Here is a 57,671-nt window from a genome sequence, read left to right as displayed (position 1 = left end):
CTAAGTGCTATTAAAAAAAGTATTAAACTCAATAGAAACTTTTTCTTTAGTGGTCTGTTCATCTATTCTCCTCCTTTGAGGCTCCTTGCCTTCTTTACTAATGATTCTTTATTATGCTATTATACTAAATAAAGGGCAGAAAGTCACGTGTCTATGACTTCCTGCCCTTATTTTTAAGGTTGTCTTTGGTTACTATAGTGTCTAATTGGATTGGGTCTAATATATGCATCGGTGTGATCATTTCCTTCATAGGTCAATCGGGTATGGATATTGACGGAATGATTTTTTTTATCATGATTTATTTCTAGACCTTGGGGTCTCCCCTCATCACTGTGGTATTCTAAATATAGATTGAGGATATTCCTTCCTCCATCCTCATTGACATCCTCATACACCTGTAAGTATTCCTTGTCAGGAACTTCTAAATATAAATCATAACCATCTTCATTCTTCACTCTTCTATCCTGTATACTATTCAACATACCTGCCACCCTCTTTCATTATATTGTCCCTTCTACAAATCTATTTTTACCTAACAGCGGCAATATAATGCTATAAAGATTTTAGATAAAATAAGTTTTTCGCTCTTCTGCTAATTCCAAAATGTATGGGAATACTTCCCTTGCCTCTTGGAATAATTGATATGTACTGACTTCTGGATAAAAATGAGTTAACAATAATCTCTTAACACCAGCCTTTAAAGCTAACTCAGCAGCTTGTTTGACAGATACATGGGGAACATTTTCATTCCAATCTTTTTCTAAAATACCCCCTTCACATAAAAATACATCGCTTTGTTCGGCAAACTCAACCAAAGACTCATGATATTTTGTATCTCCTGAGTAAACAAATTTTTTATTTTCCTTTTCAAAAGCCATAGCATAGCATTCTATTGGATGATCTGTTCTCTTAAAGGAAATCTTAATTCCTTTAACATTGATTTCATTTCCATCTTGTATTGTATGCATTGTAAAGGCTTGTTGGTATTGGATTCTATCATAATCCTCCTTTGGAGATGCGGGTGTATATAAATCTATAGACTTTGATACCTTCCCCTTCATTTGTCCGATGGCTATGGCGTATCTTAATACCATCAAGTCGCTCATATGGTCTGGATGAAGGTGACTGATTAATATGGCATCAATATTGCTAAGATTCCCACAGTATTCCATTAATCTGGACAGCACCCCATTGCCACAATCAATCAATATTTTAGTATCTTGGTTCTCCAATAAATATCCGGAACAGGCACCTCTTGCCTTTGGATATGGTCCATAACATCCCAGTACAGTTAGTTTCAATTCTCCATCTCCTTTCTCTCCATATATAATGTTCTCAGCTACCCCGCTTACTTATTCATACATAAGAAGAGCAATTTTTAGTTACTGGAAGCAAGACCTTCAACTAAAAATTGCTCTATTTTAGACTAAGTTATTGATTTGTAAAGGTCTCTTTAACTGCTTTAAATACTGTATAGCCTCAGTGACAGGTTCGTAATTTGGTAACATCCTACGGGCCTTGTACAGATGCCATTTCGCCTTTTCATACTGCTCCATCTGTAGATAAATCAACCCTACTTGGTATTGTCCATAACCGTTTTCCGGCACTTTTTCCAATAGCATTTCTCCATATTCCAATGCCAATTTTAAATCCTTCAAATTGTAGAGATATATTTGAGATAAACTTAATAATACAAATCCATCGGCTGGATAATGGCTTAGTACTTTTTCATAGTATCGAACAGCATCTTCAAATTCCTCTACTTCGTAATAGGCAGAAGCGATTCCATGATATAAATCGGTAGTAAACTCATCATTTTTCTTTTCCTTTGTTTGACTTAGTGCTTTTTGATAACAGTCGATGGCTTCTGTATTCTTTTCCATTTCATAAAGTAAATCACCCATCATTTTCCAGTAGTAAGGATTTCCTGATTGCTTTTTAATGGTTTTTTTGATGAATTCAACAGCATAATCATGATTACCAATATTACTTAAAGCTAATACCAAGTTGCTTATTAAATATTTGTTGTCAGGATACTTTTTCAATGCCTCTTTACAAAGGGTAATGGCTTCATCCTCCATCTCATTGATTATATAGAAGCTGGTCATATTTAAATAAGGCTCAACAGAATCTGGCTGTAGCTTTTGGTGAAGCTTGAGGCATTTTATTGCCTTACCCAAGTTTCCCTCCTCCTCAAAGTGATATGCCAATTCCTCAAAGATATAAAATCGCTTGTATCTCTTCAAATAAAACGGATTATATTTTAGGTAGATCATCAAACCGTAGAAGGTCACTTCTCCCCGTTTATCCCGTAGATGGGTTCTTAATTCCTTATAAAATAGCCCCCATGAATCTTCATTATACTCCTCTGCCAATAGGTTATATTTTTTATTCCACTTAGACTCAAGCTCCCTGTAACCTAAGGCTTCTCTAGGATAGAATACATTTTCTTCGATAGTATTTTTATCCATTTTACCCAGCAGTTTATTATAAACTTCCTTCCCCTTGGAGGATTTATCAAATTGAAGTTCCAACCAATATCCAGGAACTCCTTTTATGGTGGTCTTAAATTTAACAGAAGAGATTCCTTGTAACACTGGTGATACCATCTTATTTTCTTCTACAACGATCTTATCACCCTTCAGTTGTGCTTTTATAAATCTTAGTCTTTCTTCATTATTGGAGAAAAAAATATTTAGCTTCATTTTCCTCCTCCTTTCTAGCATAGCCTACCCTCTCTTATTCTACTATAAGAATAGGGCTTTATCTACACTAAATCGTTAAGAGAAAGAAAAATCAATTGTTTATCATCCTTTACTTCTATATAGAAAACTAATAAATTATGTTCATTGATATACTGCACCTTTTGGATACTACCTTTATTTTTCAAAATACATTTTGCAGAAGACCCCTCCATTAAATACACGGAGTGATCCTTTATATAAAGGATTCCTTCCTTTAAGGCATAGAAATTAACTTTTTTGACTCTGCCACCTTCATGGATGTCAAAGGAACTCGTTCCGTCATAAATCCCAGAACCTCCACCTTTTAATTCAACTGTTTTTATGACATTTGAATTACCTTCATCCCTTGAAAGAGCATATACTAATTGGTTATTTGAGAAATAGGTATCGGATACTTTGGTAAAATCCGTTTCAGTTAGAAAATCCCCCTCCTGAATTCTTGTAATGGTTTTTTCCTTCATCTTAACTATATGAATATTAGACGCTTTTTCTGTACCAGTTGTATAGTAGATTGCCGAATCATCCTTTGCCCATCGCAGGGGGCCAAAAACACTCTCTGGTTTTACTATTTCATCATAGTAGTCTATTTCATCACTTCTTCTTTTATAGATTCCAATCTTATCTCCATCACGATATACAAATGCGATACTACCCTCTCCATAGCTCCACCCAGCCTCTACACCATAGATTAAATCATGTACCTTTTTGCCACTGTCGGCACCAAAGCTTATAAACCCTTCACCATTTTTTTCATCAATCATCTGAATAGAAACATATCCTCCCTTTGAAGAAAAGATAATGTTTTGATCATAGGGCTTTTTAATTTGCTTAATATCAATAGATTCAATAATGGTGACGTCGTTATTACTGAAATTCAGTATTTTAATATTATTCTCCTCTGGGTTTACTACAGCAATCTTATTCCTATTGGGGCTAAGGCTTGTCAGTTCAAGCTCCTCTTTAGGAACGTCCTTCATCATTCCTACTCGAATATTTTCAACTATAGGAGACTCCAATGTAAAGTTACCTTCTTTTTCTTCCCATTTCAACCCTTGAAGATTAAGTGACAGATGTTTTTGCCCCTCATTTTCTATAAGCTTTAATTGCTCCTTTACAGGAACTACTAAGGAATTAAAATAGTTTGAGATCCCCTTTAAAACATAGAGGTGATCCTCCTGCTTCAATTGGATACCAGATTGATTTTCTTCCTGTTCCTGTACCTTTACCATACTCACCTTTGCTGCCTCTTTTACTGATTCTTTCGATTCAGTTGCTTCAGGTGTTTCTATAGCTAAGTCCGTGTTTTCAATATTTTTTGTACATCCACTTAGTATCAACATTCCTACAAGAAAAAGGATATACCATATTTTCTTAGTATTCATATTTGACCTCCATTTTTTATATTTTAAACTCCCTACTTATGTATTCATAATAATTTCCAATTTTTCCTATTTATATACTAGGTTCCTCCCTTATTTTTGCCAGTATAGAAGATTTTTCATTTTTACTTGAAATTATACTAGAAGGTCTTTTCTTTTAAAATGATCTCTTATATGATATACATAGTATTTTGTGTAAAGGAGCTGTTATATGAAAATTTCTAAAGGTAAGTTGTTATTTATATTTTTAATCTCATTAATTGTCCTAGTAGTGGGCTTTCCATTGATTATGTCGCCTCAGCCTTTGGCTATTCACGTATTGGATGTAGGTCAAGGGGATAGTATTCTGATCATAACTCCTAATAACAAGAGTATTCTAATAGATGGTGGAGACGAGGATTACGGGGAATATGTAGTAGATTATTTAAAGCGTCAGAATATTAAACGAATAGATTGGCTAGTGGGTACTCATCCCCATTCAGATCATATTGGTGGTCTAGGGACAGTGATTAGTCATTTGGAGATTGGTGAATTTTACATGCCGTCAACACCCCACACCTCTATTGTGTTTGAGGATTTGCTTAGGAACGTTGCAGAAAAAAAACTAAAGATTACTGGGGGTAAAGCTGGTGATGTTATTGACATAAGCAAAGATCTATCCATTAACCTCCTAGGTCCCTTAGAAAACTATGGAGATGATCTAAACAATTGGAGCATTGTCCTACAGCTTAAATACAAGGAAAAATCCTTTATTTTCATGGGGGATGCCGAAGAACAGGTGGAGGAAGATTTGTTGGATGCTTATCCTTCCCATCAATTAAAAAGCCACTTCATTAAAATTGGTCATCATGGAAGTACTACCTCTACATCCCCAAAATTCCTCGATGCCCTTGCCCCCGATGTTGCAATAATCACCGTTGGAAAGGATAATGCCTATGGCCACCCCCATAAGTCCATCCTCCAACGTATATATAGTTATCAGGTCAAACTCTATCGTACTGATTTACAAGGAAGTGTAGTTTTCTATAGTGACGGCCAAAAAATCTGGTCCACAACCCCACCCCTGAGATCTAAATGACAAGACATAGGTGTTCTAAACCAGTCCACTAATTCTGATTATGGTAAGATGAAATTAGTTTCTTGGTTTAGAACAAAGAGACTGACACAAAATCATAGATTTTGGTCATCTTCTTTTGTTCAAAAGTCCTTAGATTCAAGGAACAGGAAGAACCTGCGACCGTAGCGTATACAGTAATACGTAAGGGTGCTGGTTTTCCCAGTGACGAAGTAGATAAGGGACTTTACAAATCAAACAGATATTTTTCAAACACTTCCTTAGTCCATTTTTCTCCCATATATCGCTTTGATGAAGAATATCCATAGTCATTTCTATAAAAGTGCTTTCTAAAGTCCTCAAACCACTGTTGATGCTGCTGCATTTCATCCTTCGAATTAGATTTACCCTGTTGCAGCATCCCTTCATGCCATATATCAAAAAGCTTTGCAATCAGCTGATAACCGGTCTCTCCTTCTTTAACCCTGATTAACCCATTAAATCTGTTGGGTACAACCTTCCCTTGAATAAACTCCTGAGGTTCAAACTCACTCAGCAACATTTCCACATGTTTTGCTTCCTCTTGAAGCAACGCCTGTATCCCTTCCATTGATTCGGCCTTTTCTAAATCCTCAAAGGCATAATGTACTAAAGCTAAAATTCTTTGAGGAGCAATAATTACTTGATAAAGGAAAATAGGATACACGTATTCCTTTTTAGGATAGACGATCCCAAAGTCATAATGATACATGTTAAGCCCTTTTATGGTCAGGTTTAAGAACTTGTCAATACCTTCACCTTGAAACATATTGACCTCCCCCTTAGAAAAAAGCCTTTTCTGTTGGGCTATTCTCTTGGGGACGGCGATTTCTTCTAAAGTACCCAGTTCATGAAAATATTTTTTTAAAGAATTTGATGGCACTTCAATCATTCTTTACCTCCTCCTTTCCTTAATAAATTCTCTAATACACTCTTTTTCTGCTTCCTTTAGCTGATAAAGACTATATACAATTTCATTGATTGCTTCTTCTAGATGGTCAATAGCTATGTTATTACTTATATGGGCTTCGACTTTCTCTACCAAATCTTCTAATTGCGGGGCTATTGCTGACAACTCAATCAAAGTCGGAAATGGTATCCCCTTCAAGGGTGTTCCGTATAACTCTAGGTATTCCCCTTTTCGCTTTCCTCGATGTAATAACCAGAAATATATTAAAGATGAATTTAAAACAGCAAGGACCGTCTTTAAGGAAATATTTCTATCCTTTAAGGTAATATAGTATACATCAGCACTGGCATACCAAGGGCCTTCATGATAAGCAAAGGCGTTTCTCAATGACCTCTGGGGTACAACGATTTTCTCCCCTTCAAAAATTTCCCGTTTTCTAGGCCATTGAAGGGCATACCATTTTCTACTCCCCTGCTTTACCTCCCGCCTCTCCGTTAACAGAATTTTATATCTCTCTAGATGTTGATATAGCTTTGGCAATTGTTCTAAATCTTGAGGTTCTTCATCATCAAGATACAGAATCTTTAGTCCTTGATTTTTTAATAAGCAATACTTTTTGATATGGCTATTTTTATAGAAATCCTTTAAATAACTGGAATAAGGAGGTAGGTGGAATCCTTTTTCTATAATTTCTTCCTCTGTAAGGACAAAGATCCCCTTCCCCTGCTCCCCATATAGCTTTAGTTTATCTGCCCACGGGGCTGTAAGACGATCTGCTCCACTGACAATGCCTTGATTTACATGACAAAAGTCACCTAGAGTATACTTAAACATTTGGGTTATTCTATCAAGAACCTCAGCCCCCCCATAGGAGCTCTTCAGTAGTATTTGTCCCTTATCATCATATAGTCTCTCCTGTAACTTTAAGGTGGAGATATGGACCCCTTCAACCTCTTGTTTTTTTAAGAGCTGCGGCATGACTTCATCCCCAGAAAGTTTTTTATCCTCTAGGGTGATGACTCTAGGTCCTTTCGTGTTCCGTGTCTCCTTTGTAGCTATAAAAATCATATTATGCTGTCCAGTGGCATCCTTAAAAACCTTTGCCTCATTGAAATTAATCAGTTCTTTAAAAGAAAAATGCTCCCTCATAAAATTCCTTAATTTATTAGCTCCATCGGCAGTGACAAAATAATTGGTGGTAATCAGTCCTAATACCCCACCCTTCTTTAATATTTCTCCCCCTTTATAAATGAAAAAATAGAAATAATCCATCTTTCCCTCATAATATTTTTCTCCAAAGGTGCTTTCTTTTATATCACTGAAAATCTGCCTATTGCCCCTTTCTCCTATATATGGTGGGTTTCCAATAACAAGATCAAAGCAGGGAAGTACTTCTTCATTGGGGGCTTCATGTATTAAAGAATTTCTGCAAAAGATATTTAATTCTGTATCCTTAACTAAGTGAGTTTCGTGATTTATACTAATTTCTTTGCTTGCTTCTATTTTTTCATCTTCAGTGGGCTCTATTTTAGCCATAAGGCTTTCACATTCCATTAGTAGCAGTAATTTGCACAAGATAACAGTATTGGGCTGTATATCCATTCCATAAATATTAGAAAGTACCTCCTTTAATAATTGCCTCCCTACTACAGCAGTTGCCAAGATTTCATTTGTTTTACACCTCAGCTGAAAAATCAACCGCAAGGCTTCCCTCAGAAATACTCCTCCACCACAGGCAAGGTCAATGATTTTTATCTCCTTCAATATTTTCTCTATATCAGCAACAATAGATTTTTCAATTTGTACCGCTTCTCCTAGTATAAAATCCTCTAGTCCATCTGGGGCATCAGCCATCTGATTTTCCATGTATGCAACCAAAGACTTTACCACCATGTAATGAACAATTGGCTGTGGTGTATAATAGGCTCCCGTCTTGCTCCTAACTCCCTCCAACAAAAGTCCTTCATACAGGACTTCCATTTCCTTGAGGCCTACACTTGAAGGAGAATAGTTATTCAATATGCTATCCTTTAGCAGTAGATACGCCTTTTTCCACAAGACTTTATAGGAGTCTATTGGAATGTTCCAATCCTTCAATCCATTGATTTCTTTTAACAATTCATTTTCATTGCATTCTCCCTCATTTCCTGCTCTCCGATTGTAAAAATACATATTAAAGTAAATCCACAACAATAGGTCAAGAGGACTGAGGTCGGTGTCTATGTCTTTAGTGATTTGTTTTATTAGACTTTTGCAATCCTTTTGAAATTCCTTAATCATAAAAATTTCCTTTCTCAAAATAATATTACCAAATTATTTAAAATAAATATATTTGCTAAAGGCAAACTATTTTATTTAATAGAATGAAAAAAAAGGTGAAGACTGAGCTTCACCTAAGGCACAATCATTTTTTGGGCATTTTATGATTGGGGCCAATGTGCGTTTTTTGGGTTTATTAAGTATTCTATATAAATCTATAATATCCTTCTTATTTACTTGAATTTAAATAAATAACATCAAAATTCCCTTAAACTTGCCGATAATTATAATAGATATAATAAATGATTTAAATCACTGGGGAGGAGAAATTTATATGAGAAAGATAAGCTCCGTTAGTAAAGACCGTATTGATCGTATGTATATAGATAGAAAAATTAATGTAAATCGCATCTCTACTGTTACACCTGTTGATCCCGTCAAGCCTGTTCATAATGAAGCCTCCTTCATCAGTGATAATTATCTGTTACTGACAGGCTCATTTTATGATAAATTCCAAGACCTTCGTCAGCAATATAAGGATTTTTATTTAAATCAACAGGATTTAGAGGATATGATGCACCAATTCAAAACTAAAAAAGGTGATGACTCCCTTGAAGAAATCATCACCATTATTCAACAGTTGGTGGATAAGTATAATAAAACCATTATCAGTCTTCGTAACTTTGAAGAAAAGTTACCTAGAGCTGGATTTACTCATGGGATTCATCACACCCTATTAGAATATGATGAAGAATTAGCTACTGTCGGTCTTACCATCACAGAGGAGGTTATCCTTAACTTTGACCCCTCCATCCTTAGGAAAAATGTTGATTTCCAACCCAATTGTCTTTACTTCCTCTTTGATTACCAACAAGGATTAATTCGTAAGCTCTTTACAATTTTCCGTAATATTAAAGTAAGTCAACTGGAGGAATCCCATGGATACAAAAATAACTCCATCACCCCACCATCGGGTATGCTTATTAACGAAAGGCGTTAATGCTGCCCTTAAATAATGTCATCTATCGTTAATTCTTCATCCTTCATGAAGACAATAAGTTCTCTTAATTTATCCTGTAGAAACTCCTTAGCATTTTTCTGGTCTGATTTATTGCTACATTCAACCTCTAGCTTCTTTTTTTGTAATACCAGTACCGCCAGCAGTAGATCAGCCTCCATCAGATGATAAATCCCTTCCTCTACATCCTCTACTACGATTTCTTTAGTATTATTTAGTGCTTCTTTTGTCCTAAAATAATCCACCACAGCGTAGACCGTCTGATGAAGGGTTACATCCCCTTCTTGATCTCGATAGGAAGACAGTTTATTAACAATCCCCAAAACCGTTGTCAGATTCTCCTTAAAATATTGAGGAAAAGAAAGATAGGATTTTCTTCCCTTAGCTTGGTCATAATCTTCAATCACTTGACCGATTAAGAGGGTCTTATATTGATGGGGTAGCACCGTGATTTGGGAGCTAACGATTTGTGGTACATCCCCCTGTGTTAGTCTTACTAGTAGAATTTCATGTAGGTTGACATCTTCTTCTACTGCATCCTTTTGAAGGGTATGTTCTTCATTTGTAAAAATATTTTTTATATGTAGGATATTCTCCTTGATTTTGATTAGCTCATAAAAACCTAAATAGCTTTGAAGGCAGTTCTTAATATATTCAACCTCATCTACTGGAAGTTCTGCCCCCACCTGCTGTAGATAACCTTCTCCATAGGTTTGTTTGTTGTTTGCTGGATAATCGTACACCAACCAATCGGAAAATTGATAAGCCAATCCATCTGTTTTATCTAGAAATTTCGCCTCCAGCTCCTTTAACTTCCCTTGATCCTCTTCCTGTTGATAAATATATGTAATTACCTTTTCAGTAATCAATTCATGTGCCATGGTATCTCCTCCTAAATTAATCTTATGTGTGAATAATAGCATAGTTAAAACGTAACTTCAATCCATATTATCCCATTAATCAAAAAATGTCTAAATCGCTAAAAAAACTAGCAATATCTTAAAAGCAAGGTCTGATTACGACTTATCAGGTATTTTCGACTATCCTTACCTTGTAAAAAATCAGTTAAACAGTTATGATAGAACGTAGTGAAGACCTTACAATAACATAAGAGGAGGATTATCTTGACTAAAGTTATTTCATTCAATAGTTATTTAGACAAAAAAAGATGCAATAAAAGGTCTCCCCTGCTTCAGACTAATCCTATAGGCTTCTCAGCAATTAGTGAAGGAATTAAATCCTTAGCCTTAAAGGACAGAGAGGTTATCTATAAAAATGTAAAGTACAATTATTATAGTCAATATATCCAGTATGTCCAACTTAATCAGTTGGTAGACGGCGAATATACATTTTTGGACTTTATTGGAAATCATCTAGATTTAGATAATCCTTTCGAGATACTTCACGGAGTGGATTTTTCGGGAGAGCAGTCTATGAGTTTTCTTTCCAAAAGTGATTGGGAAAACATAGCAGACTTAGTGGTCAGACTCAGTTTAAGCTATTACTTAGAAATAGCAGCAGAGGAAATCACCCCATTGGGATTTGCCCATCAGTATGATTGGGACTACGTTTTATTAGATACAAATTAATAAGTATTTTAATAGCAATGATATTATATTTTTAACCTAGTATTCTAAATTCTAAAGTTAAACCCAGCACCAACGTAAAAAAACGTAGGGCTGGGTTTCTTCATCTTATTAACTTGATATTTTTTTTTATGATTTTTTGTGCTTTTTGGTTAAAACTAAATTCTTAATCATAATCGTTGGATTTTCCAAAGCATCAATAATCTTCTTATCCAACATAATTGCATCAACAGGCACTTTCCTTTTTTGGAATTTTTCCTTCTCAATATAGTTCTTAATAAGATTGGCCAAAAATACAATATCACTCCCTAGATATGTGGGACTGGATAAGATGATGGGCATGTATTGTTGAATTTCCGTCTTTCCTGGTACATCCTTAAATCTGCCAAATTTACCTATTTCCTCGTTAACATTCAAATTGAATTGAATCATCATACCTTCGTCATTAATGGTATTTTTTGATGTTACTAGTTTTTCAAACAGCAACTGAAATATTTGATTTTGACTATTGCTGACAGCTATAGAGAATTTTAGGTCTACATGGTATTCTAGTCCATTTTGAGCTACTAATGGTTTCATATCATCCCACCCTTCTTATTTTTATATAAAGTAAAATATATTATTACATTATATCAGAAGTATCACTGCCTTTACTGTTAAATATACATTTGATAAGAAAATATTTTTTTATTTTTGTTCATAAGTTTTATTCCTTCATGTCTTACATATATTTTATAGAGGTGATCTTATGAAAAAAATATTGGTATCCATCTTTGCATTTCTTTTTATTCTTTTTAGTTTTTTTAGCACTTATGCTTTTTTTCAATCGGAAGCAACCATCAAAACCTTTAAGCAGTTTTCATCCCCCCAGTACAAGATTAATAAAGCACTTTTAGACCGTTATTATCATCAAGATGAAGATATTAAAAAATCAGCTGAAAAAGAACTGATTAGTATCATATTAAAGGGAATTGAATATGAAAGATGGCAGGAATTTGTGGACTATATCCAGCTACAAGCCTACAAGGGAGAGGTCCTCCCCACCACTTCAGAACAAATGATATTTGTCTTAAATCTTTCTAAAGATGTTGCAGTAGTTGGGATCTATAATGCAGTGGGGGAGGATTTTGTTTATCATAGTAAGATCGAAGGTCTAGCTCCTGTTGAGAAAATCGAACTCATACAGATTGATGATTCGCCACATAAAAGTTTAGTGATTTATCAAGCGTTAGATGAACGCTTTGGTGCATTTTTTTATGAAGAATTTTTAGACATCTACTATCATGTAGCCGATGAATTTAAACCTGTTTGGCATAGCACCCTATATTTTGAGGAAGTTTACAAGGAAACTTGGATTGATCCCGACAGTGATGATACCCTTTGGAACAGAATTGTTACTGAGACCGTACTTGATTTTGTACCTACAGAACCCTTTAAAATCAATTCCATTACCTCCACCAAAAAATATACGACTAAGTCTAAAGAAACCCCCTCTAAAGAAGATTTTACTAAAATTATTTTTGACCAATCTACCCAAGATTTCTTTTACTGGAGTCCTAAATACAATCATTTTATTTTAGGTGAGCTAACTACAGACGTATTCCTATCTGAGGCTGCCCTCTTAGAGGACCTCACCACTGGTAGAGAAATTTTATACGGAATAGATAATAAAAGCTACAAAATCATCACCTCCAAAGGAGAATTAATTTATTTGCCTAAAAACAAATTTAAGGGAATGTTTCAAAATAAAATAAAGGAATGATATAATAGTAACGATTACTAAAGAAAAATGAGAAAAAAGAGGTGTGAAAATGACTAAAAAATTATACTGGGAGGATGCCACTGTGTCCTCCTTTAAAAGTAATATCCTTTCAATAGAGCCCTATGAAATAGATCCATCTAAGTTTGTTGTGGTAATGGAGGAAACTGCCTTTTACCCCGAAGGTGGTGGACAACCTTGGGATGAGGGGACTATTGGCTCCAGTGCTGTCGTTTATGTCTATGAAGAAAATGATACAATTTATCATGTGGTGGAAAAAGCCCCTACTGAAACTAAAGGAGTAGACTGCCAAATTGATTGGGAACGGCGTCTAGACTTAATGCAACAGCACCTAGGACAGCATATCCTTTCCTCTGTATTTGAAAAGCTGTTTTCTGCCACCACAGTTGGCTTTCATCTAAGTAATGAATATGTAACCATTGATGTCACTAAGGATTCCCTTACCTATGGGGAGGCAAGTTTAATTGAGTCAGAGGCTAATGCAGTGGTTTTTAGTAGCCTAAAGGTCTTCACCCATTTTCCAAATGACGAGGAGCTGAAGAAGTTGCCACTACGGAAGCCACCATCGGTAACAGAGGGCATCAGAATTGTAGAGGTGGAGGGTTATGACTTCTCCCCCTGCGGAGGCGTCCATCCCCTACAGACGGGCTCTGTAGGACAGATTAAAATCCGTAAATGGGAAAAAATGAAGGGCCATATCCGAGTAGAGTTTGTCTGTGGTGGAAGAGCATTAAAGGACGCTGCTTGGAAAAATCGACAAATCAATGAGATCTCAAACCTATTATCCATAAAGGATGTTGAAACGAAGGAGTTTGTTGAAAAACTTGTTGCTGATAGCAGAAAACTCGAGAAAACCCTTCGTACATATCGTAGGGAATTGATGGATTATCAAATCAAGGAGCTCCATGCTTCTGCTGAGATCCATAAGGATTGTTCTCTAGTAGTAAAGGTTTTTGATGGGGAAGATTTTAAAACCCTTCAATCGATGGCTTCTTCTCTAAATCAATACCCTAACACTGTTGCTTTATTAGCCACTAAAACGGACAAGGCTCAGGTGGTCTTTACTCGATCTAAAGATCTTGACATTAACATGAATCAGCTATTTAAAGAAGTGATTGAATTAGTTGACGGTAGAGGTGGCGGAAATCCTCAGACAGCCCAAGGGGGCGGAAGTAATCTTTCAAATCTTGATGGATTGATGACGGCGGCTGTGATGAAGATTAAGAATGAGTATTTGAAATAAAGTCTAAAGTATAAAAAACTGATTTTCTTCTAATTAATTTAGATATGAAATCAGTTTTTTATTATATCATATTATATAAATTACTTGTTAGATTAAGGGTTGCAATAGCCACATCTTCCTGGGTCAGCTTTTTCAATCCCATTAGGATAGGGTTTTTCCTCGGAATATCCACACTTAGTACAGAGATATCGGTGGGAAAGAATCAGCTCTGTAGGAAGTCCACACCAACTACAGGGTAGCCCTTTTTTGCTGTCCACCACTTGGAAGCCAGGCCAAGAACATTGGGGGCATAAGTTATATAGTTTAGTAACTAGATCCCTCGTGGCAGCTTCTATGCTTTTCATCCGTGTTGGGTTGTAAAGAGCCCTCATATCTGTTTCTATATAGATTTTTTCATTACTTGACATTGCCAAGGCAAATTCAACTGCCTTTTCCAAATCTGCCTCTGTTATAATTCCTTTAATTATTTCCTTAGGATCTGTACTGGATTCCTTTACCTTAATCACAATTCCATGTTGGGGAAAGCCTGCCTCCTTGGCAAATTCAATTGCCTCTTGAAAACTTTTCACCATTTTGTGCATGTAGTTGGTTTCTATTGTTGCTGAGATCCCATAGATTTCTAAACCAGTTGTTTTATCAATTAATAGTACTATTTCTCGATTAAAGGGCAAAAATGGACTAATGGGATGGGGTCCAAAGGCCCCCTCACTGGCAATTCCTATTGTTTTGTCCTCTAGGGCCATAGCTGCTTCTGCTTTATATTTTGCTGCCTCCAGCTGATTTCCCCTACGGTCAATGTCTTTGGTAAAGGTCCCAAACACATCGGTGTTAAAGTCCTTTGGAATAGTAATCTTTATACCTAGATCCTTCTCCAATATAGGTGCAATTACCTCTTCTTTCTTGTGCATGGTCGCTAAAACCCCAGTACGCCCCTTAAAGAACAAATGAATTAATTGATGCTGATCCATTAATTAGACCCCTTTCCCTAAAGCCTTTATAATAATATATTTTATCCCACTGCAAATAAATTATAAATTTACTATTTCTTAGCCTTCAAGTAAGGATGATTCATCCTCCTTACTTCCTTCATGGTGGCAATCTCATCATGACCAGGATAGATTACAATATCATCACTCCATTTTGCCACCTTGTTGGTGATGGATTTTTTCAACTGTTCTTCATTACCACCGGGTAAATCTGTTCTACCAAAGCCATCCTTAAAGACGGTATCCCCCGTAAAGATGATATTGCTTTCTTTCACTTGTAGACAAATGCCTCCTGGGGTATGGCCTGGGGTATGGATTATCTGTAGCACTATATTCCCCACTGTAATTACGTTTTCCTCCGATAAGGTTTTATCGGGAGCAAAGGAAATTAGTTTTCTGCACCGCTCTAAAGAACGATTAAATTCTGGGTCCTTTAGCCCCTCCACCTCTTTCTTATGGGAATAGATGGGACAGTTGTATTTCTTCTTTAATTCCTCCGCTGCCCCTGAATGGTCGTGGTGAAAGTGGGTCAGTATAATTCCAACAGGCTGTAGCTGGTTGCGATCGATGTATTTCATAATTTTTTTAGCTTCATCCCCTGGATCAATTACTAGGGCTTCATTGTTTTCTTCGTCATTAATTATGTAGGTGTTGGTTTCGTTCATTCCTACAACTATTTTCTCGATTTTCATTGTAATACTCCTTTGTATATAAATTTATTCTACTATTATAGATCCCTCGTCTTCTCAGTCCCCAATATCGCCATTGCTTCCTTGTAGTTTGGACAGATTTTCCCCACCAAACGCCAAAAGGAACGGTCATGATTCATATGGACTAAATGACATAACTCGTGGACCACCACATAATCAATAGCATATAGAGGAAACATCAACAGCTTCCAATGGAAGGTCAGATGTTTTTTAGAGTTACAGCTCCCCCATTTTTTACTATCATTTTCTATGGAGAAGGATTTGTATTTTACTTTGAATTGGGGCTGATAAAACTTTAGTCTTTCTTCTATAACCCTTTTGCTTTCCTTAGTATAGAAGGATTTGAGGGCATCATTAATATTTATTTCTCCTTCCTCTGGGGTAATACAGGTAAAGGCTTCACCATCCCATTGGATCGTAACTTTTTTTACTGATGGGTCAACTATTGTATATAAAGGGTATGGATTCCCTAGATAATAGCAATGGAATTGAGGTTGTTGTTTCATGTTCTACTCCTTATTTTTTAGCTAATTTGATTTAAATAATATTTCTACTTAACTTCTATACACATTTGATTCTACATTCTAGACATATTTCCTTTCTCTCTAACCGTTTTATTCAGAGAATTAGACGAAAAGTGATTCTCCCTAGCGTTTTGTTATGATAAAATACATCTGAAGGTTCAATTTTTGAATATATCCAACATTTTGCTTTTAGCTTACAAAAGGGAGTTGATTGTTATCAAGAAAAAAAATTCGCCACTATTTAGAACAAACTTTGATTATGAAGAGGACCCCTACGATCAGTTGAATAATCTACAGAGACAAAATAAGAATAATCAATCCTTTACCAACAAAGGGACCATGAAAAAGTTTGAATTTGATTATGAAGAAGATCCATATGAACCTGAAAATAACAGGTAGGGGCTTTTTAGGAGGAAGACTATGCCAGTGAAAAATTATGGTGTACTGAAGGGGTCTGTAATTGCTGGAAAACCCGAAAGAAATAAGCATACCCCCCATTATCAAATCCACATGGAAGGAGAAGATAATATTTATTATCGGGTGGCTATTAATGTATTGTCCAGTTGTGAAGAATCGAAGGTCTTATATTTAGCTGCTGAAGAATTTAACTCAAGTTTATTTTCTCTTCTTCCAACCTTATCAAATGGCTTTACTAGAGTTGATAGTACTAATAAAGAGCTTGCCATTGACTATATTCGTAGCAAATTGTTTGATTCCGCTAAGATGAAGCCCTTAATGCATCATATCGAAGGTCCCAACAATGATTTAAACGACTTAATTGATAACCATATAAAAAAAGCACAGGCTGAAAAAGCAACTGTGTATATCTATGGATCTAAATTTATTTCGAAGAGCAAAGATTATGTGTTTGGGTTCCAGCCAACTAATGGTATCCACAACATTCATATGAACCAAGGGAATCTAGGAAAATTTTACAATGATAATGGCACCTTTCAAGATGGATGTATTTTAATCCAATATGAAACCATCTGGGTCGGTATTTTTTTAGCTTTCTTTTGCCAGTCTTGGTGTACAGATGAAGATGGTAATCCCATAATCATGTGTAGACATAATGAAGTAAACCTAATACTTTAAAAATATGATTTCCCTATAATATAAGAACACTTTACTAAGATTCCTCAAAGTAAAGTGTTCCTTGTTTTATTCATTATTTGTTAATCTTGGTATCCTGATAATTGTTGTGATGCAGAGTTTAAAGAATTGATTGCTTGTTGAATCTTGTTCTTATTGTCTGGCTTTTCAGCTGCATTAAGAGCTTGTTGTAATGTATTCACTGTAGATTGTACAGATGACATACTTTGGTCTACGTATTGTTTAGCTTTTGGCATGTACTCCACCTCCTTTAATACTGATTCGATAATATTATCTACAGCAGAGGCGAGTTATATCCCTAATTTAATTTGTGATTTTTTTTACATCTAATGACATGTATGCTTGTGATACCTACAAACCCCACCAACATAAGTCTCCAATACAGTTACATCCTTCAACTCCAGCTCTGGGATCGCCTTAATATCCTCCTTAAGTACAATAAAATCAGCAAGATATCCCTCTTGGATTTTCCCCTTAATGTTCTCCTCAAAGGTGGCATAGCTGGCTCCTGTGGTATATAACCCTATAGCTTCTTCTAGCGTCAAACATTCTTGAGGATTCCATCCTGCCTCAGGCTTACCTTCGTAGTCCTTTCGAGTCACCCCACCATAGATTCCTAAGAAAGGATTGAAGGATTCAATAGGGCAATCAGACCCACCTGCCACATGTACTCCAGAGTGAAGCATAGATTTCCAAGCGTAACTTTCCCTAGCCCTGTTTTCTCCAACCCTTGCCTCCACCATTTTTAGATCCGTTGGCAGGAATCCTGGTTGAATATCACCGATTACGTTTAATTTAGCCATACGATTTATGATTTCTTGATCGGTAATCTGACAATGGATAATTCTAGGTCTTCTATCATTACCTTTGCCAAAAATTTCTTCATAGATATCCAATAGCTGAATCATGGTTTGGTCTCCAATAGCATGGACAGCCAGCTGTAGATTATTTTCTGTGGCGTATCTTAAATGTTCCTTTAGTTTTTGATCCTCAAATATCAATATCCCCTTATTCTCTGGATCATCGGCATAGCCTTCCCTGAGGGCTGCTGTTCGTCCCCCTAAGGAGCCATCCGCCAACATCTTTAAGGGGCCAAATTTCAGCAGATTGCTTCCCATACCCGAATGATAGCCTAAATCAATTAATCTTTGAAGTTTATCCTTTTCCTGCAGTAGCATTTGAAGGTTGATTCTAAGATTTAAATTACCCTCCTGCTCCAACTCTTGATAAGCAGTAATCATCTTTTTAAAATCCTCCACCTGTCCAAAATCCTCCGTTTGGATTGAGGTTAATCCTACCTTTAGGGCGTCCTCTACTGCCGATTGGATTACCTTCTTTATTTGGTGAACCTCTGTCACACTTGGAATCTTTTCGTATGCCAGCCACAATCCATTTTCCCTCAAGATGCCATTGGGCTTTTGAGTGTTTGGATAACGATCAATCTTACCCCCCTCTGGGTCTGGAGTTTTTTCGTTGACTCCAGCCACCTCTAGGGCTTTACTATTTACTGCACAGATATGATAACAAGCCCTCGAAAGATATATGGGATACGCTGTCGTGATGGTATCTAAAAAATCTGCTGTTGGGAGCTTTGATTGGTCAAAATTTTCTTCATTCCAACCATGTCCTACAATCCATTCACCGAAATAGTTTTCCTCTAGATTATCTATGTAGGATTTGATGGTACTTCCCACCTCTTCTAGGGACTTACAATTTCTTAAGTCCACCTTTTTCGTAGAAAGGCCATAGCTTACTAAATGCATGTGACTATCATTAAAACCAGGTAGCACCCATTTCCCCTCCAGATCCACAACTGCTGTTTCATCATCCTTTAAAGCCAAAAGTTCTTCATTTGAGGCAACCCTTTTAAAAATTTCTCCCTCTACTAAAAAACCCTCTGCCATTTCTCCATCCTGCATTGTCATTACTTTACCATTAATAAAAATCTTTCTCATATTTCCCCCTCCTTAGCGTATCGAAATAATCTCCTTAAATTATACTAACATACTTTTTATTTCTTTAGAATATTTTCGCTTTTATGGTCTAATACTTTTTATATTGGAGACCTTTAAAGCATAGGATTAAAATTTAAAATTTAAACTGATTAATAACAGAGGAGATGGTTGTATGAAGGAAAAAGCTATTGAAATGTTAGAAAAAAGAGGTGTTTCCCTAACCGATTTGGCTAAGCTTGCCTATGATCTTCAAATAGATTATATACCGGATATTACTATAGAGGCTACCATGGAGAATATCCACAAGGTATTGGAAAAAAGAGAGGTTCAAAATGCTATATTAACGGGGATTGCCATAGATCAGCTGGCAGAAAGAAATCTTTTTGAAGAGCCTCTATTATCAATCCTAAAAAGAGATGATTCCCTCTATGGGATTGATGAGATTCTAGCCCTTAGTATTACCAACATCTATGGTTCAATCGGCTTAACTAATTTTGGGCACTTGGACAAGATTAAGCCTGGTATTATCGGAAAAGTCAATGACGCTAAAGGTGGTCAGGTGAATACATTTTTAGATGATTTATTGTCTGGTATTGTGGCTGCTGCCTGCTCTAGGATGGCCCATGCCTTTGGAGATTTTGACATTAAATAAAGTCAGTGTGCATAATTTACAAAATTTTAGGCAATCCTATAATGTAATGTAAATTGGGAAGGATTGGAGGAGGCCATGATGGATTCAAAATATAAAGGAACCCTATTAGAAAAAAAATTAGAAAATAATTTACTACAGCTAAAAGAAGTCTTCAAAGATAGCTATGACATTATCTATAGGGAATTGAGATTAAATTATCATGGTAAGATTGTGAATCTAGTCCTTGTATTCAATTCCAATTTAGTGGATGCCCAAACCATAAATGAAAATATCATTAAGCCCATAATTCACTTTAATCCTGTGAAAGAAAGAACAATCATTAAGCAACTTCATTTAGATATTTTAAAGGATGTTATCCCTATAAATGGTATAGCTCAAGTAAGAGATTATGATAAAATAATCAACGCAATCTTCTCAGGCAATAGTTTAATGATAGTTAATGGCATTGATGAGGGCTTGCTACTAAATACAAAAGAATGGCCCGAAAGATCTGTTGAAGAGCCAGATGCTGAGAGTGTCGTTCGTGGGTCTCGAGAAGGATTTACTGAGAGTATCTCTACGAATACAGGTCTAATTCGGCGAAAACTGAAGGATCCTGCCCTCAAAGCCCAGCAGCTACAGGCAGGGAGCAGAAGTAAAACAAATATCAATGTTTTGTACATGGAGGATATAGTCAATAAGCAACTATTAGATGAAGTGCTTTCTGCACTACAGGACATTGAGATAGATGGTGTATTTGAAAGTGGTTATGTGGAACAGTTATTAGAAGATCATCCCTATTCTCCCTTCCCTCAATTTCAAATAACCGAACGCCCTGATAAAGTCTGTGGCAATTTATTAGAAGGTAAAATCGCCCTAATTATAGATGGTGCCCCACAGGTACTGATATTACCAACTACTTTTTTTCAGTTGTTCCAGTCTCCTGAAGATTATTATGAAAGGACCATTTATGGTAGCTTAACAAGATGGATAAGATATCTGGGTTTTTTTATAGCCACATCCTTTCCAGCTATTTATGTAGCCCTTATTTCCTTTCATCAGCAAATGCTCCCTACAGATTTAATCTTGGATTTATCTAAAACCAGGGCCCAGATTCCCTTTCCACCTGTGATTGAAGCACTCTTAATGGAACTTACGATAGAATTACTCAGGGAAGCCAGCGCTAGATTACCCAAGACTATTGGACAAATCATTGGTATAGTCGGGGCCATCGTAATAGGTGACGCCGCTGTAAGCGCCAACCTAGTCAGCCCTGTTATGGTGATTATTGTTGCCATAACCGCCCTAGGAAGTTATGTACTTCCCCAATACAGTACCACTTTTCCTTTAAGGTTCCTGCGCTTTCCGATGATCCTTCTTGCAGCATCCTTTGGAGCCTTTGGGATCATCATCACATGGTCATGGATTATTGTACACCTATGCAGCCTATCTTCCTTTGGTTATCCTTATCTTTCTCCCTTGGCTCCGATATCCTCTGAATTGACAAGGGATGCTGCTATCAGGAAACCCCTGTGGGGGTTCCGAAAAAGACCTCAGTCTGCAAATAAAAAAAATTACAATAGGTGGTAAAGGAGGAACTGCAATGTATCGTAAACATACAAATGGTGAAATATCAGCCAATCAAGCTTTTATTATCATCATCAGTATAATGATCGGGACAGGCGTGTTAGGCTTGTCCCGAGTAGTTTCCCAAGTATCTAAACAGGATGCATGGATCTCTGTATTAATCAATGGAATACTCATTAGCTTGATTACAATGGCAATCGTCTATGTTGCCAGTCGGTTTCCTCAAGATAATTTCCTACAATACTCTAGTAGGCTTCTGAGTAAACCGATAGGATACATCATTACCATATCCTTTGCCTTGTATGGTCTATTGGCTACTGCAACAATCATTCGTTTTCTAACTGAGATGATTTTAACTTGGTTCTTACCCGATACGCCAATATATGTAATCATCTTTTTAATTATCGCAACTTCAGTGTATATGTTAAGCCATGGTCTAACAGTTTTGGCAAGATTCAATGAAGTAATTATATTTTTGCTAGTTCCCCTCGCTTTACTAGTGGCTGTTGGAATACCAGAGATTCGATTAGTTAACTTAAGACCTATAGGAGGTACTGGCTTAAAATCTATTCTTTCGGGGGTAGTTCCTTCCTTTTTCGCCTTTGGTGGCTATGAAGTCATGTTAGTATATTATCCTTATATCTCCGATAAGGAAAAGCCAGTCGCTAAATATTCCATGATTTCAGTGATCATCGTTACGCTTTTTTATACAACTACGGTTATCTCTCAAATGGCTTTATTTGGTCCTGAGGAGCTGCAGCGGGTTTTGTATCCCTCCATTAATTACTTGAGGGCCTATGATTTCCCAATCATAGAAAGAATGGAGCTCTTTTTCACTATATTCTGGCTCTTTACTGTACTGGGTACTATTGGATTACAATACTTTGCTGGCTGTAGTTTACTACAGTCAATCTTTAAAACCAAGACAACTGGCTTTTTTGTGTTTCTACAATCCCCTATTTTGTTTGTTCTTACTTTGTTACCTAGAAATACACCTCAAGTCGTTGAAATTGGAGGTATCATTGGCAAAGCAAATATTTTCTTTGGCCTACTCCTACCGCTTCTTCTATTAATTATGGTATTCGTTCATGGAGGGAAGAGTAAACATGAAAAAAATAGCTAAGATCCTTATAATCTTCTTGTTAACCGTTCCTTTAACTTCCTGCTGGGACTCACAAGACTTAGAAGAATTACTGATTGTTTATGGAATTGGTATTGATGTTAGTGATGAGAATCCTGAAAAGTATGTTGTTACTATTGAGTTTCCCACAGTAATTGATGAAGCTCCCGAAAGTAAGTATCAAATTTCAGCGAAGGTTAATTCATTATCTGATGCAAAAAGCAATTTCCAGCTCAAAGTCTATCGTAAAATATCCTATGGAAATACTAGAGTTATTGTATTCTCTGAGGAAGCAGCAAAACAGGGCATAATGAAGCATATTGACTGTATGCTTAGGGAGCCTATTTTCCCAGGCACCACTCGATTTGCAGTTTCTGATATTGAAACGAAAGAGCTCTTTGATATGGACCCTCCAGTCTCCCTGTTTATCAGTACCTATTTATTTCGTGCCATTGAGCAAAGCCATAATGCAACACAAGTGCCCTTCACAACCTTGAGGAATTTCCACCACCAATACTTTACTAGTGGAATAGACCCTATCCTCCCCTACATTAAATACGATGCTGATACGAATATTACAGAAGTCTCATCTACAGCTCTCTTTAAAGGGGATCAGTTGATACACATTTTAATGGATGAATACTCTAGGTTTCTCATGATTTTAAAAGGGGAAATACTCAGTGGTTTTTTTGTTGTGAACAATGAAGATGTTAAAGATCTTGATGGAAATCTCGGAATAAGATTTACAGGAGGTAATACCAAGATAAAGACCGAACTAAGAGATTCCGAGTTGTATATTAATCAGACGGTCAAAATAGATGCAAATCTTACGGAATACACACGTGTTGAATCCGTATTTAATGTAAAGAAAATACAGGAAATTGAAACAATCCTCTCCAAATATTTCAAAGACAAGTTGCTGGAAACAGCTAAGCAATTGCAAGAGCTAAAGACCGACAGTGTTGGGTATGGACTCTATGTACGGGCCAACCATCCCGATTTTTTTGATGCAATCACTTGGGCCGACGATTTTTCTAATGCAACCATAAACATAGATGTTAAATTAAAGATTGATACAGTTGGCATCACCCATTAAAACTCCTTGTAAAAACAACACCCAGCCGATCAATGCTATTGGGTGTTGTTTGAAATTATTTATTTTTTTAACAGTTCCTCTACAATACTACAACTATTTTGGTATAATATGTATAAATGAAACATTTGCAATTCATTGGAGAGGAGATTGTAAAAAATGGAAAATGTCAATGAAGCACTCATTAAACCCGTAGCAGCGAAAGAAAGAGTTAAGGAAATGGATCTTATCAGGGGCTTCGCTTTATTTGGAGTACTATTGGTGAACTTAGCCATGATTAACACCACCCTATTCACGCAGATGGCATTAAAATCCCCCCTATCAAATCCACTGTCGTTGGAGGGAGGCTTGAATCGTTTGGCTGGCCTCCTTATTCAAATTCTTGCTGAGGGAAAGTTTTACACTATTTTTTCATTTCTATTTGGTTTGGGATTTTATGTTTTTATGGAACGGGCAGCAATCAAGCACCCTAAGCCTACCCGTTTGTTTCTCCGTCGTTCTTTTTTTCTTTTGATTTTCGGAATACTGCACTTTTCATTGGTATGGTACGGTGATATACTCCACGTATACGGCATCATAGGCTTTTTATTGCTAATGTTTAGAAATCGTAAGTTGAAAACCATCAGAAATTGGATCTTTATTTTACTGATCCTATCCACTTTTATTTTTACCTCCTTAACTTTCCTAAACGAACTCGTCATGGTGGTAATGGACCCTCAGTATATAGAGGAGTATCAGACTACCATCTATACCCAAATGGATGAATCATTGATGGTGTACCAATCAGGCTCTTATATAGATGTGCTAAGCTATCGTCTAAAAAATGAAGCAGGGTATACAATAAAAAACCTTCTATTTCTAATCCCTAAAATTTTAGGCATGTTCTTAATCGGACTTTATGTGGGAAAAAAAGGAGTGCTGGAGAATGTTAAGGAGCATTTATCTTTAATCAAAAAGACCTGCCTATGGGCGGGGATAGGTTTTGCTATATCCACAATTATCTTCAGCATTTTTAAATATGATCTTGTTACTGTCAGTACTCTATTAGCCGAGCCAATGGCCATTTTACTACAGGAGATATCTACTGTTTTCGGGTCTGTCTTCTACATCACCTCCCTTGTCCTTCTGTGGCAGAAGCCCAAGTTTGCAAAGTATTTACAGCCCCTTACCTCCATGGGGCAAATGGCCTTAACTAACTATCTAGTTCAATGTATTGTTGCCTCCTTCATTTTCTACGGCTATGGCCTAGGACTATTAAATCGTGTAGGATTAGCTGTAGGAGTATTGATTACCTTTGTCATCTATGGCATACAATTAATCTATAGCAAGGCTTGGTTAGCAAAGCACAAGTACGGTCCCTTTGAATGGGTGTGGAGGAAGCTCACCTACGGAGGTACCCTCTAAAAATAAGAAACCCCCTAAGCAAATAAGATAAAAAACCACAAAAATAAGACTGCTGTTAAACCAATGGTTTTCAGCAGTCATTTTTTTAGGGGTAGTAGACTATTATTCACTCATCCAGCTACAATATTTTGATAGTTATTAAGTATATTATTAATTTCTGTAGTCAGCACCTCTATTTGATGGGGGTGTTCTATCAAGTCTACTTGATCTATATTAACAACCAGCACAGGGGATTCCTTGTAGTTGCTAATCCACTCTTTATATCGATTGTGCAGACCTAACCAATATTCAGTAGGAATCTTTTTCTCCATTTCTCTACCTCTTTGGTTGATCCGACTTAAAATTGTTTCAATACTCCCATCGAGATAAATCATTAAATCAGGTTTTACAAGATATGGGGTCATCATGCAATGGAAAAGCTCTGAGTAAGTGTCAAAATCCCGTTGGGACATCTTTTCTGTTTCGTAAAGGGATTTAGCAAAAATCTCCACATCCTCATAGATACTTCTATCCTGTATATGGTTCTCATTTAATTCACCAATTCTCTTTTGATCTTGAAATCTTTGACTTAAGAAATACAGCTGCAAGTGGAAGCTCCAACGGGCTTGGTCAGCATAAAAATCCTCAAGGTATGGATTTCCAACAACCTTTTCATAACTGGTATTAAACTTTAAGGCATTCCCTATTATATTTGTAAAGGTGGATTTGCCAGCCCCAACATTTCCTGATATGGTAATGAAATAACCATCATTTGGCTTTCGATTTTTCGGTACATATTCATCGTGTACAATTAGTTTTGTCAGCATCATTTTACCTCCCTTAGTGGCGCAGTACCTTCCACTACTCTGTTGATTTCCTGTAGGATGTATTCCAGATCCTTTGGATTATTAATAAAGTCTTTGTTGTCTACATTCACAGGAATTAGCTTTGGAATCTTTGTGGTAAAGTAATGCTTTAATGAACAGGGAGCAAAGTAATGCTCATACTCATTACTTAAGTTTTGTATGTACTGCCTACTCATATTTCTTTCAAAGGGTCTGTCCCTCAATTCTATACGCTTCATTAGTAAATCAGTATGCCCATGTAGATATATGATAATATCTGGTTGTGGGAGACTTTCCACCAAGATAGAATATACTTGCTTATATTTTTGAAACTGATTAAGGTTTAGGGTCAGTCCTGCAAAGATTAGGTTCTTGATGATATTATAGTCAGCTACCACCGATACACCCTTCGCCAGTTTATGCTCTTCAACATCCTCCAGTTGCTTAATTCGATTACATAAGAAAAACATTTCTGTTTGGAATGCGTACTCTTCTATATTTTCATAAAAGTTTTTTAGGTAAGGATTTTCCTCTACGATTTCTCTAAGGGAAAAGGCATTCAGATGTTTTGATAAAATCTTTGTAAGGGTGGTTTTTCCTACACCAATAGGTCCCTCAACAGAAATAAATAGCTTCTTGGCAACACTTTGATTAGCTTCAGACATTTATATTCCCTCCATACTATATTTTGTATGCAAAGTATATATTACTACTTTATATGGTAGGATACAAATGTTATCTCCCCCTATAGGGTACAAAAAATGAATAGTCTCGACTTTATTCTTCTTTTTTCTCTGATTTCCATAAAGAGTTGATGTCGACTAAGAAATATTAACCTTGATAAGCTTTGGAAACCTATGGTATGGTAAGAATATTGATTAGATGGATTAGGAGGAATGAAAAATGGCTTTAGGTCTTGCAATGATTATTCTTTTAGGGCTTACATTTAATAGCCTCTTTGAAAAAATAAAGCTCCCAGGACTTTTGGGGATGTTGATGTTGGGAATCTTGATGGGCCCATATGGTCTAAACTTAATTAATGAAGAACTACTAACAATCTCAGCTGATCTTCGGAGAATTGCTCTAATCATCATTCTGTTAAGGGCAGGATTAGGTCTTAACAAAGGGACATTAAACAAAGTCGGTGTCCCAGCCATCAAAATGAGTTTTATCCCTGGTCTCCTTGAAGGATTTACCATCATGGTGATTGCACGATATTTGATAAGGTTCTCCTACATAGAGGCTGGTATCCTTGGATTCATCATTGCTGCTGTTTCTCCAGCGGTGATTGTTCCTCAAATGCTGGATTTGATAAATCGTAAAATTGGAGAGGATAAGGGGATTCCTACATTGATTTTGGCAGGGGCTTCTGTGGATGATGTGATTGCTATTACCCTCTTCACTACTTTTCTAGGATTGTATGGGGGAAATCATATTAACCTATTGAGACAGCTATTCAATATTCCTTTATCTATCGTCCTTGGGATTGTTTTAGGGGTATTGTTGGGGCTTCTACTTGTGCACCTGTTTAGAAAATATTCCATGAGGGATACCAACAAGGCCTTGGTTATCCTAGGGACTGCTATTGTTTTTAATAGCCTAGAGGCCCCATTAGAGGGCTTAGTCCCCATCGCCAGCCTACTGGGGGTAATGACCATCGGTTTTGTTCTAATGGAGAAATATCCTGAGGTTGCCCCACGGGTGGGTAGTAAGTTTAATAAGATTTGGGTATTTGCTCAAATCATGTTGTTTGTACTGGTGGGGGCAGAGGTGAATATTTATGTGGCCATTGATTCAGGTTTTGTCGGCATAATCATTATCACAATTGGTCTAGTGGCTAGGAGTATCGGGGTACTGATTTCCCTTGCTGGTACAAATCTCAACAGGAAGGAGCGGCTTTTTTGTGTAATTTCTTATATTCCTAAAGCCACTGTTCAAGCCGCCATTGGAGCTGTACCGCTGGCTATGGGGGTGCAATCTGGTGAAGTGATTTTGGCAATCGCTGTCCTTTCTATATTGGTGACTGCACCCTTAGGGGCGATTGGGATCAAGGCTACTGGGGAAAGATGGTTGAGAAGTGTGGGGTGACTGAAGGGGCAAAAAAAAAGGATACCCCTATCTGTTGGATAGGGGATACCTTACGTTACTTTTTTGTTATAGTTACCTTATAGCCTTCTGACATGCCATAATGTATATACAGGTTATCATAGATTTAAACAGATGTCAATTATTTTCCTATTAATATTTTAATTATTCCGACTTATCGTCGAAAGGAGGTAGAGTTATATTGGAGTTATAGTATCCTTAAACCTTCTGACATGCTATAATTATAAAAAGCAATTCAAATGTGATGGAGGAATTATAGTATCCTTAAACCTTCTGACATGCTATAATCCTTTGCTCACTTTCCCTATACACCAAAGAGTTATAGTATCCTTAAACCTTCTGACATGCTATAATTTTTTTTTAATTATTGCTACACTAATATTAGTTATAGTATCCTTAAACCTTCTGACATGCTATAATAAAGAAATGTTAGGCCATAGCAGCATAGAAGTTATAGTATCCTTAAACCTTCTGACATGCTATAATTTGCTCTGTTACCATGAACACCACCTCCCTGTTATAGTATCCTTAAACCTTCTGACATGCTATAATAATGAATATAATATCAATAGCAACAAAAGCGTTATAGTATCCTTAGACCTTCTGACATGCTATAATTTTCTTAGGCCAAACTAAGGCAGCCTGCGCGTTATAGTATCCTTAAACCTTCTGACATGCTATAATTTAACCAGTTGAGTCACCTTCCTTTATTAGGTTATAGTATCCTTAAACCTTCTGACATGCTATAATTCCCAGCAACTAACACTGCACTATTATCTTGTTATAGTATCCTTAAAGCTTCTGACATGCTATAATTCCTTCATTCTTTTAAGTACTTCTTCCTCTGTTATAGTATCCTTAAACCTTCTGACATGCTATAATTCTAATATGCCAGACGTAGCAGACTTAATCGTTATAGTATCCTTAAACCTTCTGACATGCTATAATTTCAGCTTAATTAAGAATGTAGCCGAGAGTGTTATAGTATCCTTAAACCTTCTGACATGCTATAATTGAGATAGCAAAGCATATTCAGTTACCTGTTATAGTATCCTTAAACCTTCTGACATGCTATAATCATCAATGCTAAGTTGTCCAAGGGCATCCAGTTATAGTATCCTTAAACCTTCTGACATGCTATAATAGGCTGAGCAGGAAGCAAAAAGAGTTATTAGTTATAGTATCCTTAAACCTTCTGACATGCTATAATAAACACAAAGGGGAAAGAGGGCAAGATAGAGTTATAGTATCCTTAAACCTTCTGACATGCTATAATCCAAGTTTTTTCTTAGTGAATTGTGTGATAGTTATAGTATCCTTAAACCTTCTGACATGCTATAATAACCTATAAAATGGGCTCAGTAGCCTTTAAGTTATAGTATCCTTAAACCTTCTGACATGCTATAATCATTATAGAATAATATATGATACAATGATTGTTATAGTATCCTTAAACCTTCTGACATGCTATAATATTATTTATAGTTGCATAGTCTTTAACTACGTTATAGTATCCTTAAACCTTCTGACATGCTATAATAACCGAGTGAGAGAAATAATGTTGATACCAGTTATAGTATCCTTAAACCTTCTGACATGCTATAATTGCAAGGTGCATGGGCTAAGTTTGTGGACGGTTATAGTATCCTTAAACCTTCTGACATGCTATAATAGCACAAGGCAAAACCCTTGAAATATCAAATGTTTCAAGGGTTTTATTCTTGAAATTTAGAACAAACTTAGCTGTTCAACTCTAATTTTCTCTTCTTTTTTTGATGGTTTACCTAACAGTAACAACATGCTGGCAAATTGCTTTTCAGTTATGGTTAAGCATCTTATAGCCCCTCTTGGTGGTAGATTACATTTTAATCTTTTTATATGCTTATCCACAGAGTCTAATCCATTGCAAATCCTCATATAGATTGAGTATTGCATCATATCATAACCATCCTCAATTAAAAACTTTCTGAACCTTTGGTATTCCTTTCGTTCCTTTTCCTCTTTTGTAGGCAGATCAAACAATACTAGTATTCGCATAAACTTACTCATAACTATGGAGTTCCAGAGGAATAAGCTCTGGTAATTTTAAACTCTCGAAATTCATATTATTACAAGCACTAACAAAAGAGGAAATCATCATATCAATCGACCTTAATATTTTTTGCTTTTTCCCATCAAATAGACAATCGTAGTTTAGTATATTTAGTAAATTACTCCTTATACTTCTACTAAATTCTGTACCTTCGTCAATATTTTCTACAACCCAAAGATCAACAAAAGGTCTATAGGCTTCAATAAAATCATCTGCCAAGTTAAAATTATTTAACTCACTACAATGGTGTATTCCTAAAGCTGGTATAAATCCATAGGCTGTCAAAGTTCTAGCTATAGCACCTCTTAAGATGGCATATCCAAAATTTAAAGCAGCATTTGTTGTATCATCACCATGTCTCGTAAAGTTCTCAAATAAGCAGTTGAAATATAGCTTTGCAGCATAGGCTTCCCTATTAGTCTTATCGCCTGATTGTACCTGCGTAGCTATTTGACACAACTGGTTGTATCCAACTCTTTTAAGCAACCTTAGACATTCTGACTGATTAGTGATTTTTTGCTTTATAATCATTTGCCAACATCTGTTTATAAAAGGTTTCGATAAACTAATTTGTGTATTTAATATTTTATTTTGTCGACTATGAGATTGGAAAGGTATTACAACACTATTAGGGATATGTTTTTCATCACAGAAAAAAACAGCAATTTTATCATCTGCTAACCTACTCATTAAGGCTGTTGTAATTGTGGCTTGACTTGTCTCTATTACAATAACAGAAATATCTTCTAATGGTATTGGTATACTCTCAGCCCCTTGCTGTATCACTAATTGATTCTTGCTTACTTTCAATATTGCTGGATTACTTATGAATAAACTCCGCCATGACATCTTCCCGACACTTCTCCTTTTTCATTTCATAAACTTCACCCAAAGGAGTCACTTCGTATTTCTTAATTTGTTTAAGCTGACCAAGGGTTTTGTTTAAATCATCTTTTTTATATATTTCAATTTTTCCCACAAAATCAGCATAATATCCACTTTTTTCTATTAATTCAATCTTTAAATTACTATTACTTCTATCAAAACTAGAATAATACCCCATTTTACTTACTTCCGTATCCCCATCCGTTATCTTGAATCCAATCATTTCATTCTTATATAGACTCATGACAAAATGAAAATTACTATCCAAAGGACACCATTTGGTCGACTTTAGCAATTCCTGTGGATATTTCTTCTTTTTTACATCAATAGCGTAGATTGGGATAGCATAGTACTCATTATTCTTCTCATAAATATCTACTCTTACCATCGTATCTATTTTTACGATTCCGTTCCTTACTTTCATTGTATTTTTTATTGCTTTTGGCTTAACAATTTTAATCTTTTTTATTTGTGGTCCATTCTTTCTATATAAAGGTTTTTCGAATGCTTTTTTAGAATCCTGATCATTTTCCTCTAGCCTTTTCCTTACTGCTTCGTAAATATCTAGATTTGATTTTACTAGATTTTTATAGATTAACTCATCCTTTGGCAATTCTAAAGTATACAATAATTCAGAGTATTTAACCTGATTTAGGGGAACTTTTTGAACATTATAATGTCCACCTTTATCTTCATTTTGATATTTTGCTGAATAGACAGTTTCTTCATGAAAAGCACCCGTCACCTTTCTTTGAGGTGGTTTAGACACGACTATTGGTTTGATTTTATCTATTTCAACGTCCTTATAACTATCCAACTGTAATTTTTCCAGTTCTTTACTGGGCTCAAGTGATAATCTCGCAATTAATTCCTCCCTAAAATTAGTCCATATTTCATTGTTTTTTCCATCTTTTTTGTACAGATTATTAAGAGTTATTTTTTGTATTACCTTTTGAGACACAGTTGCCACTACTGTTGCATCCAGTGCATGGTGTAAGTCTCCATTGTTACGATCCTTACGTAGTCCCCATTCTTTCCTTAGTAGGCTGGTGATCTGCCCCTTTACCATCCTTACTCTTATTTTTTCTTCTCCTTCTGCAAACTTAAGATTTTCTCTAATAAATTTACTAATTTCTTTACATATGTATTTGGTATCATTCAAGTTTCTTTCTTTAAACTGTTGTTCATCCTCTTGGGTTAAATTGGTCTTTAATAAAAACTCCTTCTTCTTTCCATGAAGTTTAAGAACTCTGACAAAGGCTTCAAACTCTTCCCAAGGAATTGTTGTATTGTTAGATTGGAAATACTCAAATGGAATTTTATTTGATTTATTTTGATTTTCGTCTGTCAGTACCAACACCTTATTGTTATAACTATTATCAAATGATCTACTATAAGGAATAATATGGTCAATTTGAACATAACCTGGTTCGAATAACCTATGGCAGGGTATAGATTGTTTAGAATACATACATCTATACTCTTGTTCCTTCCACAGTCTCCACTTCACTATATCCTCCCAATTGGGGGAATGATTAAATTCCACCCTTATATCTTGCTTTGCCTGTTCATTCAACTTTTCATTCTTCTTTTGATTTTTTTGTATATCCTCCTTTTGTGATTTACTATGCTTTAAATCCCTTGCTACTTCAACATTAATGTAGTAAGGAGAACCATGTTTCTCTATCACACAATTGATTATTTTTCTAGCCTGAGAAAGTGTCCTAATTACCACAGGATTAGTAATTCTGTCCATCATCCCTGCTTCTTCAAGGGTAGGTAATTTATAATAATTCTTGGATTCAGCTTTTATACTGTATCCTGCTCGTTCACAAGCGGCTGAATAGCTCTCCCCTGCTTCTAAATAAGGTAATAATTTTTTAATAGCCTTGATGGAGATATGCTTTACACCTGTAAAATTTACTTTTTTCAACTTCTCCATTATTTCATCTTCAATATTTAATCCCTTGATAGCCTTTAATCGTTCTACAATTTCTTCGTCCGATTGACAGAAGGTTAGTATAGTAATAATCTCATCCATTAACGCTGTATTGCTTAATACATCTTTCTCTATTTTAGAGCCTTTTACACTCTGTTTTAATTCATAATAACCCTTGAACTCAATAAACTTCCTTTGTTCTGCTTTTTCATCTTTATAATTGAGTCCTACAAATAATGTGTCTGAGGATAATTTTAAAGCCTTACGTATCTGTGAATATTTTACTAGCTTATGTTTAAAGGCTAATTCCTTTAACTGTTGTCGTTGTTCCTCTGAAAGCTGTATCTTTGCTCCATTTTCATCGAGTAATCTCAGATGATTTATTTCAGATAACAATTGAAACATTTCAGCTGAATAACTATTTCTAGCAGCTCTTTTCTCTTCCCTCTCCAAAGTACAGTAACCTACTTTGTCTAATATTTCTTCAAAGGATAATGGCCTCTTTTGATAATTAAATATATTTAAGTACTGATTTCTGAATTCATTTCTAGAGAATGAATTTTTAAGATTGCTTTGTTTCTCAAATAGAATATTAATCTCTTCCTCTAATGCATTACGTCGAATAGTGGCGATATAATTATCTCCACCTCGATTTTTTTTCTGTTCCTTAAATTTCTCATCATCAAAGAACATTTCCCCTACAGTTCTATATTTTTCTAGTTGTTGAATGTTTTTATTTATGGCAGTAAGCATTTTCCCTGCTTCCTTATCAGTTTCTTCCTCTGTCTTTCTATTTGATTTAAAGCCTCTTCTTTTACAAATATGAAATAGTACCCTAGCCCATTCTTCATTTGTTAATAGCCTATCTAGTCCCTCTTTCCTTAACTGCCATACATCAATCTGTCCCTTACTTGTAGTAAAGACTTGATCTCTTTCTCCAATATCTATAAGCCCTTCCTTAACAAATAAATCCTTGACTGCTTGTAATCTTCCTTTTTTTCTTCTAATTGTTCTTCTTGTTAGTCTACTTTCTCTTCTTTTTGTATTTAAAGCATTAGCACTGCGATCTTCGGATTTTGGAAAGACTCTTACCCCTAAATCCTCTATTCGATTTTGCTCCAAATTTAAAATTGACCATCCGACTGATGCCACTCCTAAATCTAATCCCAAAGTATATTTCATTATTTTGTTTAAGAATACCTATGTATTCTTATCCCCCTCTCTATTCCCTATTTCTATTAAAGTTATCTTCCATGATACATACTTAAAGATATACATCTATAAATAAGTACTATTTCTATATTAACAAGACATTTTAGAATAATTTTGCTATTTCACTTTATTGTACCATTCACATCAGACTTACAATAGCTTCTATTCTTATTTCTTAAATAGGTAACACTGTAATGAGATAGCCTCCTGCCCACAAGCTTAGGAAATTTGCTAGTATCACGTAGGATATTTGGACTAACCGATTATTCTCCCTCAACAACTTTAAAAATACCATCAATTCTATTATCAATATGATTATCTCCCAAAAGAATAAAGAGAAGATTATGTAGCTTGTCATAGGAGAAAAACCATTTATCCAGATGTTTAAAAGCCCTTGAGTCATTAGGTTAACGACAAGAAAAATAGACCAAGATTTCTTAGTTCTAAATGCCAATAGATAAAAAATAATTCCCTCAATCAATAGCGTGAAGGCTATCCTTATGGACACTAAAGTGATGGATCTACCTAAGGATTTTCCTTTGGTTATTGATTGATTATTTATGTCTAAGGTATATACATTGTTATACATTTTGAGGGGGGCCTCAATTGAAATCTGAAATTCTCTGCCCTCCGATTGAACCCATAGGTTGTAATTATCCACCCTACTGAATTCCATATAATAAAAGGTAAAGTAGGTCTCTATCATTTTGTCTGTTTTTCTAGCCTTAACACTTTTATTCTTAACCCTGATACTTATCTCTAAATCATCGGGGGCATCAGGAACTATGATTAATATTGATGGTGGCTCTGCTGAATTACTATAGCTGTTAATCGTCGGACCGATTATCATTAATAAAAATATCAATAGCAAGACTGATTCTTTCTTTGCATTATTAATCATATACGCTCCCTCCAACCATTGTATTAGTTCAAACTAAATTCCCCTTAGCATTGCTTTAAGATTATAATTTACATGTTCTAATAATGATTAAATTTCCTATAGGGCTCTTGCTTTATTTATTGCATCCATAAACTTATCGGGTTCTTGTGTTCCAATCAAAACTCTTTTTCCATTCCTCAATAGAAGTTGAATCCCCATCACTCCTGAAACATTATAGGCTTTTCCCTTCAGGGTATATCTAATTCCATAGCCTCCATATTCTCTAAAGGGCCTATACTTTTTAACTTCACAACCCTCAATTTCTTCAAAAGAAATCCTTTGCCATTTTATATGCATAGGACTGAATTTATAATAGATACCATCATTTCTCACTTCAGTTGTGAGATTCAAGAAATAAAAAAATGCAGGAAATCCAATACCAAAAAAAATAAAGAACATAGCTAAACCCGTATCTGAAAATGGTTTATCACCGAAAGGAATATCAAATACAATCTGTTGAATAGACCTATACAATAGCGATCCTATCACTAATGCAAAACACACCCATAAAATTACAGATCTAAACTTCTGTGTCTCCCTAAATAAAACTTTGTTTTCCATCCTCAATCTCTCCTCTACACTAATTATTCCTTCCAGTGATTTTTTCCAATGGAAGTAAAAATGTTATCTACTCATTATAGTTATATTCTACTCTCTAGATTATTTTCCTTTATATTGCTTTCATTTTGCAAATATTTATAAACTCGAAAGAGAATTGTCTAGAGGTGAAGTTCTCAAATTGGACAGTGGTTGTTTGGGGATTTAAGAATGCGCTATTTGGTGGGGAAGGTTTGGGAAAAAACGTGGTATCAGTGGTATCGGTGGTGGTATTCTTGGTGAATTTTTAGGTGGAGACTAAGCTATAAAATAAAAAAAACCCTACATGGGTTTTTTTATTTTATATTAATCTACTTAATAGTATTTTACTATTTTATAGTCGGAACTGGCCCTATAGATGGTCCCCTTGTTCCTACTGATGGAATCATAGGTAGTATCAATTGTAAACCATTGATCCTTCTCTTTAATGTATACACTATTCCATGCATGATAGGACTTGATATCGTTTTTGTACCCCATCATAAGCTTTGTTGGAACACCTACACTTCTAAGCATCGCTGCAAATAAAGCTGCGTAATCATAGCACAATCCAGAGGATGCACCATAGACCGCTTCGATATTTGGAAGGTAGTCACTGGTAATTTTATTTATCTTTTTATCGTCATACTTAAAATTTTCAACAATGTATTGATAAATTGCTTTGACCTTCTCCTCATCACTCTTTAAATTTTGAGTCAGTTGCTTTGCCTTTTGGATCGCCTTCATTTCAGTATTCCATTCAATGCGATCTATTGAATTTAGAAATACATCATTACTGTCCTTTAGATTCAATGAGATCTTTTCCCGCTTAACCATTTTATATTTATTATCCTCTACATTTACTAAAATACTGATTGTGTAGTCTCCATTTCCAAATTGAAGTGGTAATGTCACAGTATCCGTAAGACCATAAACATATTTGTTTTCCCCTTTTTGTACCATTACTTTAATTTGACTATCTTCCTTTGCTGTGTATTTGACTCTGATAATTCCTTTTTGTAGCTGCAATGTATCCAGTAGCTCAATCTCCTGTCCAAAGGATACTCCCATAGTTGTCAATACAATAACAATAACCATTAATCCTGTAATCATTCTTCTAAACATAAAAAACTCTCCTTTCGGTAACTGGCTGCCATCTTTCTAAGGAAGGCCCTATAGTTTTGCGTCCTTAGCTTTCGCTAAGTTTGCCTTTATCGTTGAAAAGTATTTTCAACCAAATATTATTTTACTTAATTTTACCATAGTATTTAGTCCATGTATATAGGTATATAGTCTTATTTGAGTATTTGACCCTTTATAATTAATCTTTTGTTTGGGTTAATCATTGGATCACATGTAATTAAGGTAATCTCTTTGACTCCTTTATCTCTCTTTAGCACCCAAGTTTCATCAGGATTAACTAAAAATTTTTCTACTACCCTATAATTAAATGTTTCTTTATCAGTTTCAACCACCAGTAGGTCACCAATTGAAACCTCATCTAGGCGATTGAAGTTCCTCCCATAGGTATGACTCCTATGTCCTGCAATGACATAATTCCCATCCTCCCCTGGTTTCCCAGAGTTCTTCATACTTGAGATTGATATATCTAAATTTTGCTTTGTTGCACCCGATAGAATAGGTTGGTGGAAATCAATCTTTTCTATCTTTAGAGTACCTTCCATGTTTGCTTTAAGATAATTAGCCCTCTTTTCTCTCTTTTCTCTTTCTAACTTTTCTTTTTCTAATTCTTGTGTTTCAGTAGCTACCTTTGCCCCACGATCCACTTCCTCTGTAGAGGATTCAGTGGAGGTCCTAATCAGCTCCATCATCTCATATTCCATTTCCCCTAGCGTATCATTTTCAACTTGTAGATTTTCATTTTCAATATTATCATTAATTTGCTGCCAATCCTCCAACAGTCTTTTTTGCTGTTGGTTATAGTACATATCCATTATCAATGGATAGATCATAACAATGAAACCTAATATCATAAACAATGTCATCATTTTCTTTTTCATAGGTTTTCCTTCCTCTAGACCCTAATCATACATCATTTACTTATCACGACATCCCACTAAAAAATAAGAAAGCAGAGATTTCTCTCTGCTAAGTAAGTTTGTTAAGCATTAGATACTTTTCTCTGCTTCCTTAGTCATCTAGCTAAATCTTTTACGAAGGGTATAGCCAGTAATCATCATGGCGATCCCTAAGAGATAAAACCAAATCCGATTTGTTTCTCCTGTCTTAGGGAGCTCTTCTGGTAAATCCGTTATATCTGGTGCCCCCTCTGGAATCTCTTCTACAAGGATTTCAAAGATAATTTCCTCTAAATTCCCCTCTTCATCAGTTATGCTAATCTTGATTTGGTCTTTACCTATAAAATCAGGATCAGGTGTATAGGTCCAATTCCCCTCTTTATCTACTGTTACAGTACCATTTTGGGGTTCTTCACTGATTGTAATAACACCCTTATCTGGTACCTCAATTTTGCCCTGTGTCGGAGTCTCCTTAGGCATTGTCTTCGTTTCAACTGTTTCTTTTACTGGTTCTTCATCAGCTTCCTCCTCTGGTTCAACCGGCGGCTCCTGCTCTTCTTCTGGCTCTTTTTCTGGCTCCTCCTCTATTGGTTCCTCTGGCGTTGGTTCCGGCTCTGGTTGAGGCTCAGGGATAATGATGACTGGAGGCGGATTTTTAGTATTTACCACAGTAACCACCTCTTGAATCGGACTACTAATGTTCACTTCTACATTATCCGCCAATAGTCTATAGCCTACTGGTGCTTGAACTTCCTTTAAAATGTAGTTGCCATATTTTAAGCGATTAACCTCTAATTCCCCGTTTATATCAGTGTTGACGACACCAATGTATTTAGCACCCTTATAGAGCTCAAATCTTGCATTTGGTAAACGTTCACCTGTAGCATTCTCCTTGATCAATTTAAAGCTACCCACTTCACCGACCCCCGTACCAGATCCAGTGATGAAGGTATGGATTATGGTAACAGTATCCTGTCTTACTCCACTAACGACTTGCTCTCCAACAAAGGTGATATTATTGGATACCCTATTTTCCAGTATTTCATCAATAATGATATTGGTTGTGTAGGTAATGGTATAGGTTTCAGTAATGGGAATTCTTGAGATCAAATCAAAGGATTGGGGTTCTATCGCGAGGACCCTTGGATGGACATTTAATCTAAAAATCGTGTCAAAATCCACTACTGTTCCATCCTTCCTCCTTACTACAAAACTATCTTCAACTAATTCTAATCCTTCGCTCAAACGATCAGTCAAGGTGTATGCAGCAATGGTGGACTGGCTCTTATTTAATGTAATCGTCCAATCCACTGACGTTATCCCATTTCTAGTGCCGGTCTTAGAGACAAATTTATTACCATCTGAATAGGAAACATTTGTGGAATAACTCTCATTTTTATTTGTGACGGCTACATTTGCATAAGTAGTTTGTGAAATACCTGTAAATTCAGTAGAATATCTAATTAAATAAGGTGAATTGATTAAAGGAGGATAAATTACTTTAAAATAACTACCATCACCCCCCTCTTCTATTGTAAAGCCTTCTAACACTGGATCCACAAGAGCTCCCACTGTAATATTGCCCGCCCCATCAAGGCTATAGGAATATATTTCAACTGAGCCTGGCACTAATTTTTGATTGCCCAGTATCGTATCCATCACTTCGAAATCATCGATATTTTTTGATAGATGATTAGTATTGATTGTCCAGTGGAGCTGTTTTTGATTGGCATCAAGGACTCCTGATTTACTTCCATTATGCAGGATGATATTGTTAAATCCAGGTGTCGCTTTTCTTGTAGTACTGCCCCCATCAATGGAAAATTCTGCAGTGTTATCATATTTTAGATGACCATTATTTGATAATACATCTAAGTCCATAAAAGTGCTATAGGTAACCACATATTCAGCATCATTTACCTCCGATAAAAAGCTCATCTCAAATCCTTTTATTTTACCATCAACAATTGTCTCAGAGATGGTATAATCAGTATCCTTAATTAACTCCACCCCACCCTTTCTCACTGATAGAGCTGCAATTTGATCATTAGACATGACCAATCCTTCGCTTAAGGTATCGGTAATCATTAGATTATTGATCCCTTGCTGTACTGGATTAACATTAAGTCGCCAATTTAACTCCTTCGTTACGAAATCCACCCCTGTATAGGATTTAGAAAATGTATTGACAATGGTGGGACTTACGCTACCAGTAGCATCTGGTGTACCATCATTCGCTCCTATATAGGCTGTGTTAGTAAATGTTTGGGTCGTTTTTTCAGTAATGATGGTGCGATATACGATACGGTAAGGTTGTGTAATGTTTCCTCCAAAGTCTAAGCTAAATTCCTTTATTGGATCAGATCCAACGGTGGTCAAATGATAATCTGTGCCCTCCGACAATTGAGCTCCTATCGTCAGGTTGTTGGAGGCTTGAGTATGGTCTATGGTGATGGGGTAAACCTGAATACCAAAGGCTTCATCTAGTTTATGCTCTCCTATAATTGAATCCGTAAAGGCGACCGTTCCCAAATCTACTTCCGCCAGGTTAACATCCGTCGTCCAAGTAATTGTTTTATCATCATTATAACTGATTGTTGCACTACCAGACTTCTGTAGGATCCTTCCTTTTGTGATGTTCACTGTATCTGAAGTGGTATTCGTCTTTATATCACCTATTAAACCTTGATAAAGCTTAGCGTTATTGGTAAAGGCAAGGCTTCCATTGTTATTTTTCTTTTCCTCAACATTAATGTCTGTCACATACTCCACTACATATTCTTGATTGATATCCCCTAAAGCTACTGTAAACTGTGTATTATCTCCATTAAAGGAAAGGGAATAGGCAGCTGGATCGACCAAAACCTTACCAGGCATACGATATACATTTATGCTGGCAATATCAAGTCCCAGTCCGCTAGGGATATTGTCCTCAACACTTACATTTTTAAGGGGATACAGGGCCTGATTGAGGCTGATTGACCATGTTATATGATCTGCATTGTAGGCTTTATCCGCTGTTCCATCCTTAACAAGTAATGCACCACGGGTTATATTGACCGTAGCAGAATCCTTTACGCCATTGTAGCTTACATCATTTCTGTAATTAAAGGAGGTCCTGGAGGTATCTATTTGGTCTGAATCGATGGTGGTATCATAGATTAATCGGTATGCACCATCGATTTCCCCGTTAAAGCTTACGGTTAGTTGATTCCCCCCATAATTCGTAGTATATAAGCTTCCATCAATGGGGGTGGCTTCTTGCGAATAGGTGCCATTGGAAAAGGCCTTCAGCTTATAGATTTCGATTGAACCATCCACATAATCTAATAGGGGATCTATTTCGTCGGTAATCACTGGAGTGCTTACTGTCAGGAGATTCTTATTGATATCCACCTGCCAAGTAATGGTGTTTGGATCCATCCCACTTTGTGCTCCAGTTTTATCAAGGGATACACCGCCTGGTATTTCAAAACTCACAGTATAGGTCTTCTCAAGACCTCCACTGAGGGGGATTCTTATCTCATAGGGTACCTCTACAATCTCTTCATGGGCTCTAAAGTTTAGGGTAAACTCCACTGTCCCCCGTACATTACTAAGGCTAGCAGGAACACTACTAAGGCTTAGGCTCAGTTGACTAGTGCTTACATTAAGATCCCATGTTCCAAAGGAAGTCATTCCATCATCCCCCAAAAGGGTTCCTGATATATTATCCTCCCCAAGATCCAGTATCGTAGGGACAGCTACTGAAATTGTATCGCCCTCTGCAACATGGTCAGTGTCTAATATGGACCATGTGTAGGAAAGCTTAATGGTTTCATTTTGCTTTAGGGGCGATGTAATTGCATTAATCTCCTCTCCGTTGCGGGTGATGGTTGCCCCGGAAATCTCAAAGCCTGCCAATGGATCTGGTACGCCAGCATACACTAAAAAATTGGTGCTCTGAATTAGTCCATAGGCTAACATCATTAAAGCAGTTAATAAGCTAAAAAAACGCCCCCCAGTACTCTTTTTTAATTTGACTATCATCCTCATTTCTCCCTTCTATTCCTAAAAAGAATATCTTTAGTTTTATTCCCTTAAATCTTAGATATTAATCAATAGTACTTTAGTCCTATGGTCTGTTTAGTTTTTATTCGAGATAAGGGGAGGATACTCCTTTGAATATTTTGAAATATCATAATATTATATCAATTCACAACATTATCTATCGAAAATTAGCCCTACATTATGGGTGAAATAATAAAAAATACCAGATGCATTGTTTTTAAGGGTATACGGGGAAAATCTGAAAGGTAATCATCTACTAATTTCAAATTAAGTCATGAATAATCTAGGCTATACTCTACTTTCTAATTGATTTCCTTTATATTGCACTCATTTTACAAATATTTATAAACTTTAGAAATTTATCTATTTATCTTATAACTATACATTGTAATATTTACAATTTTGTTATACCATACAATTAAGTAGTTAATTTATGCATCTATTAAAGGGGGGATTTGCCATGTTTTCTTTTTTAAAAAAGGACAGAAGTAACACTTCTTTCAATGGGAATAAAGCCGATAATTCTTTGGCGCTGCAAAGTAATGATCGGAAGCTCCATATCCTAAAGCATAATCAAAATATTAATGTAAAAAAATTATCTAATCGTATCGAGGAAGCAGGATTTGCCACTGATAATCTTGTTGAAGTCATTAATCATATTTCAAACAATGTAGAAGTGCAAATTAATGCTGTTGAAATGCTCACCAGTGTCATGGAAAGTTATTCAGCCATTTCGGAAGAAGTATTTGCCAGTACTGAAACATCCACTAATATTGCAGAGGGAACTATGGCAGTGGCAAAGGAAGGCAGCGCTGCTGTTAATAATTCTATTGAAGCTATGAGGGAAATAGAGCAATCAGTAGGCTACATTAGAAAAGTTGTTGAAACCTTAGCCTCAAAGGCAAACGATATCGATCAAATGTTAAAGATCATAAAGGATATTTCTGCCCAAACCAATTTGTTAGCCTTAAATGCTGCCATTGAGAGCGCCCGTGCTGGCGAGGCTGGTCGTGGTTTTGCTGTAGTCAGCGAAGAGATTAGAAAATTAGCCCAAAAAAGTGATGAATCGGCCCGTGAAATATCTACTACTATCAATGATATCAAGGAAAGCGTCATTGCAACTACTAAAACAATTGACTTTAGCAGCAATAAAGTCAAACATGGTGTCGATATTGCCAACGAAACAATTACTGTGTTCAATAAAATCATTGATTCTGTTCAAAACACATCGGAGGTTACAATGGAAATCAGCACAGCAATCCAAAGTCAGACGGAGAACTTAGAGGATGTTGTCGGTCAAGTGGACAATATCAATAGAGCTTCCCTAGAAACTATGTCTTTGGTTGAAAAAGCTTTGATGAATACCCAATATACCAAATCCTCCATCAATAAAATGACGGAAACCGCAACCTTTTTGAAAAAATTTACTTCTTCTATTGACGATAGCACCACCATCCAAAAAGAGGATACATATAAAATTACTACTATTTCGCAGGAACTTGATCAATTAAATCCAGTCATGGCATTTGACCAGGGCAGTGCCAACATCTTTAAGAGCGTTTATATAGGATTACTTGTATCGGACCCCCAGGGGAACATTCTCCCTGGTATCGCTAAAAGTTGGTACTTAGATCAGGATAACAGGACTTGGATATTTAATTTAAGACGGGGAGTTAAATTCCATAATGGCAAGACTGTCACCATAAAGGATGTCATTAGTTCCCTAGAAAGAGTATTAAGTCCTAAAACTAATTCTCCCAATGCTTGGTTTTTGCATCCAATCGATGGAGCTGAAGAATATCATCAGGGTAAAATCAATCATTTACGCGGAATCAAAAAAGTAAATGATTATACTTTAGCTATTACCCTTAGCTCCCCATATAGTGGTTTTGTGTTGAACTTGGCCCAATCCTGTTGTGGAATTCTCGATCCAGAGGATTATAACAAGGGGATCTATACAGGATGTGGTCCCTATAAGCTAAAAATCAATAAAGAAGAAAAAAAATATAGCCTTCTAGCCTTCCAACACTATTTTGGAGGACAACCCTATGTCGATGAAATCCATATGAGATATGATTTAACTAAAGAGGACGACCACTTAGATGAATTCATATCTGGCAACCTAGATATCCTGACCTTTAAAAATGGAGCTAATTTCGACAAACTGAAGGATTCTAACTATAAAAATAAACTCAAAATTGAAGATGCCATGACCACTTCCTTTTTTGGTTTTAACTTTGATAGAGATTCTATATTTGCCCAAAGTAAAGAGCTACGCCAAGCCATTAATTATGCTATTAACAAGAAAAGAATTATTTCAGAGGCTTTAAATGGTCTTGCAACAGAAGCTAAAGGTGTATTTCCCCCTGCTATAGTTGACAATAAGGACCTTGCAGGATTTGATAATAACCTCCAAAGGGCAAAAACCTTGATTCAAGGAAGTGGATTTAAAGGACAAACCCTTAAAATCCTTGTTAGAGAAACCGAAAAGAACCTACAAAAGAAAAGCGTTACTGATTATATTATTGAAGACTTAGAAAAAGTTGGGATCAAATGTGAAAAGATTTATGTAGAAGGTAAAGAATATATGAAGCCCCATAGCATTGCAAAGGCAGACCTGTACACAATGGGATGGGTTGCCGATACAGGTGATGCCGATAACTACTTATCTCCTCTATTTATGCCTGATAACTATACCAATTTTGGGAGATATGACAATCCACAGGTAGTAAATTTAATGAAGGAGGCTAAGGGAATAATTGACCCAACTAAACGCCTAAATATGTACAAGCAGATTCAAAGAGTTATTGTAGATGATTGTCCTTGGGTATTCTTGTATCATCCTCAAAACTCTTTTGTCCATAGTCACAGGGTGGATAATGTCCAATTGGACCCCTCTGGTAGACTTCAATTTGAGGATATGATTCCAATGGAAACAGCTTAACATTTAAAATTACTTAAAAGGAGGTTTTATACATGGCGGATATTATTGATTACAAAATTTATGGTACAGACATGCAAATCGTTGAAATTGAACTGGACCCAGGGGAAGGTGTTCGGGCAGAGGCAGGAACAATGTTGTTTATGGATAATAATATTGAAATGCAAACATCTACTTCCGGTGGTCTCTTCAAGGGCTTTAAAAGAATGGTGACAGGTGAAAGTTTTTTCATCACGACATTCTTAAACAACGGTAGAGGTAAAGAACATGTATCCTTTAGTGCTCCTTACCCCGGTAAAATCATCCCATTAAATCTAAGCGAATTTGGTGGTAGATTTATTTGTCAAAAGGACTCCTTCTTGTGTTCAGCAAATGGCGTTGAGGTTGAAATAGCATTTACCAAAAAACTAGGAGCAGGATTCTTTGGTGGTGAAGGCTTTATCCTCCAAAGATTAGAGGGAAATGGTATGGCTTTTATCCATGCTGGTGGAACAATTATCGAAAGAGAATTAGCCCGTGGTGAAGTATTAAAGCTTGATACTGGTTGTTTGGTTGGTTTCTCCGAAACAGTGGATTACGACATTCAATTTGTCGGTGGTTTTAAAAATGCACTGTTTGGTGGCGAGGGCTTATTCTTAGCAAAGCTGACTGGACCAGGAAAAGTATACCTCCAAAGTCTTCCCCTTTCTAGACTTGCTGACCGTATTTTATCGGCAGCCCGTGGTCAAGTTGGTGAAAAAAGAGGTGTTGGGGGTATCGGTGGTAGCATTCTTGGAGAGATTTTAGGTGGAGATTAAAAAAACTTAATAAATACAACAAATGAAAAACCCCAAATGGGGTTTTTGCTTTGAAGATTTACTTATATCATTTTGAGGGAATTTTTCTCATTGGCTTCACTTCCTCTTTAATATTTTCTATCTTCTTTGAAACCAGCTTTTTCCAATCTTATATAATCCATATCCCACCATAGCCCCAACAGTGTTTAAAATCAAATCATCAACATCAAAACTTCCCCGTCTAGTGAGTAACTGTAAAATCTCTAGTAACAGTAGCCCCCTTAAAAATATTCCCAGCATTTTAGCAATTTTACCACCAAAGGATAACGGAATTAAGATTCCGAATGGCACAAACACACCGATGTTTCCGATTAGGTTAATAATACTCATTTTAAGGATTGATTTCCTAGAATGAAAAAACAATTTAATTGTACGAAATGGAACTATATTATACATGTACTGGGGCTGTACTGCTCTACCAAATCCCCAAAGCATCCAATAGCCTAACAATAATGTATAGGCCAGCAAAATTACAAGAGCTATTCTTTTAATAAATGGCCTCATCAATTTCCTCCAATAAAAATAACTATTCTCCTCCAGTTTGGTATTTAAATAGTCAATCTGCGGTTAACTGTAGATATCTGCAAACTCTATGTCTATTCTATCAACGTAATTTTCATTCTTTATGTCTTTTTGATGTGTATATGTATCTTGCGTATCTTGTAATAAGTTTACAGGAAAACAAATAATGAATTCACTTCCCTTTCCGTACTCACTTTCAACCTTAATACTTCCCTTATGCATCTCCACCAAAGATTTTACAAGGGATAGACCTATTCCACTGCCCTCATGGCTTCTAGTAAAGGATTTGTCTATCTGCATAAAGCGTTCAAATATTATATCTAATTTTTCTTGGGGAATTCCAATACCAGTATCTCTGATATGAATAAGCACCTCATCCCCATTATCCCTTATATTCACTGTAATTTTTCCGCCTTTGGGAGTAAACTTAATTGCATTAGATAAAATATTCAATATAACTCTCTCTACCTTCTCAGGATCACATGCAATGTATTTTTCTTCTATTTCTGTATCAAACTCAATATCTATCCCCCTATTCTCAATGTATTCAATACAGGACATTGTTATTTCTTCCACTAAGTTAACGATATTGCATCTTTGAAATTCTAATTCAAAATATCCAGCATCTAGTTTTGTCATATCTATTAAGTTATTTACTAGCCTCAATAAACGATAGCAATTTTGCCTAAGGATCTTTATCTTTTTATCTACTTTTATAACGTTATTAATATTGATGTTACCTTCGTTACCTTCTTTTAAATTCCCCTCCAGTAGATTTATTACTCCTAAAATCAGAGTAAGGGGTGTCCTTAACTCGTGGGATAAGTTAGAGAAAAATTCAGTTCTTAATTTATCATACTCCATTACTTCCCTAAGCCGTTCTTTTTCTTCGTCCACTTTTCTTTTCAACTTTTCTAACTCTTCTCTTTGTTTGATATCTCTACTCAAATTTAATACTACTATTTTGTCATCCAATTCCATAGGCATAGATACTACCTCTACTGCTGCAACTTCACCATCAATACGTGTCAGTTTATCTTCTATTAAAACCTCAAAAGGTTTATCCTCCATTGCATTTTTAATGCGTTCCTCCCCAATGGCTTCTATATTTAGTTGTATATAGTCAGATACAGGTTTGCCTAAAAGCTCCTGGGGATCGTCAATCCCTAGAATTTTCCCACCTGTTTTATTTGCAAATAAAAAGTGTAATTTTCTATGGACAAAGACTACAACTGGTAGAGTATCTAAAATGCTTTTATATAATTCCATCTCTTTTTTTGCTTTTTTTATCTTAAAATATTGATATATGTTTATGAGTAAAAAGAACACCAATAACATATATATTGCGTCGTCCATTAATCGGCCTCCTAACTGTTGTTATAATACTTTTTTAAGAAAATCTAAATATTCTAGAATTCATTTTACCATACTTTCCTGCATTATAATGTAAAAAATTCAATTTTTTTATTTTATCACAATCAATTAGAATTTACTTAAAGCAACAACATACTATAAATGTTCCAACAAGAAAACAGAACCCATTTACTGGATTCTGTTACTTGTGTTAAACAATAATACAACTTAGCTAACTATTCAATTTATTTAAAAATTTTATTTCACGAATCCATCTAGTAAGTTAAATCATTGTTTTCATTGATAGAAACTTTCTTTTCTTATAATAATCTACTCCCATCATTAAAGGAATAGTGACGAGAACAAGAATAATGCTAACTAAATTACTCTCATGAAATACTTGTAGAAAATAAACTAATATAAAAACGATTCCATGAAACACTCTAGATAAATGTACATAGTTAATTAGTCGATTCTCATCAAGGATAATAAATTTTTTTGAATAAGATTCTACTATACCTTCATTAAATGACTCATCACCATAATATGAGATTAATCCCCAAATGATAGACATTATTCCAACTCCTAATGCTGACCAGCCAACCGCCATACTCCACTTCCTTCCATAGAAAGATTTATATTTTTATCTACCCACTTCTAACTTCTAGCTCTAGATAATCTTCATATCTTTAAAGGGCTCTCCTGTGATCCCTCTAGGTTTGTAATTTTAACTTAAAATAATAAAATTTTCATAACTTGCCTACCTAGCTACTTCCCAATTAGCATCAAATTTCATATCCTGACTAATTCCCTTAAGGTAAACTTTATAGATTCCTTTTCCATCTAAAGCAACTTCTATTGTTGACTCTTGGCTTATCATATTACCTATTAACTCTTTACTCCATATAACATTATCATTAGGGTCTAATACTTCCAGTACTGTATCGCTAACGTCGCTGGAAAACTTGTATGTAAATACTAAAGTATCTGGAGCTTTTGTCACTTCAATTTCTGTAATGATAATGTCTCCAGTCAGTCTTCCCGCAGTCATTGATGTATATCCAGTAGCATTGGCTGGTTCCCTAGTAGAAACATCTAATACTCCCATTCCAACTAGTATCATTAGGGCAAGGAAAAGTGCACTCCACTGCTTTGATCGTAGTGTAATACTGGAATCACTATGATCAGATTGTAAATGGATATGATTTTGAAAATGACGAAACCCAAAGAAGCCAAAACAGAAAACAATAAAACCCACAAGTGAAATTAACAATAATTCTAGTGGGAATGCATTAGCTAGAATAAACTGTTGCATTGCACCTCCTAAAAACACCGCATTGAAATTAATTCCCATATGGGCTAATATACCAACAACAATCGAATTGCTCCTCCAAACCATATATCCTAATACAAATCCATAAATTGTAGCTGGAATAACAGAAGCTAATCCATTACCTATATGCATTACCCCAAAAAGTAGTCCAGACCAAAGCCATGGTCTAGTGGTTTGTGCTTCAAGGGCTCTGAGGTAATATCCCCTAAATAATATTTCTTCGATTATAGGAGCTAATACAACCAATGCTATAATGATGACAAATGATTCTATTGATGTAAGCTCTAATTGTGGACTTGGTTGAGTACCAAATAGCCTTATAATCAATCTCTCAGACCAGACATTAAAGGCTAACCCTCCCCACCACAATCCAAACCCTGCCAGCAAGGCTGTTAAAGCAGTATTAATATCAGTTCCTCTAAAACGATATATTTCTCTCCATGACCATTTATTTTTCCAAGCTAAAAATGCTGCAATTACTAAAAAAACCCCTTGATTAACCCACAAACTCCAAGCAAATCCCAGTAGTTTAGATGATATCCAACTACCGCTCAATAGCAAAGTTAAAGTAATGGGGTAAACAACACTTGCCCTTTCAACAGTTAAATTCTCGCATATTTTCATATACCCTAGCCCCCTTATCGAATACTTATTATCAATCTGTTTTTACTTATCCAACAAGTTGAGTATACCATATTTTACAATAGTTTTAAAAATATTCTATATTTACAGCATTTACTATTATACAAGTAAGTCTGAAAATAAAAAGGAATGACTATATTTTCAAGTGTATAGCCATTCCTAATATATCTCTTAAAATTTTTCGCCGTCCGGTTAGACTACCTTTTTAAATAGAAGTTATTTATTCCACTAATTTTGCCTTAAACTTTTTATCAAATGATGGAGTCCATACGGAATATAAAACAATCCCAAAAAAGAACCAAAAAAACCAACTCGCAACACAATCCTTAAGACTGCTGATGGAATTTCATATTTTCTTAAAACATATTCACAAACTGTTAAGATGACAGCAAATATTACTCCTTTTAATATCAACATTACACTTTGCTTCGTAGTGTGGGCGTTCTGCATCTGATTTTTTACATCCTCATACTCTCGATTTCTCGTCTTAGTGTCTTCAAATTCTCTAAGTCTCATATACTCACCTCCCCCCGATGTTTCAAATTCTAATTTATATCTAAGTTTACTTATTATGTAATAAGATAAGTATACCATATTTTACAATTTTCTATCAATATTTTTTTAATTTTCTGGATACACAATAACTCACAAGAAAATATGATTATGTGCAAAAAAAACCCCCAAAGGGAGTTTTTTATTATTGAGCACTTAAACACAACACTAGAATTTCAATATTCTATTCAATAAATCCGCTGTCACTTTGTCAATTTCCTTAAATCTAATATTAGGTGTGTAGAAGGTTTCCATCTTGTCATGATTAATCTTCGTTTTCTTTAAGTTGCCATATACTTGATCCATCAATTTTTCATAATAGTCTTTGCTTATTGCTAATTCTTCAGTATAGCCATCCATTACATTTTCCCTTAGATATTGATCTAAGTCTAAAACCTTCTTGGAACCCTTTACTTGATATCCTGTGATGGACATATTTAGCTCTGGAATGACGATTGCTTCTAATCTCTCAGGAACCAATGGCTCATGGTAAAAGTCTACGTCATAGCCCATATATACATATTGGTCTGCAATTTGCTTTAATAATTTAGACTTACTATTAATGGAGGAACCAACTATGCTGTAGTTAATTTCCAAGTGGGCAATATATGTGTCTCTATGATTGATATGTCCGAAAAAGGTAAAGGCACTACCGAATAAATGTCTTTCCTTTGATAGTTTCACTTGTTTGCTGAGGCCCTTAAATATTTCTTCCCTGAATGCATCAAAAGCAATCTTAGTATTTAATTGGTCTGTTGCTTCGTTGTAGATCCATTCTAAGTCATCATGAATTAATTTGGCTGCCCCCAGAAACTTATAGACTCTTTTATATATCTTACTATTGTGGGTAGTAGACTCATAGATGTCTTTTCTATTTCCCCTTAGTGCTTCTTCCTCCCAATGCTCCCCTAGATTGATGATCTCATCAATGGCTCCTGGGAATTTAGGGTCGATTACATGGGGTGCGGACTTGTAAGCACACTATTAGTGTTGAAAAATCGGTCTATTTCATTATTGATATAAGTTTAACCCCACTTATGTTGAGTATATCAAGTATTAAACTATATACGTTATCAAACACTAAGAATGTACTTTTCTATCTATCCTTACGATTTCCTTATTGGTGTTACCTCTTGCTCCAAAAATATTCATCCTATATCCTAAAGTAATGAAAAAATTATCTGTATCAATAAAAGACTCATGAACTTCTTCTTCATCTTTGCATTTAACTGTGGATTTAAATCCTTCAAAGTTTTCAAAGTCACGCTTCTTAGATCCATCTTTTTTAGAGATAATAAATTGTATTTCTGTATTATTTTTATCTAAATAAGGTAATATGTATTCTTTTAAGTTTTTCCTATTATTTTCATCTCTTGGTAAATACCTATCTTGAATAATTACTTTTTTACTGTTTTTAAGAAATATTGATAAATGTTGAGCTAATAGGGTAGCCGATTTGTTCTTATCTACTCTTATAAGCAAAGGTGTCTCATAAATATTAAAAATATCTTTATATATCCTATGATTAACAACATTTTCTATATCAGTAAGTGTAATTCCTGCCTTAGGTGGTTTTGAAAAATCAACTTTCTTAATAAATTTTAGGTCCCGATTTTGAAAACATATTTTTGAAGACAAATCTCCTACTATTATCTTATCGTCGGATTCATGACAGGTATTAATAAGTATTTTATCTTCTTCAGTACAATCCCCTATTGCTTTGCATTCAGTCTTTAGCGATACTTGTTTAAAACGCATAGCTTCATTCTCAATGCTAAATAGCCAATACCTAAAGTCCTCTAAATATCCATTCTTTTCTGCATGTTCTTCCCATAGAGCAATTAATTTATTGCTAGTAATTAATGTATGCCTATTTAATCTAATATTCATATTCAGTAAATTACTATCTGACCGAATGGCAGTAAATATGCTATCTAAAATAGTCTTATGCACCGTAATTTGTAAATTCATTTGCTCCCCCTTGTTAAACCTCTATAAATATTTTCTTAATTCATTACTTAAATTAAAAGGCACATCAAAAAAGCCTTTTGGGATTTCCTCAGCAAATTGTCCATTCCCCTGAAGCTTTAAATTTTTAATATTAGTACCCTCAGATGATTGTTGAAAATAATATATACCGACATCGTCAGCTTTAATGTCACCTTTTGCAACTGATATTTGTAGTTGTTTAACTAAGTACATGCTATGAGTTTCTATAAAGAAACTCTTATTTTGTTTTAATGCACAATCGACAAATAATTGTCCTAATTTAGCCTGTGCATTGGGATGTATATGTGTTTCAGGCTCTTCAATAAACAAAACAGTATCATTTGGAGTATTAATTGACTCGATAATTATAGGTAACAGTTGAGATGTTCCAACTCCGACATCAGCAATGTTACATTTTATTCCTGTATACTTATTTGTTACTGTTAATAAATATTGATTATTCTTAGATTCTTCAACCTCAATCGTTTCAGCTAGATCAAATTCATTAAGCCATTTATTCATTGACTTTTTGATTGTTACATTACTTCTTTTACTATTAGTATTCGATTCATTGTCTAAACCTATAAGAGTTGAAATGGTATTTTCTCCTCTAGATCCCACAGAGTTAAATTTGAAATTGGTAATTAATTTTAATCTCTCAGGTTTATCTCTAAAAGGTTCAATATGTATAACTCTCTTTGCAAAGTTTTGTAACTTTACTTCTACTTCTTTAATAGCTAATAATATTTTAAACAGCATATCAGCATCATGATCATTTATATTATGTGTTTTAGTTAAGTTGAAATCGAATAAGAATTTGTTTGGCAACAATAAATTTGGTTTATTTTTAAAGTTAAAGTCATTGTATTGAATATAATAAGCATTTCTTTCCATATAAATACGGCATGTATCTTTGTTTGAAAAAGTCAATTCAAACTCTTCAACTGTAGATGGCTTTTTTTGTGTTTCTTTAAAAGTTACTTTAACTGTTTTTATAGAATTCTTCGTATAATTAACAAATTCTTTCTTAGCTACTTCCTCATATTCATTAAATGTTTTGATATTCTTCTTCATTCTGACTAACATTAAAGTTATGAACGTTTTATCATTAAGAACATCTCTAAATTCACTAATTTTCTCATTATCATCAAAACCCATTTCAAATGTAATATGAGGCTTATCGCTTTTTCCATATAGAATACTACCAAAAGGCCCTGTGTCATTATTAAGATACAAAGCAGTGTTATTATCGTTTTCATGCAAAGTGTTTTTTAATATCAGCAACGCTTTTAAAAAGCTGGACTTTCCAGAACTATTTTGTCCCAAGAAGACATTAATTTTCTTCAAGTCAACTGTTCCTGAATCTTTAAACGCTTTGAAATTGACTAATGACATTGTTTTTAACATAGCAATCCCCCAAAGTCTCTATTATTTCTAAAATAAAATCAGTAGATATTAAGCATATCAATATAGCATTTAATTTATTTTATTTATCCTTCTTGATTGTCTCCATTGAGAACAAACTTATTCAGATTAACGTTTCTCTTTAAAGCTATCATATCATTAATTAATAAAAATTAAAATCTCTTCTCATTTTCTTTATACCACTTTTTACATTCTTCAAAAACTTTATTTTTCCTTCTTTGAATTGTATAATTATTAATAGAAAGTGGATTTTAGTATTACAATAGATACTTCTATTCTAATATCTCAAGACTTATTAATTTACTTTGATTAGTCCATACTGACATTACATTTGATAAAGTACTGGATGGTGACTTTTTAAAAGTTCCAATGCACCTTAATTTTCTGCTCTCCTATTTTCTTATCTTTTTCTCCTATCTCAATATAATCTATCAACTCATTAACAACCTCATGGGTTAACCCTTTAATGTCCTTATATTTCTTCACTACCGCAACCCAATGGTCAATAGCTTGAGACTTTCCACTTAATGTTTTAATCTCTTCCTGTAAATTGACCTTCATCTTTTCCAGATTAGACTTTTCCTTTAGAAATCCATCATTTAGTTGATTAAACTGACTTGCAGCTATAAGCCCATTTACTTTATCTATGTAGAGATTTTTTATAATTAATTCTTTTTGACAGATTTTCTCCTCAACTTTTTTCATCTCTGTATTTAAGTTGTTCTTTATTTCATTTATCTCTATTTCCTGCTTTAATATAGTTCCAAGTCTACCTTCATCAACTAACTGAATGTGTTTCTTAACTCTTTCAAAAACTTCTTCCTTTAATTGATCTAACCTTATGCTATGAATAGTACACAGCTTTTTCTTAGGGCTTCTTGCATATAGCTTACACCTTAAATATTCATGTCCCTGTGAACTTCTTACTTTTGTCATGGTATTTCCACAATCCATACACCTTACTTTTGTTGCAAATATATGTACTCTACCTTTACCAGTACTTCTGACATTATTGTCTATTCTACTTTGCACTTTATTAAACACACTTCGATCTATAATGGCTTCATGGGTATCTCTAACAACAATCCAGTCATCTTGGTCCTTAGCAATTACCTTCTTAGATTTATAATTAACTTTTTCCTTTTTACCCTGTACCATATTTCCAATATAAATTTCATTTCTAAGTATTCTTCTAATAGTCGTCTTATTCCACAGTCCGTATCCATCTACTTGAGCGGAATTAATATATTTTAATCCCTTACTCCTTTTGTACTTAGTCGGATTGGGAATGCCCCTGTCATTTAGCATATATGCGATATGTTGTGTACCATAGCCATTAAGATACCAATCAAATATCATTTTAACAACTCTAGCAGCTTCTTCATCTACAACTAGACTATTTTTATCTTCAGGATCTTTCATATATCCATAGGTTGCAAAGGAACCGATGTATTTACCTTGTTCCCTCTTTATTTTAAATGTTGCTCTAATTGCTTCGCTAATGTCTTCACAATACCACTCATTTACTAAACTGTTTATCTGTCTAGATTTTTTATTTCCCTTGTCTAATGTATCAACGTGATCCGTTAGACTAACAAAACGAATTCCCCACTCAATAAACTTATTATGTAGATATTTTTCAATCACTTCAATATCTCTAGAAAATCTAGATTGATGCTTACAAAGTATTATTTCAAATTTACCTCCTTCAGCATCTTCAATCATTTGGTTAAATTCAGGCCGTTCTTTATCCAATCCTGAATAATCATCATCACTGTAAATCTTATATATGTCCCATTCTTGTTCGAAGGCATACTTCATTAAAAGGTTTTTCTGGTTTTGTATACTTTCACTATCATCTAACTTATTTACTTTATTACGATCTTCATCACTAAGCCTGCAATAAATTGCTACCTTTTTCAATTAGTTATACCTCCTTTACTTTATTTGGGAAGTATAACTGCTAATTTACCTTAGAGAAATTATATCCAAAGCATGCAGTTATAATTCTGTTAATAATTGTTAGACTCTTTTTTCTTAATCAGTTTATGCAATATATCCTCCAGTTTTTTAATCCTTTCATCTATGGTATCTGACTTAAATACCTCTTCAACAATAATTTTATCTAACTTTTTCATAACATCCCCCTGGTAAATGGTATGAAGATCAGTAGTTGTCCTATGTATAGAAGTTGAGTAGCAATTCTAGTAAATCTTACGATTCTAGCAATATTTTATATACATCTGTATATATTCTTTAAATAATTGGTAATAATTGCTTACAAGGGGGTGTTTAGATGTCAAAGATTTATGAAGGTCTAGGAAGAAAGGTTTGGAAGTATAGAAAAGAAAACAATATTTCAACTGAAAATTTTGCTAAAAGCATTGGTGTTTCTGGTGGACTAGTTAATCACATTGAAAATGCTAAGTATGACGTTTTTAAGCTAGAATTATTAAGTAGCATAATCTCTAAGTTGGGTATTCCCCCTGGTGAAATATTACCCCTCTATGATATTAACTCTGACGTACAATTTGATCTAGGTACACAGGATGCTGAGGCAACAGAATATTGCAAACAACAGATGAAGTTAATCATTAATTCTTTTATGGCTACTATTTCTGAATATGGCTGCACTTTAGAGAATGTGAGTATTATTAGTAATCATATACAGCAAGAATTTGAAACATTAATAAAATTACATAGAGCTAATCGTTAAATCCCTTATATAGGGATTTTTTTTACGGAAACTTTTAATTAAAATTTTAAATTTTATTTATTTTTATAAATATTTTTCCACAAAACGTACATCCTAATCTCAAGGAGGGATACAAGTGAATCAAAACAAGCTCATTATTAGCTGTACAAGCATTAAAACTTTCCACCAGTGTAAAAGGAAATTTAAGTACAAGTATATTGATAGGCTAATGGGAGGTTAACTTGATCAAAGTAAAGAGTCACATTGCCTTCGGCAACAGTATCCATACGACATTAGCAGATTATAATCAAGTTACTAACAAGGGATTCAAGAGACTAGACCTATTGCACACCCTACTACATAAGAACTGGATTAGTGATGGTTATGGTTCTCCGATAGAGGAAAAGGAGTTTTGGAATAGGGGTTTGGGGTTACTCAATACCTACCACCATAATCCTTTAGATCAAGATGTTAAAAACCTTATTATAGAATCTATGCTCTATAAGGAAACAGACAACTTTATTCTATGTGGGAAATTAGATAAGGTCTATGAAAGAAGTGACCATGTAATTGAAGTGTTAGATTATAAAACGGGAAGCTTGATGACTCCCATGGGACATATACAACTGCTACTTTACCTAATATTGACTGAAGCAAATCTTGGCGTGAGACCTCAGGCTGCTAGTCTGTACTACCTGCCTGAGAATAGAAGTAAGCGTAAATTCCAGTACACATAGCCATCCATTAAGTGAGACAGTATAATTGAAAAAGATCGTTCCCTCAATATCGGAAACGATCTCTCATCTAATTGTTCTCTTCTGTAGACTCGGTTTTTCTCCTGATTTCTTCAGGTAGAGATTCTGACCATGGCAAACAAGCATCCAATGTATCGTAATCTTCTAGATTAATGTTTGGAAGCTTCTCAAATAGGTAGTTTAAGTAATAAAATGGCTTTAAACCATTGGCTTTTCCAGTTTCGATGATGCTAAAAGCAATGCCACTGGCAGTAGCCCCTTTAGGGGATTTTGCAAATAGGAAGTTTTTCCTTCCCAGTACAAAGGGCTTGATCCCTCGCTCTGCCAAATTGTTATCGCAGCCTAATCGGCCATCTTCTAAAAAACCAGTAAGCTTATCCCATTGTTTTAGCGAGTATTTTATGGCTTCGCCAAGCTTACTCTTAGGAAGGGACCTTTGGCTTTCGGTTTTTAACCATGAAAGAAGATCATCGAAAACTGGCTTTACCTTTTCTAAGCGCAGTCTATGGCGATCCTCAGATGAAAGTTCTTTAAATTCACGCTCATAATCGTAGATCTTCGAGTAGAACTGTTCCCCTTCATGGGCCTTTGTTCTTGTGGCAGCAGCATCTTTAGGAAGGGCTTTGATGGCATCTGTAAAATATCTTTTGGCGTGGGCTAGACAGCCAATGTTTTTGACATTTACAACGCTGTTATACCCTGGGTACCCATCAGTGTTATGCCGATATCGGAATAAAACTGATGGCTACGCTGGGTATAATAAGGTTGAAAATATAAAAAGGATATATTGCCTTGCTCACATTAGAAGAAAGTTCCATGACATAATAGTG

The 57,671-nt window shown here is 35.2% G+C and carries 54 protein-coding genes, 1 CRISPR repeat array and 1 riboswitch (1 of these 56 running past the window's edge); of the genes, 19 read left to right on the top strand and 35 right to left on the bottom strand.

Annotated elements, in window-relative coordinates; all coding sequences use genetic code 11:
• The 5 genes from JOC73_RS11580 to JOC73_RS11560 all read right to left on the bottom strand — a co-directional run.
• Positions 1 to 62, bottom strand: partial view of a YibE/F family protein gene (locus JOC73_RS11580; RefSeq protein WP_204403388.1) — the beginning only. It extends 1,072 nt beyond the left edge of the window; 62 of the gene's 1,134 nt are visible here — the first part of the coding sequence; its start codon is at positions 60 to 62; its stop codon lies off the left edge, out of view.
• Between the two features lie 111 nt (positions 63 to 173).
• Positions 174 to 479, bottom strand: coding sequence for a hypothetical protein (locus JOC73_RS11575; protein WP_204403386.1), 306 nt, complete (start codon positions 477 to 479; stop codon positions 174 to 176).
• Positions 480 to 563: 84 nt separating this feature from the next.
• Positions 564 to 1,301: an MBL fold metallo-hydrolase gene (locus JOC73_RS11570; RefSeq protein WP_204403384.1), complete on the bottom strand. Its 738-nt coding sequence runs from the start codon at positions 1,299 to 1,301 to the stop codon at positions 564 to 566.
• Positions 1,302 to 1,421: 120 nt separating this feature from the next.
• Positions 1,422 to 2,705, bottom strand: a complete 1,284-nt coding sequence (locus JOC73_RS11565) for a tetratricopeptide repeat protein (RefSeq protein WP_204403381.1) — start codon at positions 2,703 to 2,705, stop codon at positions 1,422 to 1,424.
• Between the two features lie 62 nt (positions 2,706 to 2,767).
• Positions 2,768 to 4,126 (bottom strand): hypothetical protein, encoded by a 1,359-nt coding sequence (locus JOC73_RS11560; RefSeq protein ID WP_204403379.1) that lies wholly within the window; start codon positions 4,124 to 4,126, stop codon positions 2,768 to 2,770.
• Between the two features lie 208 nt (positions 4,127 to 4,334).
• On the opposite strand from JOC73_RS11560, the gene JOC73_RS11555 reads away from it, so the two are divergent.
• Positions 4,335 to 5,201: a ComEC/Rec2 family competence protein gene (locus tag JOC73_RS11555; protein WP_204403377.1), complete on the top strand. Its 867-nt coding sequence runs from the start codon at positions 4,335 to 4,337 to the stop codon at positions 5,199 to 5,201.
• A gap of 223 nt (positions 5,202 to 5,424) precedes the next feature.
• On the opposite strand, the gene JOC73_RS11550 is transcribed toward JOC73_RS11555, so the two are convergent.
• Positions 5,425 to 6,108, bottom strand: coding sequence for a hypothetical protein (locus JOC73_RS11550; RefSeq protein ID WP_204403375.1), 684 nt, complete (start codon positions 6,106 to 6,108; stop codon positions 5,425 to 5,427).
• 3 nt (positions 6,109 to 6,111) lie between these two features.
• Positions 6,112 to 8,406, bottom strand: coding sequence for an Eco57I restriction-modification methylase domain-containing protein (locus JOC73_RS11545; protein WP_204403373.1), 2,295 nt, complete (start codon positions 8,404 to 8,406; stop codon positions 6,112 to 6,114).
• Positions 8,407 to 8,719: 313 nt separating this feature from the next.
• Between JOC73_RS11545 and JOC73_RS11540 the strand changes: the two genes are divergently transcribed.
• The gene (locus JOC73_RS11540) at positions 8,720 to 9,385 is read left to right on the top strand and encodes a hypothetical protein (RefSeq protein ID WP_204403371.1); all 666 of its coding nucleotides are present in this window, start codon (positions 8,720 to 8,722) and stop codon (positions 9,383 to 9,385) included.
• Positions 9,386 to 9,393: 8 nt separating this feature from the next.
• Here the strand turns inward: JOC73_RS11540 and JOC73_RS11535 are convergent, their stop codons facing one another.
• A complete protein-coding gene (locus JOC73_RS11535) occupies positions 9,394 to 10,284 on the bottom strand; it encodes a hypothetical protein (protein ID WP_204403369.1) in 891 nt (296 codons plus the stop codon).
• 243 nt (positions 10,285 to 10,527) lie between these two features.
• Here JOC73_RS11535 and JOC73_RS11530 point away from each other — a divergent pair, with 243 nt between their 5' ends.
• Positions 10,528 to 10,992, top strand: coding sequence for a hypothetical protein (locus JOC73_RS11530; protein ID WP_204403367.1), 465 nt, complete (start codon positions 10,528 to 10,530; stop codon positions 10,990 to 10,992).
• A 126-nt stretch (positions 10,993 to 11,118) separates the two neighbouring features.
• Here JOC73_RS11530 and JOC73_RS11525 read toward each other — a convergent pair whose 3' ends face one another.
• Positions 11,119 to 11,568 (bottom strand): hypothetical protein, encoded by a 450-nt coding sequence (locus tag JOC73_RS11525; protein ID WP_204403366.1) that lies wholly within the window; start codon positions 11,566 to 11,568, stop codon positions 11,119 to 11,121.
• Between the two features lie 169 nt (positions 11,569 to 11,737).
• Here JOC73_RS11525 and JOC73_RS11520 point away from each other — a divergent pair, with 169 nt between their 5' ends.
• Both JOC73_RS11520 and JOC73_RS11515 read left to right on the top strand, forming a co-directional pair.
• Entirely contained in the window at positions 11,738 to 12,751 is a 1,014-nt protein-coding gene (locus JOC73_RS11520) for a hypothetical protein (RefSeq protein ID WP_204403364.1), read from the top strand.
• A 49-nt stretch (positions 12,752 to 12,800) separates the two neighbouring features.
• A complete protein-coding gene (locus JOC73_RS11515) occupies positions 12,801 to 14,012 on the top strand; it encodes an alanyl-tRNA editing protein (protein WP_204403363.1) in 1,212 nt (403 codons plus the stop codon).
• 92 nt (positions 14,013 to 14,104) lie between these two features.
• On the opposite strand, the gene JOC73_RS11510 is transcribed toward JOC73_RS11515, so the two are convergent.
• The 3 genes from JOC73_RS11510 to JOC73_RS11500 all read right to left on the bottom strand — a co-directional run bounded on the left by JOC73_RS11510 (position 14,105) and on the right by JOC73_RS11500 (position 16,214).
• Positions 14,105 to 14,980 carry a DUF6671 family protein gene (locus JOC73_RS11510; RefSeq protein WP_204403360.1) on the bottom strand — a complete coding sequence of 292 codons (876 nt, stop codon included), beginning with the start codon at positions 14,978 to 14,980 and terminating at the stop codon, positions 14,105 to 14,107.
• Positions 14,981 to 15,051: 71 nt separating this feature from the next.
• The gene (locus JOC73_RS11505; RefSeq protein ID WP_204403358.1) at positions 15,052 to 15,690 is read right to left on the bottom strand and encodes an MBL fold metallo-hydrolase; all 639 of its coding nucleotides are present in this window, start codon (positions 15,688 to 15,690) and stop codon (positions 15,052 to 15,054) included.
• A 35-nt stretch (positions 15,691 to 15,725) separates the two neighbouring features.
• A complete protein-coding gene (locus tag JOC73_RS11500; RefSeq protein ID WP_204403356.1) occupies positions 15,726 to 16,214 on the bottom strand; it encodes a M48 family metallopeptidase in 489 nt (162 codons plus the stop codon).
• Positions 16,215 to 16,397: 183 nt separating this feature from the next.
• Between JOC73_RS11500 and JOC73_RS11495 the strand changes: the two genes are divergently transcribed.
• A complete protein-coding gene (locus tag JOC73_RS11495) occupies positions 16,398 to 16,631 on the top strand; it encodes a hypothetical protein (protein ID WP_204403353.1) in 234 nt (77 codons plus the stop codon).
• 21 nt (positions 16,632 to 16,652) lie between these two features.
• Complete coding sequence (locus tag JOC73_RS11490) at positions 16,653 to 17,327, top strand: YukJ family protein (RefSeq protein ID WP_204403351.1); 675 nt, start codon at positions 16,653 to 16,655, stop codon at positions 17,325 to 17,327.
• Positions 17,328 to 17,407: 80 nt separating this feature from the next.
• Here JOC73_RS11490 and JOC73_RS11485 read toward each other — a convergent pair whose 3' ends face one another.
• Together JOC73_RS11485 and JOC73_RS11480 are read right to left on the bottom strand one after the other, a co-directional pair.
• Positions 17,408 to 17,581 carry a hypothetical protein gene (locus JOC73_RS11485; protein WP_204403349.1) on the bottom strand — a complete coding sequence of 58 codons (174 nt, stop codon included), beginning with the start codon at positions 17,579 to 17,581 and terminating at the stop codon, positions 17,408 to 17,410.
• Between the two features lie 90 nt (positions 17,582 to 17,671).
• A complete protein-coding gene (locus JOC73_RS11480; RefSeq protein WP_204403346.1) occupies positions 17,672 to 19,300 on the bottom strand; it encodes an amidohydrolase in 1,629 nt (542 codons plus the stop codon).
• A 172-nt stretch (positions 19,301 to 19,472) separates the two neighbouring features.
• Between JOC73_RS11480 and JOC73_RS11475 the strand changes: the two genes are divergently transcribed.
• The 5 genes from JOC73_RS11475 (at position 19,473) to JOC73_RS11455 (ending at position 25,135) form a co-directional block, all read left to right on the top strand.
• Positions 19,473 to 19,952 (top strand): phosphatidylglycerophosphatase A family protein, encoded by a 480-nt coding sequence (locus JOC73_RS11475; RefSeq protein WP_204403344.1) that lies wholly within the window; start codon positions 19,473 to 19,475, stop codon positions 19,950 to 19,952.
• Positions 19,953 to 20,030: 78 nt separating this feature from the next.
• On the top strand, positions 20,031 to 21,521 hold the full coding sequence (locus tag JOC73_RS11470; protein WP_243427956.1) for a spore germination protein: 1,491 nt from the start codon (positions 20,031 to 20,033) through the stop codon (positions 21,519 to 21,521).
• 13 nt (positions 21,522 to 21,534) lie between these two features.
• Positions 21,535 to 22,641: a GerAB/ArcD/ProY family transporter gene (locus tag JOC73_RS11465; RefSeq protein ID WP_204403340.1), complete on the top strand. Its 1,107-nt coding sequence runs from the start codon at positions 21,535 to 21,537 to the stop codon at positions 22,639 to 22,641.
• Positions 22,625 to 23,734: a Ger(x)C family spore germination protein gene (locus JOC73_RS11460; protein ID WP_204403338.1), complete on the top strand. Its 1,110-nt coding sequence runs from the start codon at positions 22,625 to 22,627 to the stop codon at positions 23,732 to 23,734. Before JOC73_RS11465 ends, JOC73_RS11460 begins: the two co-directional genes overlap by 17 nt.
• A gap of 156 nt (positions 23,735 to 23,890) precedes the next feature.
• Positions 23,891 to 25,135 carry a DUF418 domain-containing protein gene (locus JOC73_RS11455; RefSeq protein WP_204403336.1) on the top strand — a complete coding sequence of 415 codons (1,245 nt, stop codon included), beginning with the start codon at positions 23,891 to 23,893 and terminating at the stop codon, positions 25,133 to 25,135.
• 110 nt (positions 25,136 to 25,245) lie between these two features.
• Here JOC73_RS11455 and JOC73_RS11450 read toward each other — a convergent pair whose 3' ends face one another.
• Both JOC73_RS11450 and JOC73_RS11445 read right to left on the bottom strand, forming a co-directional pair.
• Entirely contained in the window at positions 25,246 to 25,941 is a 696-nt protein-coding gene (locus tag JOC73_RS11450; protein ID WP_204403334.1) for a deoxynucleoside kinase, read from the bottom strand.
• Positions 25,941 to 26,624 carry a deoxynucleoside kinase gene (locus tag JOC73_RS11445; RefSeq protein WP_204403331.1) on the bottom strand — a complete coding sequence of 228 codons (684 nt, stop codon included), beginning with the start codon at positions 26,622 to 26,624 and terminating at the stop codon, positions 25,941 to 25,943. The genes JOC73_RS11450 and JOC73_RS11445 overlap by 1 nt, the downstream gene beginning before the upstream one ends.
• Positions 26,625 to 26,862: 238 nt before the next feature.
• Between JOC73_RS11445 and JOC73_RS11440 the strand changes: the two genes are divergently transcribed.
• Positions 26,863 to 28,047: a cation:proton antiporter domain-containing protein gene (locus tag JOC73_RS11440; protein ID WP_204403329.1), complete on the top strand. Its 1,185-nt coding sequence runs from the start codon at positions 26,863 to 26,865 to the stop codon at positions 28,045 to 28,047.
• A gap of 204 nt (positions 28,048 to 28,251) precedes the next feature.
• Positions 28,252 to 29,737: a CRISPR direct-repeat array (repeat unit 36 nt; unit sequence GTTATAGTATCCTTAAACCTTCTGACATGCTATAAT).
• Positions 29,738 to 29,793: 56 nt separating this feature from the next.
• Here the strand turns inward: JOC73_RS11440 and cas2 are convergent.
• The 5 genes from cas2 to JOC73_RS11415 form a co-directional block, all read right to left on the bottom strand.
• Positions 29,794 to 30,114, bottom strand: coding sequence for a CRISPR-associated endonuclease Cas2 (gene cas2 / locus JOC73_RS11435; RefSeq protein WP_204403327.1), 321 nt, complete (start codon positions 30,112 to 30,114; stop codon positions 29,794 to 29,796).
• Complete coding sequence (gene cas1 / locus JOC73_RS11430; RefSeq protein WP_243427955.1) at positions 30,107 to 30,967, bottom strand: type II CRISPR-associated endonuclease Cas1; 861 nt, start codon at positions 30,965 to 30,967, stop codon at positions 30,107 to 30,109. The genes cas2 and cas1 overlap by 8 nt, the downstream gene beginning before the upstream one ends.
• A 10-nt stretch (positions 30,968 to 30,977) precedes the next feature.
• Positions 30,978 to 34,163: a type II CRISPR RNA-guided endonuclease Cas9 gene (cas9, locus tag JOC73_RS11425; RefSeq protein WP_204403323.1), complete on the bottom strand. Its 3,186-nt coding sequence runs from the start codon at positions 34,161 to 34,163 to the stop codon at positions 30,978 to 30,980.
• Between the two features lie 205 nt (positions 34,164 to 34,368).
• Positions 34,369 to 35,094, bottom strand: a complete 726-nt coding sequence (locus JOC73_RS11420; protein ID WP_204403320.1) for a hypothetical protein — start codon at positions 35,092 to 35,094, stop codon at positions 34,369 to 34,371.
• 96 nt (positions 35,095 to 35,190) lie between these two features.
• A complete protein-coding gene (locus tag JOC73_RS11415; RefSeq protein WP_204403318.1) occupies positions 35,191 to 35,694 on the bottom strand; it encodes a DUF6141 family protein in 504 nt (167 codons plus the stop codon).
• A 164-nt stretch (positions 35,695 to 35,858) separates the two neighbouring features.
• Between JOC73_RS11415 and JOC73_RS15320 the strand changes: the two genes are divergently transcribed.
• Complete coding sequence (locus tag JOC73_RS15320) at positions 35,859 to 35,981, top strand: hypothetical protein (protein ID WP_279381055.1); 123 nt, start codon at positions 35,859 to 35,861, stop codon at positions 35,979 to 35,981.
• 64 nt (positions 35,982 to 36,045) lie between these two features.
• Here JOC73_RS15320 and JOC73_RS11410 read toward each other — a convergent pair whose 3' ends face one another.
• The 3 genes from JOC73_RS11410 to JOC73_RS11400 all read right to left on the bottom strand — a co-directional run bounded on the left by JOC73_RS11410 (position 36,046) and on the right by JOC73_RS11400 (position 41,777).
• Entirely contained in the window at positions 36,046 to 36,834 is a 789-nt protein-coding gene (locus JOC73_RS11410; RefSeq protein ID WP_243427954.1) for a transglutaminase-like domain-containing protein, read from the bottom strand.
• 13 nt (positions 36,835 to 36,847) lie between these two features.
• A riboswitch (cyclic di-GMP riboswitch) is annotated at positions 36,848 to 36,929 on the bottom strand.
• Positions 36,930 to 37,004: 75 nt separating this feature from the next.
• A complete protein-coding gene (locus JOC73_RS11405; RefSeq protein ID WP_204403315.1) occupies positions 37,005 to 37,730 on the bottom strand; it encodes a class D sortase in 726 nt (241 codons plus the stop codon).
• Between the two features lie 138 nt (positions 37,731 to 37,868).
• On the bottom strand, positions 37,869 to 41,777 hold the full coding sequence (locus JOC73_RS11400) for a collagen binding domain-containing protein (RefSeq protein ID WP_204403313.1): 3,909 nt from the start codon (positions 41,775 to 41,777) through the stop codon (positions 37,869 to 37,871).
• Positions 41,778 to 42,258: 481 nt separating this feature from the next.
• Between JOC73_RS11400 and JOC73_RS11395 the strand changes: the two genes are divergently transcribed.
• A complete protein-coding gene (locus JOC73_RS11395) occupies positions 42,259 to 44,742 on the top strand; it encodes an ABC transporter substrate-binding protein (protein WP_204403311.1) in 2,484 nt (827 codons plus the stop codon).
• A gap of 32 nt (positions 44,743 to 44,774) precedes the next feature.
• Positions 44,775 to 45,536, top strand: a complete 762-nt coding sequence (locus JOC73_RS11390; RefSeq protein WP_204403309.1) for a TIGR00266 family protein — start codon at positions 44,775 to 44,777, stop codon at positions 45,534 to 45,536.
• Positions 45,537 to 45,653: 117 nt separating this feature from the next.
• Here the strand turns inward: JOC73_RS11390 and JOC73_RS11385 are convergent, their stop codons facing one another.
• The 10 genes from JOC73_RS11385 to JOC73_RS15315 form a co-directional block, all read right to left on the bottom strand.
• On the bottom strand, positions 45,654 to 46,079 hold the full coding sequence (locus tag JOC73_RS11385; protein WP_204403307.1) for a VanZ family protein: 426 nt from the start codon (positions 46,077 to 46,079) through the stop codon (positions 45,654 to 45,656).
• 63 nt (positions 46,080 to 46,142) lie between these two features.
• Positions 46,143 to 47,453, bottom strand: a complete 1,311-nt coding sequence (locus JOC73_RS11380; protein ID WP_204403305.1) for a PAS domain-containing sensor histidine kinase — start codon at positions 47,451 to 47,453, stop codon at positions 46,143 to 46,145.
• A 280-nt stretch (positions 47,454 to 47,733) separates the two neighbouring features.
• Positions 47,734 to 48,060, bottom strand: coding sequence for a hypothetical protein (locus tag JOC73_RS11375; RefSeq protein ID WP_204403303.1), 327 nt, complete (start codon positions 48,058 to 48,060; stop codon positions 47,734 to 47,736).
• Positions 48,061 to 48,210: 150 nt separating this feature from the next.
• Entirely contained in the window at positions 48,211 to 49,407 is a 1,197-nt protein-coding gene (locus tag JOC73_RS11370) for a CPBP family intramembrane glutamic endopeptidase (RefSeq protein ID WP_204403301.1), read from the bottom strand.
• A 246-nt stretch (positions 49,408 to 49,653) separates the two neighbouring features.
• Positions 49,654 to 49,941: a hypothetical protein gene (locus JOC73_RS11365; RefSeq protein ID WP_204403299.1), complete on the bottom strand. Its 288-nt coding sequence runs from the start codon at positions 49,939 to 49,941 to the stop codon at positions 49,654 to 49,656.
• Positions 49,942 to 50,145: 204 nt separating this feature from the next.
• Positions 50,146 to 50,661 carry a hypothetical protein gene (locus JOC73_RS11360; protein ID WP_204403297.1) on the bottom strand — a complete coding sequence of 172 codons (516 nt, stop codon included), beginning with the start codon at positions 50,659 to 50,661 and terminating at the stop codon, positions 50,146 to 50,148.
• Between the two features lie 396 nt (positions 50,662 to 51,057).
• Positions 51,058 to 51,948, bottom strand: coding sequence for a hypothetical protein (locus JOC73_RS11355; protein ID WP_204403295.1), 891 nt, complete (start codon positions 51,946 to 51,948; stop codon positions 51,058 to 51,060).
• 21 nt (positions 51,949 to 51,969) lie between these two features.
• Complete coding sequence (locus JOC73_RS11350; protein WP_204403293.1) at positions 51,970 to 53,373, bottom strand: AAA family ATPase; 1,404 nt, start codon at positions 53,371 to 53,373, stop codon at positions 51,970 to 51,972.
• A 375-nt stretch (positions 53,374 to 53,748) separates the two neighbouring features.
• Entirely contained in the window at positions 53,749 to 55,314 is a 1,566-nt protein-coding gene (locus JOC73_RS11345) for a recombinase family protein (protein ID WP_204403291.1), read from the bottom strand.
• An 89-nt stretch (positions 55,315 to 55,403) separates the two neighbouring features.
• Complete coding sequence (locus JOC73_RS15315; RefSeq protein WP_279381054.1) at positions 55,404 to 55,529, bottom strand: hypothetical protein; 126 nt, start codon at positions 55,527 to 55,529, stop codon at positions 55,404 to 55,406.
• A gap of 158 nt (positions 55,530 to 55,687) precedes the next feature.
• Between JOC73_RS15315 and JOC73_RS11340 the strand changes: the two genes are divergently transcribed.
• On the top strand, positions 55,688 to 56,107 hold the full coding sequence (locus tag JOC73_RS11340; protein ID WP_204403289.1) for a helix-turn-helix transcriptional regulator: 420 nt from the start codon (positions 55,688 to 55,690) through the stop codon (positions 56,105 to 56,107).
• A gap of 221 nt (positions 56,108 to 56,328) precedes the next feature.
• Positions 56,329 to 56,823 carry a PD-(D/E)XK nuclease family protein gene (locus JOC73_RS11335; protein ID WP_204403287.1) on the top strand — a complete coding sequence of 165 codons (495 nt, stop codon included), beginning with the start codon at positions 56,329 to 56,331 and terminating at the stop codon, positions 56,821 to 56,823.
• 67 nt (positions 56,824 to 56,890) lie between these two features.
• Here JOC73_RS11335 and JOC73_RS15155 read toward each other — a convergent pair whose 3' ends face one another.
• Positions 56,891 to 57,511: an IS66 family transposase gene (locus JOC73_RS15155; RefSeq protein ID WP_204403395.1), complete on the bottom strand. Its 621-nt coding sequence runs from the start codon at positions 57,509 to 57,511 to the stop codon at positions 56,891 to 56,893.
• On the opposite strand from JOC73_RS15155, the gene JOC73_RS11325 reads away from it, so the two are divergent.
• The coding region (locus JOC73_RS11325; protein WP_204403284.1) for an IS66 family transposase at positions 57,438 to 57,671 on the top strand (234 nt) is incomplete at its 3' end. The genes JOC73_RS15155 and JOC73_RS11325 overlap by 74 nt on opposite strands.

It is taken from the genome of Alkaliphilus hydrothermalis (genome assembly GCF_016908555.1).
GTDB lineage: Bacteria > Bacillota > Clostridia > Peptostreptococcales > Natronincolaceae > Alkaliphilus > Alkaliphilus hydrothermalis.
The sequence above is the reverse complement of the archived record's forward strand: the minus strand, read 5'-3'. Positions and strand labels throughout refer to the sequence as shown.

What these genes read in the sequence shown, in the direction of transcription:
- JOC73_RS11390 (WP_204403309.1), top strand. Translation starts at nt 44,775, where the DNA reads ATGGCGGATATTATTGATTACAAAATTTATGGTACAGACATGCAAATC.
- JOC73_RS11445 (WP_204403331.1), bottom strand. Translation starts at nt 26,624, where the DNA reads ATGTCTGAAGCTAATCAAAGTGTTGCCAAGAAGCTATTTATTTCTGTT.
- JOC73_RS11465 (WP_204403340.1), top strand. Translation starts at nt 21,535, where the DNA reads ATGTATCGTAAACATACAAATGGTGAAATATCAGCCAATCAAGCTTTT.
- JOC73_RS11540 (WP_204403371.1), top strand. Translation starts at nt 8,720, where the DNA reads ATGAGAAAGATAAGCTCCGTTAGTAAAGACCGTATTGATCGTATGTAT.
- JOC73_RS11505 (WP_204403358.1), bottom strand. Translation starts at nt 15,690, where the DNA reads ATGAAAATCGAGAAAATAGTTGTAGGAATGAACGAAACCAACACCTAC.
- JOC73_RS11525 (WP_204403366.1), bottom strand. Translation starts at nt 11,568, where the DNA reads ATGAAACCATTAGTAGCTCAAAATGGACTAGAATACCATGTAGACCTA.
- JOC73_RS11370 (WP_204403301.1), bottom strand. Translation starts at nt 49,407, where the DNA reads ATGAAAATATGCGAGAATTTAACTGTTGAAAGGGCAAGTGTTGTTTAC.
- JOC73_RS11385 (WP_204403307.1), bottom strand. Translation starts at nt 46,079, where the DNA reads ATGAGGCCATTTATTAAAAGAATAGCTCTTGTAATTTTGCTGGCCTAT.
- JOC73_RS11485 (WP_204403349.1), bottom strand. Translation starts at nt 17,581, where the DNA reads ATGCCAAAAGCTAAACAATACGTAGACCAAAGTATGTCATCTGTACAA.
- JOC73_RS11480 (WP_204403346.1), bottom strand. Translation starts at nt 19,300, where the DNA reads ATGAGAAAGATTTTTATTAATGGTAAAGTAATGACAATGCAGGATGGA.
- JOC73_RS11555 (WP_204403377.1), top strand. Translation starts at nt 4,335, where the DNA reads ATGAAAATTTCTAAAGGTAAGTTGTTATTTATATTTTTAATCTCATTA.
- JOC73_RS11440 (WP_204403329.1), top strand. Translation starts at nt 26,863, where the DNA reads ATGGCTTTAGGTCTTGCAATGATTATTCTTTTAGGGCTTACATTTAAT.
- JOC73_RS11410 (WP_243427954.1), bottom strand. Translation starts at nt 36,834, where the DNA reads ATGTTTAGAAGAATGATTACAGGATTAATGGTTATTGTTATTGTATTG.
- JOC73_RS11515 (WP_204403363.1), top strand. Translation starts at nt 12,801, where the DNA reads ATGACTAAAAAATTATACTGGGAGGATGCCACTGTGTCCTCCTTTAAA.
- JOC73_RS11455 (WP_204403336.1), top strand. Translation starts at nt 23,891, where the DNA reads ATGGAAAATGTCAATGAAGCACTCATTAAACCCGTAGCAGCGAAAGAA.
- JOC73_RS11565 (WP_204403381.1), bottom strand. Translation starts at nt 2,705, where the DNA reads ATGAAGCTAAATATTTTTTTCTCCAATAATGAAGAAAGACTAAGATTT.
- JOC73_RS11490 (WP_204403351.1), top strand. Translation starts at nt 16,653, where the DNA reads ATGCCAGTGAAAAATTATGGTGTACTGAAGGGGTCTGTAATTGCTGGA.
- JOC73_RS11400 (WP_204403313.1), bottom strand. Translation starts at nt 41,777, where the DNA reads ATGATAGTCAAATTAAAAAAGAGTACTGGGGGGCGTTTTTTTAGCTTA.
- JOC73_RS11415 (WP_204403318.1), bottom strand. Translation starts at nt 35,694, where the DNA reads ATGGAAAACAAAGTTTTATTTAGGGAGACACAGAAGTTTAGATCTGTA.
- JOC73_RS11520 (WP_204403364.1), top strand. Translation starts at nt 11,738, where the DNA reads ATGAAAAAAATATTGGTATCCATCTTTGCATTTCTTTTTATTCTTTTT.
- JOC73_RS11350 (WP_204403293.1), bottom strand. Translation starts at nt 53,373, where the DNA reads ATGTTAAAAACAATGTCATTAGTCAATTTCAAAGCGTTTAAAGATTCA.
- JOC73_RS11510 (WP_204403360.1), bottom strand. Translation starts at nt 14,980, where the DNA reads ATGGATCAGCATCAATTAATTCATTTGTTCTTTAAGGGGCGTACTGGG.
- JOC73_RS11470 (WP_243427956.1), top strand. Translation starts at nt 20,031, where the DNA reads ATGGATTCAAAATATAAAGGAACCCTATTAGAAAAAAAATTAGAAAAT.
- JOC73_RS11380 (WP_204403305.1), bottom strand. Translation starts at nt 47,453, where the DNA reads ATGGACGACGCAATATATATGTTATTGGTGTTCTTTTTACTCATAAAC.
- JOC73_RS11550 (WP_204403375.1), bottom strand. Translation starts at nt 6,108, where the DNA reads ATGATTGAAGTGCCATCAAATTCTTTAAAAAAATATTTTCATGAACTG.
- JOC73_RS11420 (WP_204403320.1), bottom strand. Translation starts at nt 35,094, where the DNA reads ATGATTAATAATGCAAAGAAAGAATCAGTCTTGCTATTGATATTTTTA.
- JOC73_RS11450 (WP_204403334.1), bottom strand. Translation starts at nt 25,941, where the DNA reads ATGCTGACAAAACTAATTGTACACGATGAATATGTACCGAAAAATCGA.
- cas2 (WP_204403327.1), bottom strand. Translation starts at nt 30,114, where the DNA reads ATGAGTAAGTTTATGCGAATACTAGTATTGTTTGATCTGCCTACAAAA.
- JOC73_RS11355 (WP_204403295.1), bottom strand. Translation starts at nt 51,948, where the DNA reads ATGAATTTACAAATTACGGTGCATAAGACTATTTTAGATAGCATATTT.
- JOC73_RS11560 (WP_204403379.1), bottom strand. Translation starts at nt 4,126, where the DNA reads ATGAATACTAAGAAAATATGGTATATCCTTTTTCTTGTAGGAATGTTG.
- JOC73_RS11545 (WP_204403373.1), bottom strand. Translation starts at nt 8,406, where the DNA reads ATGATTAAGGAATTTCAAAAGGATTGCAAAAGTCTAATAAAACAAATC.
- JOC73_RS11340 (WP_204403289.1), top strand. Translation starts at nt 55,688, where the DNA reads ATGTCAAAGATTTATGAAGGTCTAGGAAGAAAGGTTTGGAAGTATAGA.
- JOC73_RS11395 (WP_204403311.1), top strand. Translation starts at nt 42,259, where the DNA reads ATGTTTTCTTTTTTAAAAAAGGACAGAAGTAACACTTCTTTCAATGGG.
- JOC73_RS11535 (WP_204403369.1), bottom strand. Translation starts at nt 10,284, where the DNA reads ATGGCACATGAATTGATTACTGAAAAGGTAATTACATATATTTATCAA.
- JOC73_RS11500 (WP_204403356.1), bottom strand. Translation starts at nt 16,214, where the DNA reads ATGAAACAACAACCTCAATTCCATTGCTATTATCTAGGGAATCCATAC.
- JOC73_RS11475 (WP_204403344.1), top strand. Translation starts at nt 19,473, where the DNA reads ATGAAGGAAAAAGCTATTGAAATGTTAGAAAAAAGAGGTGTTTCCCTA.
- JOC73_RS11365 (WP_204403299.1), bottom strand. Translation starts at nt 49,941, where the DNA reads ATGAGACTTAGAGAATTTGAAGACACTAAGACGAGAAATCGAGAGTAT.
- JOC73_RS11405 (WP_204403315.1), bottom strand. Translation starts at nt 37,730, where the DNA reads ATGAAAAAGAAAATGATGACATTGTTTATGATATTAGGTTTCATTGTT.
- JOC73_RS11375 (WP_204403303.1), bottom strand. Translation starts at nt 48,060, where the DNA reads ATGGCGGTTGGCTGGTCAGCATTAGGAGTTGGAATAATGTCTATCATT.
- JOC73_RS11460 (WP_204403338.1), top strand. Translation starts at nt 22,625, where the DNA reads ATGAAAAAAATAGCTAAGATCCTTATAATCTTCTTGTTAACCGTTCCT.
- cas9 (WP_204403323.1), bottom strand. Translation starts at nt 34,163, where the DNA reads ATGAAATATACTTTGGGATTAGATTTAGGAGTGGCATCAGTCGGATGG.
- JOC73_RS15315 (WP_279381054.1), bottom strand. Translation starts at nt 55,529, where the DNA reads ATGAAAAAGTTAGATAAAATTATTGTTGAAGAGGTATTTAAGTCAGAT.